The 57,671-nt window shown below is 35.5% G+C and carries 54 protein-coding genes, 1 tRNA gene and 1 pseudogene (2 of these 56 cut by a window edge); 33 read left to right on the top strand and 23 right to left on the bottom strand.

Annotated elements, in window-relative coordinates:
* The 4 genes and pseudogenes from E0H99_RS02245 to E0H99_RS02230 all read right to left on the bottom strand — a co-directional run.
* On the bottom strand, positions 1-180 hold the 5' portion of the coding sequence (locus E0H99_RS02245; protein WP_240723425.1) for a type II toxin-antitoxin system RelE/ParE family toxin. 90 nt of this gene lie to the left of the window's left edge; the window shows 180 of its 270 coding nt (coding positions 1-180); it begins with the start codon at positions 178-180; the stop codon falls past the left edge of the window.
* Between the two features lie 15 nt (positions 181-195).
* Positions 196-443: pseudogene (locus E0H99_RS02240) on the bottom strand (type II toxin-antitoxin system ParD family antitoxin).
* Between the two features lie 304 nt (positions 444-747).
* Positions 748-1,473, bottom strand: a complete 726-nt coding sequence (locus E0H99_RS02235) for a DUF421 domain-containing protein (RefSeq protein ID WP_131990757.1) — start codon at positions 1,471-1,473, stop codon at positions 748-750.
* 212 nt (positions 1,474-1,685) lie between these two features.
* Positions 1,686-2,738: a ferredoxin--NADP reductase gene (locus E0H99_RS02230; RefSeq protein ID WP_131990755.1), complete on the bottom strand. Its 1,053-nt coding sequence runs from the start codon at positions 2,736-2,738 to the stop codon at positions 1,686-1,688.
* Positions 2,739-2,891: 153 nt separating this feature from the next.
* Here E0H99_RS02230 and E0H99_RS02225 point away from each other — a divergent pair, with 153 nt between their 5' ends.
* From E0H99_RS02225 to E0H99_RS02115, 23 genes are all read left to right on the top strand, one after another.
* Complete coding sequence (locus E0H99_RS02225; RefSeq protein WP_131990753.1) at positions 2,892-3,233, top strand: PadR family transcriptional regulator; 342 nt, start codon at positions 2,892-2,894, stop codon at positions 3,231-3,233.
* A 10-nt stretch (positions 3,234-3,243) separates the two neighbouring features.
* Positions 3,244-3,924: a hypothetical protein gene (locus tag E0H99_RS02220; protein ID WP_131990751.1), complete on the top strand. Its 681-nt coding sequence runs from the start codon at positions 3,244-3,246 to the stop codon at positions 3,922-3,924.
* Positions 3,921-4,628, top strand: a complete 708-nt coding sequence (locus tag E0H99_RS02215; protein WP_131990749.1) for a hypothetical protein — start codon at positions 3,921-3,923, stop codon at positions 4,626-4,628. Before E0H99_RS02220 ends, E0H99_RS02215 begins: the two co-directional genes overlap by 4 nt.
* A gap of 47 nt (positions 4,629-4,675) precedes the next feature.
* Entirely contained in the window at positions 4,676-6,145 is a 1,470-nt protein-coding gene (locus E0H99_RS02210) for a DUF5687 family protein (protein ID WP_131990747.1), read from the top strand.
* A 51-nt stretch (positions 6,146-6,196) separates the two neighbouring features.
* Positions 6,197-6,892 carry an ABC transporter ATP-binding protein gene (locus tag E0H99_RS02205; RefSeq protein WP_131914628.1) on the top strand — a complete coding sequence of 232 codons (696 nt, stop codon included), beginning with the start codon at positions 6,197-6,199 and terminating at the stop codon, positions 6,890-6,892.
* A gap of 228 nt (positions 6,893-7,120) precedes the next feature.
* On the top strand, positions 7,121-9,751 hold the full coding sequence (locus E0H99_RS02200; RefSeq protein ID WP_131990745.1) for a tetratricopeptide repeat protein: 2,631 nt from the start codon (positions 7,121-7,123) through the stop codon (positions 9,749-9,751).
* A gap of 2 nt (positions 9,752-9,753) precedes the next feature.
* Positions 9,754-10,164, top strand: coding sequence for a polymer-forming cytoskeletal protein (locus E0H99_RS02195; protein ID WP_131990743.1), 411 nt, complete (start codon positions 9,754-9,756; stop codon positions 10,162-10,164).
* Positions 10,130-10,357: an AtpZ/AtpI family protein gene (locus tag E0H99_RS02190; RefSeq protein WP_131990741.1), complete on the top strand. Its 228-nt coding sequence runs from the start codon at positions 10,130-10,132 to the stop codon at positions 10,355-10,357. The genes E0H99_RS02195 and E0H99_RS02190 overlap by 35 nt, the downstream gene beginning before the upstream one ends.
* A gap of 105 nt (positions 10,358-10,462) precedes the next feature.
* Positions 10,463-10,855: a hypothetical protein gene (locus E0H99_RS02185; RefSeq protein WP_131990739.1), complete on the top strand. Its 393-nt coding sequence runs from the start codon at positions 10,463-10,465 to the stop codon at positions 10,853-10,855.
* A 120-nt stretch (positions 10,856-10,975) separates the two neighbouring features.
* Positions 10,976-12,124: a F0F1 ATP synthase subunit A gene (gene atpB, locus E0H99_RS02180; protein ID WP_131990737.1), complete on the top strand. Its 1,149-nt coding sequence runs from the start codon at positions 10,976-10,978 to the stop codon at positions 12,122-12,124.
* Positions 12,125-12,230: 106 nt separating this feature from the next.
* Entirely contained in the window at positions 12,231-12,422 is a 192-nt protein-coding gene (atpE, locus tag E0H99_RS02175; RefSeq protein WP_007136870.1) for an ATP synthase F0 subunit C, read from the top strand.
* Positions 12,423-12,536: 114 nt separating this feature from the next.
* Positions 12,537-13,037, top strand: a complete 501-nt coding sequence (locus tag E0H99_RS02170; RefSeq protein WP_131990735.1) for a F0F1 ATP synthase subunit B — start codon at positions 12,537-12,539, stop codon at positions 13,035-13,037.
* A gap of 5 nt (positions 13,038-13,042) precedes the next feature.
* Positions 13,043-13,576, top strand: coding sequence for an ATP synthase F1 subunit delta (gene atpH / locus E0H99_RS02165; protein ID WP_131990733.1), 534 nt, complete (start codon positions 13,043-13,045; stop codon positions 13,574-13,576).
* Positions 13,577-13,614: 38 nt separating this feature from the next.
* Positions 13,615-15,192, top strand: a complete 1,578-nt coding sequence (gene atpA / locus E0H99_RS02160; RefSeq protein WP_035669021.1) for a F0F1 ATP synthase subunit alpha — start codon at positions 13,615-13,617, stop codon at positions 15,190-15,192.
* Between the two features lie 71 nt (positions 15,193-15,263).
* The gene (gene atpG / locus E0H99_RS02155) at positions 15,264-16,124 is read left to right on the top strand and encodes an ATP synthase F1 subunit gamma (protein ID WP_131990731.1); all 861 of its coding nucleotides are present in this window, start codon (positions 15,264-15,266) and stop codon (positions 16,122-16,124) included.
* An 87-nt stretch (positions 16,125-16,211) separates the two neighbouring features.
* Positions 16,212-16,655: a GNAT family N-acetyltransferase gene (locus E0H99_RS02150; RefSeq protein WP_131990729.1), complete on the top strand. Its 444-nt coding sequence runs from the start codon at positions 16,212-16,214 to the stop codon at positions 16,653-16,655.
* 11 nt (positions 16,656-16,666) lie between these two features.
* Positions 16,667-17,128, top strand: coding sequence for a hypothetical protein (locus E0H99_RS02145; protein WP_131990727.1), 462 nt, complete (start codon positions 16,667-16,669; stop codon positions 17,126-17,128).
* 124 nt (positions 17,129-17,252) lie between these two features.
* A complete protein-coding gene (locus tag E0H99_RS02140) occupies positions 17,253-18,719 on the top strand; it encodes a lipopolysaccharide biosynthesis protein (RefSeq protein WP_131990725.1) in 1,467 nt (488 codons plus the stop codon).
* Positions 18,720-18,877: 158 nt separating this feature from the next.
* Positions 18,878-19,312 (top strand): dUTP diphosphatase, encoded by a 435-nt coding sequence (gene dut / locus E0H99_RS02135; protein WP_131990723.1) that lies wholly within the window; start codon positions 18,878-18,880, stop codon positions 19,310-19,312.
* A 128-nt stretch (positions 19,313-19,440) separates the two neighbouring features.
* Positions 19,441-20,451, top strand: coding sequence for a sugar phosphate nucleotidyltransferase (locus E0H99_RS02130; RefSeq protein WP_131990721.1), 1,011 nt, complete (start codon positions 19,441-19,443; stop codon positions 20,449-20,451).
* Between the two features lie 52 nt (positions 20,452-20,503).
* Positions 20,504-21,853, top strand: a complete 1,350-nt coding sequence (locus E0H99_RS02125; RefSeq protein ID WP_131990719.1) for a tetratricopeptide repeat protein — start codon at positions 20,504-20,506, stop codon at positions 21,851-21,853.
* Positions 21,853-22,638: a DUF4292 domain-containing protein gene (locus tag E0H99_RS02120; protein ID WP_131990717.1), complete on the top strand. Its 786-nt coding sequence runs from the start codon at positions 21,853-21,855 to the stop codon at positions 22,636-22,638. Before E0H99_RS02125 ends, E0H99_RS02120 begins: the two co-directional genes overlap by 1 nt.
* Before the next feature lie 59 nt (positions 22,639-22,697).
* Positions 22,698-23,915, top strand: a complete 1,218-nt coding sequence (locus E0H99_RS02115) for a murein hydrolase activator EnvC family protein (RefSeq protein WP_240723424.1) — start codon at positions 22,698-22,700, stop codon at positions 23,913-23,915.
* 221 nt (positions 23,916-24,136) lie between these two features.
* Here E0H99_RS02115 and E0H99_RS02110 read toward each other — a convergent pair whose 3' ends face one another.
* Both E0H99_RS02110 and E0H99_RS02105 read right to left on the bottom strand, forming a co-directional pair.
* The gene (locus tag E0H99_RS02110) at positions 24,137-24,985 is read right to left on the bottom strand and encodes a polysaccharide deacetylase family protein (protein ID WP_131990713.1); all 849 of its coding nucleotides are present in this window, start codon (positions 24,983-24,985) and stop codon (positions 24,137-24,139) included.
* 14 nt (positions 24,986-24,999) lie between these two features.
* Positions 25,000-26,025 (bottom strand): hypothetical protein, encoded by a 1,026-nt coding sequence (locus E0H99_RS02105; RefSeq protein WP_131990711.1) that lies wholly within the window; start codon positions 26,023-26,025, stop codon positions 25,000-25,002.
* Between the two features lie 308 nt (positions 26,026-26,333).
* On the opposite strand from E0H99_RS02105, the gene E0H99_RS02100 reads away from it, so the two are divergent.
* A complete protein-coding gene (locus tag E0H99_RS02100) occupies positions 26,334-28,415 on the top strand; it encodes a TonB-dependent receptor family protein (RefSeq protein WP_131990709.1) in 2,082 nt (693 codons plus the stop codon).
* Between the two features lie 17 nt (positions 28,416-28,432).
* Here the strand turns inward: E0H99_RS02100 and E0H99_RS02095 are convergent, their stop codons facing one another.
* The 6 genes from E0H99_RS02095 to rseP all read right to left on the bottom strand — a co-directional run bounded on the left by E0H99_RS02095 (position 28,433) and on the right by rseP (position 34,863).
* A complete protein-coding gene (locus E0H99_RS02095; protein WP_131990707.1) occupies positions 28,433-28,876 on the bottom strand; it encodes a c-type cytochrome in 444 nt (147 codons plus the stop codon).
* Between the two features lie 3 nt (positions 28,877-28,879).
* The gene (locus E0H99_RS02090) at positions 28,880-30,004 is read right to left on the bottom strand and encodes a PQQ-dependent sugar dehydrogenase (RefSeq protein WP_131990705.1); all 1,125 of its coding nucleotides are present in this window, start codon (positions 30,002-30,004) and stop codon (positions 28,880-28,882) included.
* A gap of 206 nt (positions 30,005-30,210) precedes the next feature.
* Positions 30,211-32,541, bottom strand: a complete 2,331-nt coding sequence (locus tag E0H99_RS02085) for a glycoside hydrolase family 3 protein (RefSeq protein ID WP_131990704.1) — start codon at positions 32,539-32,541, stop codon at positions 30,211-30,213.
* A gap of 347 nt (positions 32,542-32,888) precedes the next feature.
* The gene (locus E0H99_RS02080) at positions 32,889-33,083 is read right to left on the bottom strand and encodes a hypothetical protein (RefSeq protein WP_131990702.1); all 195 of its coding nucleotides are present in this window, start codon (positions 33,081-33,083) and stop codon (positions 32,889-32,891) included.
* 224 nt (positions 33,084-33,307) lie between these two features.
* Positions 33,308-33,381 (bottom strand) — tRNA-Asn (locus E0H99_RS02075).
* Positions 33,382-33,519: 138 nt separating this feature from the next.
* The gene (rseP, locus tag E0H99_RS02070; protein WP_131990700.1) at positions 33,520-34,863 is read right to left on the bottom strand and encodes an RIP metalloprotease RseP; all 1,344 of its coding nucleotides are present in this window, start codon (positions 34,861-34,863) and stop codon (positions 33,520-33,522) included.
* 200 nt (positions 34,864-35,063) lie between these two features.
* Here rseP and E0H99_RS02065 point away from each other — a divergent pair, with 200 nt between their 5' ends.
* The 7 genes from E0H99_RS02065 to E0H99_RS02040 all read left to right on the top strand — a co-directional run bounded on the left by E0H99_RS02065 (position 35,064) and on the right by E0H99_RS02040 (position 43,878).
* Positions 35,064-36,134, top strand: a complete 1,071-nt coding sequence (locus tag E0H99_RS02065; protein WP_131990698.1) for an NADH:flavin oxidoreductase/NADH oxidase — start codon at positions 35,064-35,066, stop codon at positions 36,132-36,134.
* Positions 36,135-36,166: 32 nt separating this feature from the next.
* Complete coding sequence (locus E0H99_RS02060; protein WP_131990696.1) at positions 36,167-37,213, top strand: Gfo/Idh/MocA family oxidoreductase; 1,047 nt, start codon at positions 36,167-36,169, stop codon at positions 37,211-37,213.
* A gap of 186 nt (positions 37,214-37,399) precedes the next feature.
* Complete coding sequence (locus tag E0H99_RS02055) at positions 37,400-38,611, top strand: MFS transporter (RefSeq protein ID WP_131990694.1); 1,212 nt, start codon at positions 37,400-37,402, stop codon at positions 38,609-38,611.
* 541 nt (positions 38,612-39,152) lie between these two features.
* On the top strand, positions 39,153-40,862 hold the full coding sequence (locus E0H99_RS17600; RefSeq protein ID WP_317128642.1) for a carboxypeptidase-like regulatory domain-containing protein: 1,710 nt from the start codon (positions 39,153-39,155) through the stop codon (positions 40,860-40,862).
* Between the two features lie 150 nt (positions 40,863-41,012).
* Positions 41,013-41,990, top strand: coding sequence for a hypothetical protein (locus E0H99_RS17595; protein ID WP_317128641.1), 978 nt, complete (start codon positions 41,013-41,015; stop codon positions 41,988-41,990).
* A gap of 10 nt (positions 41,991-42,000) precedes the next feature.
* Positions 42,001-43,356: a DUF5689 domain-containing protein gene (locus E0H99_RS02045; RefSeq protein ID WP_131990692.1), complete on the top strand. Its 1,356-nt coding sequence runs from the start codon at positions 42,001-42,003 to the stop codon at positions 43,354-43,356.
* Between the two features lie 60 nt (positions 43,357-43,416).
* Entirely contained in the window at positions 43,417-43,878 is a 462-nt protein-coding gene (locus tag E0H99_RS02040) for an FKBP-type peptidyl-prolyl cis-trans isomerase (protein WP_131990690.1), read from the top strand.
* Between the two features lie 58 nt (positions 43,879-43,936).
* Here the strand turns inward: E0H99_RS02040 and E0H99_RS02035 are convergent, their stop codons facing one another.
* Both E0H99_RS02035 and E0H99_RS02030 read right to left on the bottom strand, forming a co-directional pair.
* Positions 43,937-46,054 (bottom strand): glycoside hydrolase family 97 protein, encoded by a 2,118-nt coding sequence (locus E0H99_RS02035; RefSeq protein ID WP_131990688.1) that lies wholly within the window; start codon positions 46,052-46,054, stop codon positions 43,937-43,939.
* 464 nt (positions 46,055-46,518) lie between these two features.
* Positions 46,519-48,165: a DUF6377 domain-containing protein gene (locus E0H99_RS02030; RefSeq protein WP_131990686.1), complete on the bottom strand. Its 1,647-nt coding sequence runs from the start codon at positions 48,163-48,165 to the stop codon at positions 46,519-46,521.
* A gap of 281 nt (positions 48,166-48,446) precedes the next feature.
* On the opposite strand from E0H99_RS02030, the gene hflX reads away from it, so the two are divergent.
* Positions 48,447-49,691, top strand: coding sequence for a GTPase HflX (gene hflX, locus E0H99_RS02025; protein ID WP_131990684.1), 1,245 nt, complete (start codon positions 48,447-48,449; stop codon positions 49,689-49,691).
* Between the two features lie 54 nt (positions 49,692-49,745).
* Here the strand turns inward: hflX and E0H99_RS02020 are convergent, their stop codons facing one another.
* The 6 genes from E0H99_RS02020 to E0H99_RS01995 form a co-directional block, all read right to left on the bottom strand.
* Positions 49,746-50,594, bottom strand: a complete 849-nt coding sequence (locus E0H99_RS02020; protein WP_131990682.1) for a DUF3078 domain-containing protein — start codon at positions 50,592-50,594, stop codon at positions 49,746-49,748.
* Between the two features lie 49 nt (positions 50,595-50,643).
* Positions 50,644-51,156: a DUF2480 family protein gene (locus E0H99_RS02015; RefSeq protein ID WP_131990680.1), complete on the bottom strand. Its 513-nt coding sequence runs from the start codon at positions 51,154-51,156 to the stop codon at positions 50,644-50,646.
* A gap of 81 nt (positions 51,157-51,237) precedes the next feature.
* A complete protein-coding gene (locus tag E0H99_RS02010; protein WP_131990678.1) occupies positions 51,238-51,564 on the bottom strand; it encodes an SUF system Fe-S cluster assembly protein in 327 nt (108 codons plus the stop codon).
* Between the two features lie 5 nt (positions 51,565-51,569).
* Positions 51,570-51,989: a SufE family protein gene (locus tag E0H99_RS02005; protein ID WP_131990676.1), complete on the bottom strand. Its 420-nt coding sequence runs from the start codon at positions 51,987-51,989 to the stop codon at positions 51,570-51,572.
* Complete coding sequence (locus tag E0H99_RS02000; RefSeq protein ID WP_131990674.1) at positions 51,989-52,423, bottom strand: hypothetical protein; 435 nt, start codon at positions 52,421-52,423, stop codon at positions 51,989-51,991. Before E0H99_RS02000 ends, E0H99_RS02005 begins: the two co-directional genes overlap by 1 nt.
* An 11-nt stretch (positions 52,424-52,434) precedes the next feature.
* Positions 52,435-53,649, bottom strand: a complete 1,215-nt coding sequence (locus E0H99_RS01995) for an aminotransferase class V-fold PLP-dependent enzyme (protein WP_131990672.1) — start codon at positions 53,647-53,649, stop codon at positions 52,435-52,437.
* A gap of 384 nt (positions 53,650-54,033) precedes the next feature.
* Here E0H99_RS01995 and E0H99_RS01990 point away from each other — a divergent pair, with 384 nt between their 5' ends.
* A complete protein-coding gene (locus E0H99_RS01990) occupies positions 54,034-55,410 on the top strand; it encodes a serine hydrolase domain-containing protein (protein WP_131990670.1) in 1,377 nt (458 codons plus the stop codon).
* Positions 55,411-55,478: 68 nt separating this feature from the next.
* On the opposite strand, the gene sufD is transcribed toward E0H99_RS01990, so the two are convergent.
* The 3 genes from sufD to E0H99_RS01975 all read right to left on the bottom strand — a co-directional run.
* A complete protein-coding gene (sufD, locus tag E0H99_RS01985) occupies positions 55,479-56,795 on the bottom strand; it encodes a Fe-S cluster assembly protein SufD (RefSeq protein WP_131990668.1) in 1,317 nt (438 codons plus the stop codon).
* A gap of 72 nt (positions 56,796-56,867) precedes the next feature.
* Positions 56,868-57,620 (bottom strand): Fe-S cluster assembly ATPase SufC, encoded by a 753-nt coding sequence (gene sufC / locus E0H99_RS01980; RefSeq protein ID WP_091166388.1) that lies wholly within the window; start codon positions 57,618-57,620, stop codon positions 56,868-56,870.
* A 36-nt stretch (positions 57,621-57,656) separates the two neighbouring features.
* Positions 57,657-57,671: the end of a flavodoxin family protein gene (locus E0H99_RS01975; protein WP_131990666.1), read on the bottom strand. 474 nt of this gene lie beyond the right edge of the window; the window shows 15 of its 489 coding nt (coding positions 475-489); its start codon lies beyond the right edge, outside the window; the stop codon is at positions 57,657-57,659.

Genomic DNA, 57,671 nt, shown 5'->3' with positions numbered 1-57,671 from the left:
ATGATTGGCTTTATAGCCTAAAAGATTCGGTTGAACTAACTCATAATTTTTCCCGAAGTTCGGGTAATTTGCTAATTCCTGACAAGATTCTAATAATAGGTTATAATATTTGTTGGCTTGTTTTTCTGACCATTCATCATAAGTATACTCCCAGATTTCAGCCGAATCGTTAACAGCCAAATTTGTCAAATGATATTAGCCATTTGCTTTTTTCTTTGATTGTAACATTTCTAGGTGTTTTTTTGGATCAAAGTCTTTTGCAAATCCACTATCAATACCTTCCTGAATGGCATTTTTTAACATTAAAATTTTATCTTTTTCTTCTAACATGTGAAGACCGGCTCGAATTACCTCACTTGCATTTTGAAACCGACCTTTTGAGATACTTTTTCCACAAAAGTTTCAAAATGATTCCCTAAAGAGATTGACGTATTCTTTCCCATGATTTTAATTTTTCACTAAAAGCACCAAAATTTGGTAACATTTGCAATGTTTTTTTTTAAAATATTACAGAACGTTCCTATACTTGGCAAGTGACGGAAAACACTAAAAAAAGCCATGGACTATTCACCCAACAAAAAAAGAGGATAGAAAACCCTCATCAAAATTCCTCTCAAAACTTTACGATAACTCCATAGTGTTAACGGACTTGTAATCGGTTCCGTTCAACACGGGTTTCATTGTTCGTGTTGCGCACGTAACGAAACTCTAGCTGTTAGAGTAGTTGCTGAATTTAAAAATTATAAATTACCTGACTCTCAAGTTTGATTTTGGAACTATCCACTTATCGTTGTGGCATATACTGCATAGACTTTTTTGGTTGTCAATAATCTCAACATTCCCACAATGAATACAAGCGTATCTTCTTTTCTTCTCTATATTTTCTAAAGGATTATCAACCAGCTCTGGAAAAATTGGTAAACCTGGCTGTACCTCTTCATCTTCAAACATATAAACGCTTATTTCACCGGATGTTTCAAGGTAGGCTCTTTGTACTTGACCCAAATGTTCGATACCATTTAATCGAAGTTCGGCAAAAAATTTATCATAAGGCAAGCCAATATGTTTATAATTCTCATATTCTATTTTTCCGTCGCTCAAAAGACAAGTGGGCTTCCCTTCAAGTATGCGTTCTATTTTTTTACTTTTTGCAGTTAAACCTGTAATGATTTTATACAACAGAATTACAACTAACAAAACAACAATTCCGTGTGTAAGAGGTACATAGTCATAAAACATCGGATCACCTATTGCAGAGCCCAAAGCTATTAAAATAGCTAACTCGAATACAGAAAGTTGTTTTACGCCTCTTTTACTTAAAAACTTCAATCCAACTATTAGAAGTATGAACATTACAGCGCTTTTGAAAACAATTTCAAACAAATATGCCGGTGGGAAATTTTCAGAAAGAAATATCCGTTGCCAATCAAAAACCGATATATTTTTCTCTTCACTCATAATTGTATTTTGCATTTTTTGCTATTACTGCCAACTCGTTCAGATGTATGATAGAGTCACATAAAGCTGCCAAAATTAGATGTATAGGTATGACTATTTACTATATACTCAAAAATAGAGCAGATTTTGCGGGTCTTATTATTCTGCTAATATAATAAAAATCACAACTTCCCTAAAACAAAAAAACTTCCCTTTTCAGAGAAGTTTTCGTTATCATTTAGACTTTTTTAAACATCATCATAATCTACATAAATGCTTTCTGATGTTGGATGTGCCTGACAGGTAAGAATCAAACCATCGGCGATTTCTTTATCGGTAAGAATGGAGTTCTTAGTCATTTCGGCAGTTCCAGATGTAACTCGAGCCAGACAACTGCTGCAGATTCCGCCTTGACAAGAATAAGGAGCATCGATACCTTGTTTTAAAGCGGCATCAAGAACGGTTTGTTTTTGTGACATTTCAAAAGTCGTTTCCTCATCATCCACCATAATGGTGATTTTCGAATGTCCTCCTAATGATTTTTCGATTTTATTTTCTTTCGTAGAAGAAGAAAACAATTCAAATTTTATTGCAGTTTCCTTTACATTGTGTTCCTTCAAAACTCCGGAAACAGTATTAATCATTTCCTCCGGACCACACAAATAAAACTTATCAAATTCCAGTTCCTTGTGTTTGTTATTCAACACAAAATTCACGGTTGATTTCTCAATTCGTCCGAACAAAGCATTTTCTGCTTTGGCTTGACTGAAAACATAATGGACAAAAAGACGGCCCACATATTGCAATTGCAAATCGTGTAATTCTTGATGAAAGATGGTTTCTTCCGGAGATTTGTTCCCGTAAACCAATACAAATGAACTTCTAGGTTCGTTTTTCAATACTGATTTTAAGATGGAAAGTACGGGTGTGATTCCGCTTCCAGCTATAAAAGCGGCGTAATTTTTTTGTCGGCCAACTTGTGGTTCAAAAATAAATTTTCCTTCCGGTTTTCCTACTTCAAGCACATCTCCAGCTTTAAGCTTTGTGTTAGCAAATTGAGAGAAAGCACCGTTTTTCACTGCTTTCACAGCAATTCGTAATTCCCCGCTGTCAGGAGCCGAGCAAATAGAATAGGCACGACGAATTTCCTCGCCGTCAAGTGTTAATCTTAAATTGATATATTGACCGGCAACAAAAGTATAATTCGCTTTTAATTCCTCGGGTACGTTAAAAAGTACGGAAACAGCGTCTTTGGTTTCGCGTTTTACTTCTTTTATTATTAGTTTTAAAAAAGATGGCATGTGATTATTTTTTTACAAAGATAGGAAACACATTAGGTTTCTAAAAATCAAAAGGATTGAAAATTTACATACCTAAAATGGTTATGTATAAGAATCTTATGTATATTTGATTTTTGAAATAAGAAATACCACTAAACTTGCAACGACTGAACCATGAAAAATTCTCAATTATACAAAGGAAGTCTGAATACCATTATTATGAAATTGCTGGAAGAAAACGGCAAGATGTACGGCTATGAAATCACCCAAAAAGTAAAAGGGATTACCCAAGGCGAGTTGAACATCACTGAAGGCGCTTTGTATCCGGCGTTGCACAAACTCGAGGCCGAAGGTTTACTGGATGTCGAGATTGAAAAAGTGGATAACCGCATGCGTAAATATTACAAACTCACGGAAAGCGGTCAGAAAGAAACAGTAAACCGACTTTCAGAACTGGAAGATTTTATTAGAAACATGCAAAGCTTAGTGAACCCAAACCCAAAACTGGAATTTTAATTTTTTGAAGATGAAACTAACTACTGAACAAATCGCTCAAATAGAAGAAACTTTGGTTTTTAATGGACTGATTTACGACGACATTAAATTAGAAGTAACCGATCATATCGCTTCGGAAATAGAAGAAAAAACAATCAATGAAGAAGTTTCATTTGAACTTGCTTTTAAAGAAGTTTTTGAGAAATGGAAACCGGAATTAAGACCAGCTTCCTATGGTTTATGGCTCGGTCGTAGTTATTCTGGACCCAAAATAATAATGGATAAAATGGCTAGGTATACAAAATCGAGATTTTGGTATATTACTTTAGGTGCAATTCCTTTGACTTTAATTGCAACAGCTTTTATTCACTTTTTTAATACCGAAACATTCATTTATTTTTTTACAAAAGCAATAAGAATTCTTTTTGCAACAGAAGTTTTTTTGGTAACAATAGCCTGGATAATAATTTGGAAATATAAGAGCAAAACCACTTTTAGTTATCTCTTTAAAAAAAGAAGTGTTCTAGTGTTTTTCCAACCTTTGTTGTTGGGTGTAGGATTAGTTCCTATTAAACTTATGAATATTGATGCAGATGTTCAAATGGGATTTATATATGTATTTTTTATGATCCTTTTGTTTTTCATGATTGATTTTGTTTTGGTATTTCAGCATATACGTGTGATTAAAAAACAATCTCTTTCCAAATCATGAAACTAACCGCCCAACAAATAGACCAACTCTACCTTTTTACCCGTCAGCATTATGTAGAATGGTATGATTTACAAACGGAATTAGTCGATCATTTGGCCAACGCTATTGAAACCGAATGGGAACAAAACCCCAAACTTACTTTTGACGAAGTTTTAAATAAAGAATTCAGGAAGTTTGGTGTTTTTGGTTTTATGGATGTGGTAGAAAGTCGTCAAGCTGCATTAGGAAAAAAATACAATCGCTTAGTATTTAATCATTTTAAAGCATTTTTTAGAGTACCAAAAATTCTATTAACAATAGGAATCACCTTTTTACTTTTTAAGATTCTTAAAACAAGCATGTATAACAACTATATTTTCATTGCCATTTGTATTAGTTATTTCGGATTTATTTTTTTTGAATTCTATAAGATTAAGAAAATTAGAAAGATACAGAAAGAAACAAGTAAAAAGAAATGGTTGTTTGAAGAAATTATCAACCAATATGGTGTTTCTTCAGGAGCTTTTTCAGTTCCGTTTTATTTTTTTATTCAAATAAGCAGTCGTGCAGAAAGGTATTTATTAAATGATTACTGGCTTTTCTCTGTAAGTTTGATGTTGGTACTTTTTGGAATTTTAAATTATATTTTATTCAAAATTATCCCTTCTAAGACTAGAGAATACCTATTAGAAACCTACCCGGAATATAAATTAGAAAAACTGTAACGTTTTCTTATTTTGACTACATATTATAAAACCAAAATAACCAAACTATGATTCAAAAATTTCTTTATCTTGAATGGAAAGCATTTATCAGATCAGCTTCCTTCGCTACTAATTTGGCTTTGAAAATCCTGATGGGTCTCGTCGCCGTTTATTTCATTTTAATTTTCTTAGCATTAGGAGTCGGGGCATTTTATATTTTAGAGAAAATGAATCTGGATCCAATCGTTACCGTGAATCAATTCTTGATTTACTATATACTGATGGATTTAATCATCCGATTGCTGTTGCAAAAAATCCCCGTGATGAACATTCGTCCGATGTTGATTTTCCCCATAAAAAAATCCACTATTGTTCATTTCTCTTTAGGAAAAACCGTTTTGTCATTCTTTAATTTGGTGCATGGTTTTTTCCTGATTCCGTTTAGTATTGTTTTAATTATCGAAGGCTATGATGTAGTGTCAGTGGTCCTTTGGTATACTGCGCTGTTTTCACTGCTGTACATCAATAATTTTATAAATATTGTATTGAGTAATAAAGACAATTTATTTGCGATTTTCTTAGCAATAGCATCCGTTTTAGGAGGATTACAGTATTATGGACTGTTCAATATCACGGATTATACGACTCCGTTTTTTAATGCTATTTTCAATACGTATTGGGCTTTTGCCATTCCGGTATTGGCTTTAATCGCCATATATTATGTCACTTTCCAATATTTCAAAAAGAATTTATACCTCGATGCGGGATTGTCGAACAAACACGATGTTGCCAAAACAGAGGAGTTGACTTGGTTGAATCAATTTGGAACCATCGGAACCTTTTTGAAAAATGACATTAAACTAATAAAGAGAAACAAACGATCTAAAACCACCATAGGATTGAGCGTTATGTTCCTTTTTTATGGCTTTCTTTTCTTTACCAATGCAATTGAAGTATACAATAACCCTATGATGCACATTTTTGCCGGAATTTTCGTTTCGGGTGGATTTCTTATCACTTTTGGACAATTTGTACCCAGCTGGGACAGCGCCTATTACCAGTTGATGATGACGCAAAATATTCCTTATAAAGGCTATTTGAGTTCTAAATGGTGGCTGATGGTAATCGCGACAATAGTTACCACAACTATTGCTTCTTTCTATCTCTATTTTGGATGGCAGATTTATTTGACAATAGTGGTTGGTGCAATTTATAATATTGGAGTCAATTCCCATTTGGTTTTATTAGGTGGCGCGTATACCAAAACGCCAATCGATTTGAGTTCCGGTAAAGGTGCTTTTGGAGATAAAAAAGCATTCAATGTAAAAACCATGCTTATTTCACTGCCTCAATTAGGATTGCCCGTTTTATTGTATTGGTTAGGTTCTAAATTAGGCAATGCCAATGTGGGATTAGCACTAGTGGCGTCGATGGGAGTTATAGGATTTGCTTTGAAAGACAAGGTTTTTTCTTTGATTGAAAAAATTTACAAATCCGAAAAATACGCCACAATTGCAGCTTACAAACAAAAGAGTTAATCAAAACCGATTAAAAACAAATTAACAAATAACCGAATTAACCATAAGAAAATGATACAAGTAAACAACCTTTCAAAAACATACAACGGAACAACCGTATTAAAAATAGACAATTTAGAAATAAAAAAAGGAGAAAGCTTTGGATTAGTGGGCAATAATGGAGCCGGAAAAACCACTTTTTTCAGCCTTTTATTGGATTTAATCCAGCCTTCAACAGGGAATATTGTCAACAATGAGGTACAAGTAAACACCAGCGAAAACTGGAAACCATTCACCGCTTCTTTTCTTGATGAAAGCTTCCTAATTGGCTACTTAACGCCCGAAGAATATTTTTATTTCATAGGCGATTTACGCGGACAAAACAAAGCCGATGTCGATGCTTTATTGGCCACACACGAAGAATTTTTCAACGGAGAAATACTTAAAAACAAAAAATATTTACGCGATTTATCTAAGGGAAACCAGAAAAAAGTGGGAATCATCGCCACTTTAATCGGGAATCCTGAAGTGATAATTTTAGATGAACCGTTTGCTAATTTAGATCCAACGACACAATTTAGATTGAAGAAAATCATCAAGGATTTAGCAGACAATCCTGATGTTACTGTGCTGGTTTCCAGCCATGATTTGTTGCACACCGTTGAGGTAAGTGACAGAATTGTCACTTTACACAAAGGCGAAGTGGTTAAAGACATTCAAACTTCTGAGGAAACATTAAAGGAGTTAGAAGCCTTTTTTGCGGTTTAAAAATTTAATTTGGGCGTGACCCGGAAAAAAAATCCGGGTCGGGCTTTCACTCTCAATCTTTTTTATTCTTAAAAAAAAGAATAAAAAAGGATTTCCGTTACATTCCTCACGCGCGCATGTGACTCAAATAAACCCCGATAATTTTCACGATATCAAAAAGAAACGTATTTTTACCAGTAAGTATACTAAAAAGCATATTTAAAAGTTAATTGATAAAAACGTTTTCCATTGAAAGTCAATAGATTCAAACAGTTATTTTTCTTCTTATTTTTCGGTTTTTTAGTAGCCTGTTCTACTAAGAGAGATACTTTTTTGGCCAGAAATTCCCATGCCTTAAGTACAAAGTATAATATTTTATACAACGGTCAAGTCGGTTTGGACAAAGGGGTCAAGGAAATAAAGTCCAACAGTGATGATGATTTCTGGAAACGTCTGCCGGTAGAAAAAATGCAAATTGTAGAAGACTTCACTTCCACCGCAACACCAAAAAACACGAATTTTGAATTGGCTGAAGCCAAAGCTACCAAAGCCATTCAAAAACATTCCATGAACATTGGCGGAAGAGAGAAGAACACTCAAATTGACGAAGCATATCTTATGCTTGGTAAATCCCGCTATTACGACCAACGATTTGTTCCGGCACTTGACGCTTTCAATTATATTTTGTACAAATATCCCAACAGCAGCAAGATTTATGAAGCTAAAATTTGGCGAGAAAAAACCAATATGCGTTTAGGAAATGACGCTTTAGTAATAAAAAATATAAGTAAATTATTAGAAGATCATGAAGTAAAAAAACAAGTTTTTGCTGATGCAAATGCTCTTTTATCAGAGTCTTTTTTGAATTTGGAAGAAAAAGACAGCGCAGTTGCTAAACTAAAATTAGCCATAGAGTTTGCCAAAGTAAATCAGGAAAGAGCACGATATCGTTTTGTTTTGGGACAATTGTATCAACAATTAGGATACAAAGACAGCGCCGCTAATGCGTATCAATCAGTGATAGACATGAACCGAAAAGCGGACAGAAAATTTGTCATTCAGGCGCATGCTAAAAAAGCAGAGTTATTTGATTATCAAAACGGGGATTTCAATTCCTTTACAAAAACATTTGATAAACTGGCCAAAGACAGAGAAAATCGACCTTATAAAGATTTAATTTTTCATCATATGGCGGTGTTTTATGATCAGAAAAACGATCAGAAGAAAGCCTTAGATTTTTACAACTTATCCTTAAGAACAGATTCAAAAGATTCCTATTTAGTAGCTTCAAATTACCGAAATTTAGGAAATATGTATTTTAGAAATGCTGAATATCCTGCTGCTGCAAAATATTATGACAGTACATTGGTAAAACTCAATGACAAAACCAGAGAGCATAATAAAATTCAAAAAATCAGAAATAATCTGGATGAAGTGATTTTGTATGAAGGTCTTGCCAAAAGAAATGATAGTATTTTGAATGTTGTTTCATTGAATGAGAATGATAAAATTGCCTATTTTGAAAAGTACATCGTTAAACTAAAAGAAGGGGATGAAATCAAGAGAGTTTTAGAAGAAAAACGAAAAGAAAAACAAGAAAATATAGAAAGAAATAGTACAACCAGTTCTATTGATCCGGCTTCTAATCAGGAACCTGGAAAACCGGCAAAAAAATCAGCATTGCTGCCGCCGGCGATTACTAATGTTTCTTCACAACAAGCGGGTAGTATTTTCTATTTTTATAATCCTACTACCGTAGCTTTCGGAAAAATAGAATTCAAAAAAATATGGGGTGACAGAACCCCGAATGGCAATTGGAGAATATCATCCAGCACCGGAAATCAAACTTCGGTGGATCCGTTGAGTGATGATAAAGAAACTTTTCAGAAAGAATCAACTGCGGATAAAATGGAGCAGCAGCAGTACACCACGGATTTTTATTTGAAACAACTTCCAATAACACAAACGGAAATAGACAGTATTGGTAAAGAACGTAATTTTGCCTACTACCAATTGGGAATTATTTATAAAGAAAAATTCAAAGAAAATAATTTAGCCATCGCTAAACTGGAACAATTATTTAACAATAATCCAGAGGAAAAACTGGTTCTTCCATCGATGTATAATTTGTATAAATTATATCAAATCACGGATGCAAACAAAGCAGAAGAGATGAAAAAAAGAATATCGGCTCAATATCCGGATTCTCGTTATGCACAAATTGTAAACAACACAAGTTCCAATATGGCTTCTGTAAATGAAACGCCAGAAAATGTGTATACTAAATGGTATAAATTATACGAACAAGAACAGTTTGTTATGGTTTTAGAGAACTCAGACGCTTTGATTAATCAGTTTTCGGGAGATGAAATTGCATCAAAATTTGAACTGCTTAAAGCAAACGCCATTGGAAAACTGCAAGGAGTAATGGCATACAAAAATGCCCTGCAGGGAGTGGCTGATAATTATCCAAATAGCGAAGAAGGCAAAAATGCCCAAGAAATCTTGACGAGTCAAATTCCGTTTTTAGAGAAAATGGAGTTGAATACAACCGATTCAAATAATTGGAAAATTTTATATCGAGTAGGTTCACGAGAGGATAAAAATACAAAAGCAATAGAGGAGAAAATCAAAACGTTTATTGCTGCTGAAGACCTTCAGGGACTATATTATTCCTATGACATTTATACTGAAAAAGAAAATTTCATCACGATTCACGGAATAAAATCGGAAGTTTACGCTAAAGATATTGTATTTGTATTGAAGGATAATGTAAAATATAAATTGGTCGATCCTGCTATCGTGGTTTCGGGTGAGAACTACAAAGTGATTCAAATCAAGAAAAATATGGACACTTATTTGGCGCCAAAAAATCCATAAATATGTTTGATAAAAAGCAAAAATCATACACTGATCTTTTGGGTAAAACCAATAGAATTGTTGAAGGAACTACTATAAAAGGCGATATTATTTCGCATGCTGATTTTAGATTAGACGGAAACTTGATAGGGAATTTTCAGTCTGGAGGGAAAATAGTCATTGGCCCAGCCGGAAGCGTTATTGGAGATATTGTGTGTAAAAATGCGGATATTGAAGGAAAATTTGACGGAAAAATTCAAGTAACCGAAGTGCTGAATGTAAAATCAAAGGCAAGTATTCATGGAGAAGTTACCACGGGAAAACTATCAGTAGAACCCGGTGCTGATTTTAGCGCTTCTTGTAAAATGAAGACAAATATAAAAAATCTAATCCAGAACGATGGACAGCAATCCCAACAAAAAAAGAGCGAATAAATGGCTCGCGCTGATTAACATTCCGATTCAAATGGGAGCGATCATCTTTCTATTTTCCTATTTCGGAGACTGGTTAGATGAAAATTATCCCCATCCAAAAGTATATTACAGTAAAGTTTTAGTAATGGTTGGCGTTGCACTGGCTTTGTATAATGTGATACGACAGGTAAACGAAATCAATAAAATGCAATAATTTTTCAAAAGAAAAATCAATAAAAACGAGCTGTAAATGTCTGGATGGTCGTGTAAATTAAAATATCTTTGCGCCTTAGTGCCATTACGGCAAAAAACAAACACAATGAATTTAAAAAATTACAAACCACTTCTGCCTTTATTGGCACTTGCGGGATTGGCTTATGTTGTTCATCGGGTTGCTTTTTATGTATTAGACATAGATGATGCGACTTTTTATTATTCGATAGAAACCCTTTATATGTTGTTTCTGGGATTGTCTATTATGGTATTTGTGGTCTTGTTAAAAGTCAAAGAACGCAGTTTTGATAACGTGGGCATGTCGTTTCTTTTAAGCACCAGTATTAAAATGATTGTTTGTTATCTGATTTTAAAGCCTATATTGCAGGCTACAACACAAAACAATGCAATAGAGAAAAAGAATTTTTTTATGATGTTTATTCTCTTTTTAGCAATTGAAACCATATTAACAATACGTATATTAAACGAAAAGCAATAAATATGTTATTCAAGGAACAAATCCATCAAAAATAATTTTTTATATTCTTTTGAATATTAATAAAAGATGTACATTTGCACCAAATTTCAGAAACGTAATAAATTAAGATAATTAACTGTTATGGTGATTTCAAACAAACCACTTAGATTTATAGTAGCGACTTTAGTAGCCTGTCTTCCTTTAATGAGTTTTGCAAATCCTGAACAGGATTCTGTGAAAGTAAAAACAGAAGTTGCTCATGAAGTAAAAACAGAAGAAGCTCATGAAGGAGCTCATGCTGAACCAACAGATGTAAAATCTGAGATTAAGGAATTTATTAATCATCACCTTTTGGATTCTCATTCTTTTACCTTAAATGCGGATAAGGAAACAGGATCACATAATGGTTTTTCATTGCCTATTATTCTTTGGGATAATGGTTTGCAAGTATTTTCTTCTTCAAAATTTCATTATGGTGAAGAAACTGCAGAACATAATGGAAACTTCTATGTATTGCATCACGAAAAAATATACAAAACGGAGGCGGATGGAGCTTTGACAGAAGAGCACGGTCATCCAACAAATGTTAAACCATTGGATTTATCAATCACTAAAAGTGTTGTTGGTATTTTATTTGTTGCAACTTTAATGTTTTTCTTGTTTAAAGGCTTGGCAAAATCGTACACAAAAAACGGAGGAATTGCTTCTGGAGCCGGACGTATATTTGAACCTATCGTTTTATACGTTAGAGACGAAATTGCAATACCAAATATTGGGGAAAAGAATTATAAGAAATACATGAGTTATTTATTGACGATATTTTTCTTTATTTTATTTCTAAATATCTTAGGATTAACTCCACTAGGATTTAACATAACAGGAAATATTGCGATAACAGCATCACTAGCTTTGTTGACGTATTTAATCACAACTTTCTCGGCTAATAAAAATTATTGGGCGCACATTTTCTGGATGCCAGGTGTGCCAACACCTATGAAATTTATTTTGGCTCCAATTGAATTATTGGGAACAATCATTAAACCATTTTCATTAATGATACGTTTGTATGCTAACATTTTAGCAGGACACGTAGTTTTGATGAGTATCATCGGTTTAATGTTTATTTTTAAAAGCTGGATTGGAAGCAGTTTGTCATTTGGATTGGCATTTGTGCTAATGATTCTTGAAATATTAGTGGCTTTTTTGCAAGCGTATATTTTTACAATGTTATCTGCACTTTATTTTGGAGCAGGAAATGAAGAGCATCATCACGAGGAAGCTCACCATTAAGTCGAAAGTCAAACGTCGAAAGTTTAAAAGTCAGCTTGACTTTATGACATTAGACTTTACAACTTTAGACTATTAATAAGAATGTTTAATTTTTAATATATATATTATGCAAATTCCAACTATTGTAGGAGCAGGATTGATTGTTATCGGAGCAGGTTTAGGTATTGGTAGAATTGGTGGTTCAGCAATGGACGCTATTGCTCGTCAACCAGAAGCTTCTGGAAAAATCCAAACAGCTATGCTTATCGCAGCTGCACTTATTGAAGGTATTGGTTTCGCTGCGTTATTCGCATCTTAATTAAAGCTTAAAAAACAATAGTTGCAACGGTTGGTTGTGACTATTGTTTTTAAAATTAAAACATTAAAAATTGCGATTAAGCAATTCATACTTTAAAATTTATAATTAGATATAATGGATAAGTTAATAAATGATTTTTCGTTTGGTTTGTTTATTTGGCAAATAGTAATATTTGTTGGATTGATATTCATGTTAAAAAAATTCGCTTGGAAACCAATTCTTGATGCAGTTAATGATAGAGAAGAAGGAATTAAAAATGCATTACTTTCTGCTGAAAATGCTAGAAAAGAAATGCAAAATCTTCAAGCTGACAACCAACGTATTTTGCAAGAAGCAAGATTAGAGCGTGACAACATGCTTAAAGATGCTCGTGAAATGAAAGAAAAAATGGTTGCTGATGCTAAAAGCGAAGCGCAAGTTCAAGGTCTGAAAATGATCGAACAAGCGAAAGCAGCAATTGAAAGTGAAAAAAATGCAGCAATGGCTGAATTGAAATTACAAGTTTCAACGTTATCATTGAGTATCGCAGAAAAAATATTGAAAGACGAATTATCTAACAAAGAAGCTCAAACTAAATTAGTTGAGAAAATGTTAGGTGACGTAAAGTTAAACTAACAATTATGGCAAGTACAAGAGCAGCAATTCGTTATGCAAAAGCAATTCTAGACTTAGCAAACTCAAAAGGTGTTGCCGAAGTTGTAAATAACGACATGAAATCTATTGCTTCGACAATTAATGGTAATTTGGAATTGAGTACTTTTATTCAAAATCCGACCATGAAAGTGGAAGTGAAAGAGAAAGCACTGTTAGAAGTTTTTGCAGGTATCAATGGTGTAACTCAAGGGTTGTTTCATTTGTTATTTGAAAACAAAAGATTCGAAATTCTAGAAGCAATTGCAATAGAATACAGTAAATTATCTGACATTATGAATGGTGTTGAAGTAGCTCAGGTTACTACAGCGATTCCTATGGATGCAGCATTAGAAGCACAAGTTTTGGCTAAAATTGCAACATTATCGGATAAAAAAATTACAATAGAAAATATAGTAGATGCTTCAATCATTGGAGGATTTATTCTAAGAATAGGCGACAAGCAATACAATGCTTCAGTAGCCAACAGATTACAAGTATTAAAAAGAGAGTTAAGTAATTAGTTTTATTGCACATTTAAGTGTCTAAATTATAAATTAAGATGGCGGAAATCAAACCTGCTGAAATTTCAGCAATATTAAGAAAGCAAGTAGAAGGTTTTGAATCTGGTGCTACACTAGAAGAAGTAGGAACAGTACTTCAAGTTGGAGATGGTATTGCTCGTGTTTACGGGCTTTCTAATGTTCAATATGGAGAGTTAGTTGAATTTGACAATGGATTAGAAGCTATTGTTTTGAATCTTGAAGAAGACAATGTAGGTGTGGTACTTTTAGGACCATCTACAGGAATCAAAGAAGGTTCAACGGCAAAAAGAACGCAACGTATTGCTTCTCTTAAAGTAGGAGAACAAATGGTAGGTCGTGTAGTAAACACCCTTGGTTTTCCAATTGATGGAAAAGGACCAATTGGTGGAGATTTATACGAAATGCCTTTGGAAAGAAAAGCTCCTGGAGTTATCTTCCGTCAACCAGTTACTGAGCCATTACAAACAGGTATCAAAGCAGTAGATGCTATGATTCCAGTTGGTCGTGGACAACGTGAGCTAGTTATTGGTGACCGTCAAACAGGTAAATCAACTGTTTGTATCGATACCATCTTAAATCAAAAAGAATTTTACGATGCTGGGAAACCAGTATTCTGTATATATGTTGCAATTGGACAAAAAGCGTCAACTGTAGCAGGAATTGCTAAAATGTTAGAAGAAAAAGGAGCAATGGCGTACACCATTATTGTTGCTGCTAATGCTTCTGATCCAGCTCCAATGCAAGTTTATGCTCCTTTCGCAGGTGCTGCAATTGGAGAATATTTTAGAGATTCAGGTCGTCCGGCTTTAATTGTTTATGATGATTTATCTAAACAAGCTGTTGCATACCGTGAGGTTTCTCTTTTATTAAGAAGACCACCGGGACGTGAAGCATATCCTGGAGACGTTTTCTACTTACATAGTAGATTATTAGAGCGTGCTTGTAAAGTAATTGCAGATGATGGAATTGCTAAAGACATGAACGATTTACCAGATTCATTGAAATCAATTGTAAAAGGGGGTGGTTCTCTTACTGCTTTACCAATTATTGAAACTCAAGCTGGTGACGTTTCTGCATATATCCCAACAAACGTAATTTCGATTACAGATGGTCAAATTTTCTTGGATGGAGATTTGTTTAACTCTGGGGTTCGTCCAGCAATTAACGTAGGTATTTCGGTATCTCGTGTTGGAGGAAATGCACAAATTAAATCAATGAAAAAAGTAGCAGGTACTTTAAAACTAGATCAAGCACAATTCCGTGAATTGGAAGCGTTTGCTAAATTTGGTTCTGATTTAGATGCCGTTACTTTAAATGTAATTGAAAAAGGAAAAAGAAACGTTGAGATCTTGAAACAAGGTTTGAACGATCCTTATACTGTTGAAGATCAAGTTGCGATTATCTATGCTGGTTCTAAAAACTTATTGAGAAATGTTCCTGTGAACAAAGTAAGAGAATTTGAGAAAGATTTCTTGGAGTTCTTGAACAATAAACACAGAGCTACTCTTGATGCGTTGAAAGCAGGAAAATTAACAGACGAAATTACAGATGTAATCGAAACTGTAGCAAAAGAATTATCAGCAAAATATAACTAATTTAGTGAAAAGTGAAAAGTGAGTAGTTTTGGCTATTCACTTTTCACGACTCACTCTTCACTACAAATAAAATGGCAAATTTAAAGGAAATCCGTAATAGAATTACTTCCGTTTCATCTACGATGCAAATTACATCGGCAATGAAAATGGTTTCTGCAGCAAAGCTAAAGAAAGCACAAGATGCAATCACAGCAATGCGCCCTTATGCCGAAAAATTAACGGAATTATTGCAAAATCTTTCTGCTACACTTGAAGGTGATGCAGGTGGAGAGTTTACTACACAACGTGAGATCAAGAAAGTATTACTAGTTGTAGTAACTTCAAATAGAGGTTTAGCAGGTGCTTTTAATACCAATGCAATTAAAGAAGCTAAAAACCGTGCTGAATTTTACGCAGGAAAGCAAGTGGATATTTTTGCTATCGGTAAAAAAGGAAACGATGTTTTGAGTAAAACACTTTCAGTGGTTGACAATCAAAGCGCTATTTTTGACGATTTAACTTTTGATAATGTAGCTAAGATTTCAGATATGTTGACTGAGAAATTCGTTTCTGGTGAATACGATAAAATTGAGTTGATTTACAACCAATTTAAAAATGCTGCGACACAAATCGTTCAAACCGAACAATTTTTGCCATTAGCACCAATAAAATCGGATGTTCCAGTTTCAACAGGAGATTATATTTTTGAGCCTTCAAAAGAAGAAATAGTGTTGACTTTGATTCCAAAATCATTAAAAACACAATTGTACAAAGGAATTCGCGATTCATTTGCTTCCGAGCACGGAGCGCGTATGACGGCAATGCACAAAGCAACTGATAATGCAACGGAGTTGAGAAATCAATTGAAATTAACGTATAACAAAGCACGTCAGGCTTCTATTACTAATGAAATCTTAGAGATTGTTGGTGGAGCTGAAGCATTGAACGGATAAGAAAAATTTATTCAAATATATAAAGAGCCACGCATTGCGTGGCTCTTTTTTTGCTTAATTTTATAGTTTAAAACAATACTAGGAAGAATGCAATTAGAAATTAGAGAACTGACCACAGTAGAGGAAATGCTTGCTAACATTAAAGTAATGCGTTTTCTATATCCTACATTTACTTTAGAAAAATACGAATCGTATCTGGTCGAAATGATTCCGCATAATTACAAGCAAGTAGCCGTTTTTGAAAATGAGGTTTGTGTGGCGGTTACTGGATTTTGGTCTGGAACAAAACTTTGGTCTGGAAAATACATAGAGATTGATAATTTTATTGTTCATCCGGATCATCGTTCTAAAGGGTTGGGCAAAATGATGACGGATTATGTTGATGCGAAAGCCAAAGAAACTGGATGTACAATGATTGTTTTGGATGCTTTTACCGGAAATTTTACCGCTCATCGTTTTTACTATAACCAAGGATATGTCCCAAAAGGATTTCATTTTCTTAAAATTTTAAACGAAGAAGGATTAAGCTAAATAATAAAAGTATGAAAGGGTATAAAACAGTTGTTTTCTTATTTATAATTGCAATTAGCCTGACATTTTGTGCCATGAAACAAGAATTTCAAACGGAATTTCCTCAAGAAATACAATCTGCTTTTTATCGGAAAATGAAAGACGGTAAGGAAAATGGGGGAACTCATTTTTATATCGAATTCAAAAAACCGCTTGAGGCAAACATCAAACTGGAGAAAATCTATTTTCACAATCAAGAATCTCCCGTTGAAGAAATCACTAAAAACACCTTTGTAGCACATTTTCACAAAGAAAATAAAAAAGAAGATTTGATTCTGCACAGAGATCCTGCCAAAGAATATGGAAACAAAGCGCCGGTTATTCAAAAATCTAAATTTGATTTAAAACGCAACGAAGCAGTATTAGAATACAAGAAAGAGAATAAAATACAGTTTTTTAAAATAACAAATCTCATAGAAAAGCCATTAAGATAATTTTGGTGAAAATGAATCAGTTCTTGTCGTAGGTATTTCTGTTCCAAAACAAATATTCACTTCAGATGATTAAACCAAAGAATTCGTTATTTTTGTTTTTATAAACAGTAATAGACACATCATTTTGGGATTATATAAAAATCTTTTTAAACAGACTGCCATTTATGGATTGGCTACGGTCATACCAAGAATGTTCAGCTTTATATTGGTTCCATTATACACAGATTTGCTTCCAAAAGCTGAATATGGGAAGGTTTCTATCATTTTTGCTTGGATGATCTTTTTTAATGTCATTCTTGCGTACGGATTTGAAACTGCTTTCTTTAGGTTTTATAATAAAGAAACAGACAAGAAATCAGTAGTGGAAACAACGTCCGTTTCGCTTTTTTGGACATCCATTTTGTTTTTATTCCTAGCCTTATTATTCCGAAATAAATTAGCCATTTGGTCTGGAATTGATGCACAATATATTACGTATACCATCTGGATTTTAGTCCTGGATGCCTTGGTGATTGTTCCTTTTTCTAAATTAAGAGTGAATCAGCAACCTGTAAAATATGCCCTAATCAAAATTGGAAATGTTGCCATCAATCTGGTTTTAAACCTTTTCTTTTTGAGTTATTTACCAGCAATTGCGCAATCAAATCCCGATAGTTTTTTAAGTTCTTTTTACTTAGAAGATTTTCAAATAGGTTATATTTTTGTGTCCAATATCGTTGCGAGCTTAGTTACATTCCTAATACTTTCCCCTAATTACCTTTTACTGAAATGGCAGTTTGACTACAAGCTTTGGAAGCGAATGATGCAGTATGGTTTGCCTATTATGGTTGCCGGAATCGCATTTGCCATCAACGAACAGTTCGACAAAATTTTGTTAGGGAAATTATTGCCTGCTAATATTGCTGAAGCCGAAGTAGGGGTTTATTCCGCTTGTTATAAACTTGGTTTGTTTATGGTTTTGTACCGTACGGCCTATACTTTAGGAATCGAACCTTTCTTTTTTAGCCACGCTGATAAGGAGGATGCACCTCAAACCTACGCCACGATTACAAAATATTTTGTCATTTTTGGATCTTTTATTTTACTGTCAGTAATTGTTTTTGCCGATGTTTTAAAATACATCATGATTCAGGATGAGTCGTATTGGGAAGCCATGAAAGTGGTCCCGTTAATCATTCTGGCTAACTTTTTCCTTGGTATTTACACGAATCTTTCCGTTTGGTACAAATTGATTGACAAAACCCATATTGGTGCCTATATTTCCATAGTAGGAGCCATAATCACACTCGGACTGAATTACCTTCTAATCCCAACAATGAGCTATTACGGCTCAGCAATTGCCACGATTGCGGCTTATGGTAGCATGATGTTTATCTCCTACTATTTTGGAAATAAATATTACCCCATTCCGTATGACACCAATAAAATTGCAATTTATTTGGTACTATCCATAGGATTTTCGGCAGTTTCATTTTATGGCTTCAGAGAAAATTATTATGTCGGAATCACATTACTGCTTGCATTTATGTATTTTATATACCACAATGAAAAAGAATTATTAACTAAAATTTTAAGCAGAAAAAAGAATTAGAATTTAATTTAAATTTTTAGGAGCTATTTCCTGCTATTCGTTGCAATCTTTTCCTTTTTAAAGAAAAAAGGAAAAGGATTTTCACTGCAAACGAAGTTCACAGAACTCCGCTGAAAAATAGAAATTAAGTGATGTAATCAGGGCTAAAAAAATAAACAATGACAATAAACATAATCAACAAATCACAACACGCCTTGCCAAACTATGAAACCATAGCTTCAGCAGGAATGGACTTAAGAGCCAACTTGATAGAATCCATAACATTAAAGCCACTAGAAAGAGCAATTGTAAAAACAGGTCTTTTCATAGAATTACCTATCGGTTATGAAGCACAAGTACGTCCAAGAAGTGGACTGGCTGCCAAAAAAGGAATTACAGTCCTAAATTCTCCAGGAACAGTAGATGCAGATTATCGAGGCGAAATTGGTGTGATTTTAGTAAATTTATCCAATGAAGATTTCGTTATTGAAAACGGAGAGCGCATCGCACAACTTATCATAGCAAAACACGAACGTGCAGAGTGGATCGAAGTGCAGGAACTAACAGAAACTTCCAGAGGCGAAGGTGGTTTTGGAAGTACAGGAGTAAAATAGTTTACAATATTCAGTCTCAGCTAGTAGTTCAAACTGAGCACAATCGAAGTGCTTTTAAAAAAATAAAAAATAAAACCTTGTGCACCTAGTGAAAACCTTGTGCACTTAGTGGTTAAATAAAAAATAAGATGAAAATAATTGTCCCAATGGCCGGTCGTGGTTCACGTCTTCGCCCACATACATTAACTATTCCTAAACCATTAATTCCTATCGCAGGAAAACCAATCGTTCACCGTCTGGTAGAAGATATTGCTGGCGTATTGAATCAAGATATTGAAGAAGTAGCCTTTATCATTCACGAAAGTTTTGGCAAAAAAGTAGAAGAGGAATTAATTGCTATCGCACAAAAATTAGGTGCCAAAGGAACTATTTATTATCAAAATGAAGCTTTAGGAACTGGTCATGCTATTATGTGTGCAAAAGATTCTTTGAGCGGACCCGCTGTTATTGCTTATGCAGATACTTTAATTCGTGCCGATTTCGATTTAGATCAAAATGCCGACAGTGTTATTTGGGTAAAACAAGTAGATCATCCGGAAGCTTTTGGTGTAATCAACTTAAACGAAGCGAATGAAATAGTCGAACTGGTGGAGAAACCAAAAGAATTTATTTCGGACCTTGCCGTTATTGGAATTTACTATTTTAAAGATGTTGCCGTTTTAAAAAACGAACTTCAATTAGTATTAGATAATAATATTATTCACGGTGGAGAATATCAAATTAACGACGGAATCAAGCAAATGATGGCAAAAGGCATGAAATTTGTTCCGGGTACAGTAGACGAGTGGATGGATTGTGGAAACAAAGACGTTACCGTAGAAACAAATTCCAGAATGCTAGGTTTCTTGCACAATGACGGAACACATTTAGTGGACTTTGATGTCAAGTTAGAAAATGCCACAATTATTCCGCCATGTTATATTGGGGAAGATGTGGTGTTGATAAACGCAACAGTTGGCCCTAATGTTTCTTTAGGAAAAGGATGTCATGTAGTAAACAGCAGTATTAAAAATAGTTTGGTACAAACGCACTCTCATATAAAAAATGCGAATTTAGATAATGCAATGATTGGTAATCATGCCAGTTTTGATGGTAACTTTACAAGCATCAGTATTGGTGATTATTCGGTTTTAGAATAAAAACGGTTCAATTCTTGTATGATTTAAAACAATTCAGGATTAAAACAACAGAATGAAAAAAAGCGCTTTAATACTTTTATTTCTGGTTTTGCACTGCAATTCAGCTTTGCTGTTGGCACAAACGGAACCCGAAGAAATTAAGCTCGATACTGATCAGTTTCAGGAATTTTTTTATGAATCATTGCTTCAAAAAGGAATCGAAAATTATGATAAAGCGGTAGTGGCTTTGGATAAATGCATTAAGATTAAACCGAATGATGCCGCTGTGTATTATGAATTAGGAAAAAATTATTTAGCATTAAAGGAATACAAAAACGCGTATTCCTCATTTGAAAAAGCCACACAAATTGATCCAAAAAACAAATGGTTCTGGGTGGGAATGTATGATGTGAGTTATGAAACCAGCAACTATAACCAGGCAATAGTAGTTATTAATAAACTGATAGAATTTGACGAGAAGTATAAAGAAGATTTGACATCGCTTTATATGGGAACCAAACAGTTTGACAAAGCATTGGACTTAATTAACGAGTTAAACGAAACATTTGGAAAAACGGACAGACGGGATTTATACAAAAGCCAGATTTTATCTGAAGGGAAATTTCAGAATTTAGAAGTTTCAAATTTGTTAGAGCAAATGGAAAAGAATCCAAAAGAAGAATCCAATTATATTAGTTTGATTTTTTTGTATTCTAAAAATAATGAAGAAGCAAAAGCTTTTGAAATTGTCAAAAAGCTGGAAAAAGCTTTGCCAAATTCCGAATGGGCCCAAGTGACGCTGTTCAAAAATTATTTGGATACTAATGACGGACCAAAAGCGATAAACGCCATGAATGTGGTTTTGGCCAGTGTCAAAATAGATTCTAAAATAAAGCACAGAATACTGAATGAGTTTTTAATTTTTGCAGATAAAAATCCTCAATACACAACTGATTTAGAGAAAGCGATTTCGTATTTCGATACTGACAAAGAAGTTAATGTAGCTAAGGAAATAGGGAAGTTTTATCATGCGAAAAAGCAATGGGTAAAAGCGATTAAGTATTATGAACAATCATTAAAAAACGGTTCAGGAGATGATATAGAGACCAATTTGCTTTTGCTTCAAACGTATGCAGAGACAAAGCAATTTGAATTAGTAGCCAAAAAAGCGTCGGCAATGGTGGATACTTTTCCAACACAACCCCAGTTTTATTACTATTCAGGCATGGCGAATAATCAATTGCAACAATTTAAAAAAGCCAAGGATATGCTGGAAATGGGCTTGGATTATTTAGTAGAAGACAGAGCATTAGAAATAAATTTCAACATCCAGTTGGGAGAAGCGTACAACGGGTTAGGGGATTTCAAGAAAAAAGAAATGTATTTTTCCAAAGCCAATCAATTATTAAAAGAAAAAAAATAATGAAAAGAATAGCAATAGTAGTATTAATAACTCTTTTTATGGTATCGTGTAAATCGAAAGCCATTGCCGTTGCAGCCAGTAATGCGCCAACAACGGAGGCGGGTTATATGACGTCCAAAAAAATCATAGAAAATCATTACAACAATAAAAATCAATTTTCTACATTATATATTAAGTCAAACGCCCGTTATGCTGACAACAAACAAACTCAGAATGTTACGGCTGAAATTAAGATCAAGAAGGATGAACAAATTTTGGTAAGCATCCGTTTTCTTGGAATCACAATGGCGAAAGCATTGATTACGCCAAAATCCGTTAACTATTATGAAAAAATAAACGGCAGTTATTTTGAAGGCGATTTTAGCAGTTTAAGTCAATGGCTGGGAACTGATTTGGATTACAGTAAAATTCAAAATATGTTATTGGGTGAAGCAATTGATGATTTGACGAAAGGGAAATATCTAGAATCATTATTGGAACAAACGTATCGATTAGATGATACTTCGAATACAAATACGAAAAAATCTTTCTTTTTGGATGCCGATAAGTTTTTGGTTAAAAAACAAGAAATCACTCAAACTGCCGAAGAGCGAATGATAAAAGTGTCTTATGCTGACAATATAGTATACAAGGAGGTAACTTTGCCTACAAGTGTTCAGATCAATACTTTTCAAAAGAAAGGCAATACCGAAATTAATCTGGATTACAACACGGTAACTTTCAATGAAGAACTTTCTTTTCCATATAGTGTTCCAAATGGGTACAAAAGAATTATAATTAAGTAAATTAGCAAAAATATTTTTTTAATATGCCAAAATTTCTCCTTAGCCTAATCTTTATCTGTATGACTTCATTATTATGGAGTCAGGAATCCCAACAAGAAAAATTAGAAGAACGTAAAGCTCAAATTCAAAAAGAAATTAGAGAAAATGAAAGGTTATTACAAACCGTAAAGAAAAAAGAAAAATCTGCGGTTAATGTAGTAGTGATTCAAAGCACTAAAATAAAACTTAAAGAAAAATTAATAAACACGACCGAAAAGCAAACTAAATTGCTTAGTAATGACATGTATATCAATCAAGTGCAAATCAATAAACTTAAGAAAGAATTGGCTGTACTTAAGGATGATTATGCTGAAATGATTGTAAAATCATATAAAAGCCGTTCAGCAGAAAGTCGTGCCATGTTCTTATTGTCTTCTGAGAATTTTTTACAAGCGTATAAAAGAGCGCAATATATGAAACAATATACTGGTTTCAGAAAAATGCAGGGTGAGGAAATAAAAACGAAGTCGAACAGGCTTACGGATTTTAATCAAAAACTGAACGTACAAAAAACAGCGAAACAAAAACTGATTGCTGAAAACGAAAAAGAACGACTGTCACTCGAAAAAGAGAAAAAAGAGCAATTGAAGTTGGTAAGTGTTATCAAAAAAGATAAGAATAAGATTTCCCAAGAAATTAGAAAAAGACAACAAGAGGCCAGAGCGATAGATAGTCAAATTAGAAGAATAATTCGTGAGGCTATTGCGGCTGCCAATAGAAAAGCGGCCTTAGAAAAAGCAAAAGCAAATCCGAGTGCTCCTGTTTCTAAAGCTGCGGTTTCATCATCAAAAATAGAATTAACTCCAGAATCTAAGATAATTGCAGACAATTTTAGAGCCAATAGAGGAAGGTTGCCTTATCCTGTAGAAAAGGGTTTCATCTCACTAGGATATGGCAATCAACCCCATCCACAGTTCAGCACAATAACGGTTCATAATAGCGGTGTTGAAATCACGACGGATCAAGGCGCGAATGCCAGAGCAGTTTTTGGCGGGGAAGTAACAAGTGTAATAATTTTGTCACCTGTAAACAAAGCCGTAACGATATTGCACGGGGATTACTTTACGGTGTACCAAAATTTAAGTTCAGTATCGGTCAGTAAAGGGGATAAAGTGAGCATTAAACAAAGCATTGGAAGAATAAAAACCAATGGAGATACTGGAAAAACAATTCTAAAGTTTATGATTTCTCAAAACGCAACGCTGATTAACCCCCAAAGTTGGTTGTCACCAAGATAAGAACGGATATTTCACATAAAAAAAAGCACTATTGTATTCCAAGGAATACAATAGTGCTTTTTTTATGAAAGGGATTTCTAGTTATGAAAGGCTTAGAAATAATGAAGAAAAGATTTTATTTGAAACCATTCATGAACAGCTGTGTTCTTAATTTTATTACAACTGATTTAATTTAGGAGAACCAATATCATTTGATTTTAAAACAGGGTAGGTTTGCCAGACTATTCGGTTTTATTAAAGGAAGAATTAATAGAGTTCATCATTCCTTCAGTAGTCCAAGTTCCGGAAACAATAATGCGTCTGATGGTGTACAATGGATCTACAGGATCTCTTTTGGTAGACAATATATAGGCCATTTTATAATCACTCTTTTTTATTTCAGGAATTGCCGCCGTATTCCATAAACCAAACGGATATGCAAAATCCGTTACCGGTTTTCCAATAATATCCTCCAGTTTTGCTTTAGGTTTTACCAATTGTGTATTCCAGTCGTCTCCTGCATATTTAGTTACCATATGATGGTCCCAAGTATGTGCGCCTACAATATGCCCGTTGTCAGATAAGCTTTTGATTTGCTCTTTACTCATATATCCAGGACGGTTAATAGAAACTGTCATTACAAAAAACACGCCTTTGAAACCGTATTTTTTCATTTCGGCTGCGCCAATGCTAAATTGTTCTCCTCTAGTATCATCAAAGGTTATCATAATAGGTTTTGCAGGTAATGGACCATCATAGACTAAATAGTCATACAATTGTTCGGGCAAAATAGTTTCGTAACCGGCATCGGCTAAGGCTTTCATTTGTTCTGCAAAAGCGGGAGGTTTTACGGTGTACACTTTTATGTTTCCACTTGCGCTGCTGCTAAAGTCTTTAATGTTATGATAGCATAAAATGGGGACTTCTTTTTTCGAAATAATGGTAGTGGCGTCTGCCATGACTTTTTTGGTCACGACTTTTTTTACTGGTGTTGTAATAAGAGGTGTTTCAGGAACTATTTTACGAGGTTCTGATTGACAGCCCACCAATAATATAAATCCACCAAAAATAAGACATAGAATATTTTTCATAAATCAAATAGTAATTATTGGTACTGAATGTAAATTGGTTTTGGAGTGAATTTTACTAACTCTTCCGGGCTGTACATTTTCCAATCCTTTTTATTGTCGTTTTTATAAAATAATTTAAAACCGGCAAACTGTACGGGTTCTCTATAAATATAACTCATATAAGAATCTTTTTTTAGTACCTTACTTCCAAAACCATCCATGTCCATTACGATTTGAACTTCAGGAACCTTTTTAATTTCTTTGTAATTTTTCACCATTCCTTGTGTGAAACGGTGTATTACAAGCACCTTTGGAGTCAACTTATTTTTGCGTACGATGTTTGCCAAAATGTCAATGGCGTCATTAATATCCGCGGCAGTAAAATGCCCAATTTTAGAACCCGGACGCTCTCCATTTTTCATCGAAAATTCGGGATCAATTCCTAAATGAACATTAGGCATGGACAGATAGTGTTCCAGTTCGGCTACTTCTGCTTTAACTGTGCTGTGTCCTACCTGAATGTCTAAAAAAACCAAGGCATTAATCGGTTTAGCCCAACTTATAATAGTGTCTATTTGTTTAAAAGGCATGCGCATGCGGTGCATGTTATTTTTTCCCGGAGCGCCTTGAGCGGTAACGGCAATGTAATGCAAAGCAGGAATTGCTTTAACAGTAGAATCAGCTGCTTGCCATTTGGCTATTTCGCCTTGTAGCTTTGCCAGCATTTGTTTTCGGGGAAGTTCACCCAATATCCCCATTCTTGTAGAATATAAATTTCCGTAATACGCAATAATCCGATTGTATGGTAATAATGCGCCAGGCAAAGGGTAAGGCGCTTTTACAGGCCATCTGCCGGTAGTGTCATTGTTGCTTAACGCCAACATTCTTTTGTTGAAGTCAACAGTATCAATTGTAAGGGTTGTAGTTTTTTCTGTGGTATCCGTTTTTACGGTATCCGATTTTTCTGTACCGGTTACAGCATCGGCTGCTTTCCCCTTTTCACAGGAAATATTTAAGAGCAGTAATGGAAGTGTAATAAATGCAATAGCTGATTTTTTCATAAATTAATTTTATTAATTTTCAATGTAAAGATAAAGTATTTTTAGAAGTGTGATGTCAATTATAATAGTGTTTCGGTCGGCTAATTTTTATATAATTCACGGATTTTAATTTTTTTCAAACTACCTTAATTCGAACTTCAAGTTTCTTCCAATTTAATATTCAAACGAAATGTACTTCAGTTAATTGTTCAGCTGTTAATTTTAATAAAAAGGCAGTTTGCTTTTATCACAATTTGAGAATAGTTTTTGGAAAATAAAAAGAAATAGCTAACTTTATAAAAGTTTTTACTCACTTAAATACCAAACAATTGTTCAAAAAACCCCTTTATTTTCTTCTCTTTCTATGTAGTGCTACTGTTGTTTTTGGACAAATAAAAAAAGATACTATTGCACTTTCTGAAGTCACGTTGAAGGGTTCACCTATCAAAAATGCACTTCAAAATGTTGCCTCCTCCGTTTCGGTGATTACTACAGCTGACATCAATAAAAGTGACGGAATTATACTGACTCCGGTTTTAAACAAAATCCCTGGCGTTACGATGCAACAAGGCGCTTTGAATACCAACAGAATTACTATTCGTGGCATTGGCGCGCGATCTCAATATGGAACGAATAAAATAAAAGCCTATTTTGATGGGATCCCATTGAGTTCCGGGGAAGGCGAAACTACTATTGATGATATAGATTTGGTTTCAATCGAAAAAATAGAAATTATAAAAGGGCCAAACTCCACAAGTTTTGGTTCCGGTTTGGGCGGAGTGATTCAGCTGTTTTCAAGAGAAACACCTTTGTTGGAATCGTTTGGAAAATCAACGATCACTTTTGGAAGTTTTGGGTTGTTGCAGCAACGTCTTTCGGCAGGATACAGCGATTCTAAAACGAATGTATACACAAGTTTTACGGATTTGCAAAGTGACGGATTTAGAGCCAACAGTTCTTATAACAGAAAATCATTTAATCTCCAAGGCAAACAAAAAATGGCGCCCAACGGCAGTTTGTCATTTTTGGGAATTTTCACCCGATTGAAAGCTTTTATTCCAAGTTCAATAAATGAGACGGATTTAAAAAATAATCCTGAAAAGGCAGCCAGTACTTGGGCGGCAGCACAAGGTTTTGAGTCGTATGATAAATTCATGCTCGGATTGGGATACGACCATCAGTTTTCTCAGAAATGGTCCCTACAAACCAGTGTTTTTTCTAATTTTAAAGAGGCGTACGAACCCAGACCTTTTGATATTTTAGATGAAAAAACAAGTGCTGCAGGTTTTCGTTCCAACGTAAATTATAAAAACCGATTGTTTTCTTTGCCATTTGAACTGAGTTTTGGTGCCGAATTATTAACGGAAAAATATCAATATTCATTATTTGAAAACGAATACCAATCACAACCGGGTCAAGGAAGTATAAAAGGTGACGAATTTAGCGCCATTAAACAAAACCGGAATTACATCAACTACTTTTTACAAATGGAATTTTGGATTTCAGAAAAGCTGCATCTGGAAACTGGAGTTGCATTAAATACAACCAAATATTCAGTAGAAGATGTTTTCGAAAATAATTCTGGCGGGCAAAAGATGCCATTTACTTTTGGAAATGTTTGGTCGCCAAGAGTTGGTTTATCTTACAAAGTAAGCAATGGAAAAAACATATTTGCATCAGTAAGCAAAGGATTTTCGGTTCCATCAGTTGCAGAAACATTGACTCCCGAAGGTCAAATAAATACGGATTTGAAACCAGAATTGGGTTGGAATTATGAATTGGGTTTCAAAGGAAATTGGCTTAAAAGTAAAGTATACACGGAAGTAACGTTTTATACCACACAAATCAAAAACCTATTAGTGGCACGACGCACCGCCGATGATCAGTTTGTAGGGATTAATGCAGGGAGCAGCTCGCATACTGGGTTAGAATTCTTGGTTAATTATAAGCTGTTGGAATTAAACAAACTTCAAATTACGCCTTATTTTTCAGGAGCGGTGAATAATTTTAAATTCAAAGAATTTTTGGATGGTGATGCGAATTATTCGGGAAACCAACTTACGGGCGTTCCTGAAAAGCAATTTAATTTTGGGGTAGATTTAAACACAAAAAACGGATTTAGTATCAACTCATCTTTCCGAACGATGGGTAAAATTCCGTTAAACGATTCCAATACAAAACACAGTGAACGGTATTCGTTGCTTGATATTAAAACTACTTATGTTTTTACGATTCTTAAAATCCTAAAAACAGAGTTGAATGCTGGAGTTAATAATGCATTGGACACCAAATATGCAGCTAACATTTTGCCTAATGCAGTAGGATTTGGTACTGCTGCTCCACGTTATTTTTATCCCGGAAATCCTGTAAATTTTTATGGAGGTTTTTCAGTGTCTTATGTTTTTAGGTAAGGATGCTAACCCAAATTTTATTTTTTAATGGCGGCTACCTCTTTCTCTGTAACGATTTTGGTTTGTTTATTACCCCAAGAAGTCATCACGTAGTTCATCACATCAGCTACTTCCTGATCAGAAAGGCCCATCGCCGGCATGCTGCTATTGTACTTTATTTTGTTGACAATTATTTCGCCGCTTTGTCCAAATTTTACGGCAGTAATACTCTGATTACGTTTGTTTTTTAGCCAATCGGAGCCTGCTAGAGGCGGAAAAGTTTTAGTGTCTCCTTTGCCGTTCACACCATGGCATTGCATGCAAAAATCAGCATAAATTTCTTTTCCGGGTGACTGAAGTTTTGAAACAACAGCGGTTTCAGTATTCAAGTCAATATAGTTGTCTGTGGAAAATGGGTTTTCGAATGAGAAGCTTCCCAATACAAACACTCCAAATCCTAAAAATAATTTCGTTGTCAACATAGTTTAATTAGGTATGATTTTGAGTATTCCCTTTCCTTCGACGCCCATATAAATATAGCCGTCCGGACCTTGTGCCACATTGCGCACACGACCAATATCGGTTGCAATTTTTTGTCTGCCGATAACTTCATTGCCTTTCAGTTTTACCAATTCCAGATATTGGAACTTTAAAGAGCCTACAAGCAAATGTCCTTTCCAGTCCGGATATTTATCACTGGTAACAAATGCCATTCCGCTTGTAGCGATAGAAGGCAGCCAATAATAAATTGGTTTTTCAATCCCTGGTTTTTCGTTTTCTTTACTAATGGTTGTTCCGTCATAATCGATACCATAGGTAACAACTGGCCATCCATAATTAGCCCCTTTCTTGATGATGTTGATTTCATCTCCACCTTGAGGACCGTGTTCATGTGCCCAAATTGCTCCTGTTGTGGGGTTTTTTGCTATTCCTTGCGGATTCCGATTTCCGTAAGTGTAAATCGCTTCTTTTACTCCAGCCTGACCCACAAAAGGATTATCTTTAGGAATACTACCGTCATCATTTAATCGGTATATCTTTCCGCCATCGCGTTTGATGTCTTGGGGATTTACAAAATGTTCGCCACGCTCTCCTATTGAAAAATACAGATAGCCATCATTATCAAATACAATTCGGGAACCAAAATGCTGCCCTTTTGTGGTGTTGGGAGTGGCTTTGTAAAGCGATTCGATTTGTGTCAGACTTCCGTCCAATAGTTTTGCTCGAATGAGTTTGGTGTGACCGCCGGTGCCATCCCCTTCATCCGAAGCATACGTCATATAGATCCAGCCATTTTTTGCATAATTAGGATGTAAAGCAATATCTAATAGTCCGCCCTGTCCACGAGAATATACTTTGGGAACATTTTTAATTTCAGTTTTTGCGCTATTTTTGATATGATACAGAATTCCGCTTTTTTCAGTTACCAACATTGAGCCGTCAGGCAACCAAGTCATTCCCCATGGAATAGCAATATCAGAAGCTACGGTTTTGAGCGTATAGTTTTTTGCTTCGTCTTTGATAGCAAGATCATTTGGTTTTACTTGTGCCTCGCAACCGAAAGAAAGGAATGAAATAATCATAAGAGAGGCTAGTGCTGTTTTTTTCATGAGTATGATTTTTAATCTTTTTTTTAAAGAAATCTTCTTAAAGATAGTAAAAGAGGAATTAAAAATTCAATCAAGCATTTAATTTTGCTTAGAATTAACAAAATAAAGCGATTGGAATCCTGTTTTTGTAGCGAGAAATGAACTCAAAATTTAGAATTGCACATAAAAAACCACCTAAATAATTAGGTGGTTGAAATGTAATTTACTTATTTCTTAACGCTGTATTTTGCGGTTCTAGCGTCTTTGATTACCCCTTTCCAGTTTAATCCAAAACCAAAATCATACACATTCCCAGCAGCATCTTTATAGGGTGTCATGTCGTGAGGAACGTCTTCCAATTGTTTTTCAACAGTTGTCATGTTCAATGGCATTTGCAAAGGCAACAATCCGGAAGGTTCTGTTTTACCCGAAACAATATCCAACAAAGCTTCTATTTGTACGCCAAATTCTCCCACGATAGCATCGACTTCTTTTTCAAATTCCCCAAAAACCATTGGATTAGAAATATTCACAGACACTAATACCGGCTTTCCACTCATGGCTTTTTTAGTTTCCAGAATGGTGTTTAAATCCGGGTACGAATTTGATTTTGATGTTTTATTCCAATACGAACGGTTGGTAATCGTTGGGTCAATCACAGGATCTCCAGCAGCAATACTTTGCGCTCTGGCATCGACTGCGGTATAGTCTTTTAATTGCAAACTAATGGGCACATATCCATTTCCACCGGCTTCTCTATCGGCTCTACTGTATCCTCCGCTTATCGGACTTTTGATAAATACAATGGCGAAATCTGCTTTAGCAGGATCATCCGTTACCGTATAATATTTTTTAATCAATTCTAAATTAACCGGATATTCAATTTTTTCTGATGATGGTTGACCAAAAAAGTTGATTCCCGCCGGAGTAACTCTTTTTGGGATATAAACTGTCTTTCCTTTTGCAATTGGCAACGTTTTATTTTGATTTTTAATCATCACAACAGACTTCAATTGCGCGTCGTATCCTGCTTTCATAAAATAAGGTTTCCCCACAATAGCTTTGGTCTCCATAGGGTCTAAATAGGAGTTTTCGAACAATCCCACTCTGAAAATATTCAAAAGCAAACGAACCGCTGATTGCTCAAAACGCTTGCGCATGAATGGTTCACCGTGTTCTTTTATTCCCATTTGGTACGCTTCCAGCACCGGATTAATATCATTATTCCCGCCAAATTGATCGACCCCTGCCATCAAAACTTTATAATGTCTTTCGGCAATACTTAATTTTTCAACACCCCAAGATTTCCCCGAGAAAACATCAGGAGTATGGCCTTCATCTGCAGTAATCAGCCAATCCGTACAAACGACTCCTTCATAACCGTATTGATCTCTTAATAAATCCGTAATGATGTATTTACTGAATCCGTTTCCAACATTCTCACCGTATTTTTTATCCTGACCATACGAAATCGTGTAATACGGCATCACTGCTGAGGCTTTTTTAGTACTGCCATTCAATTTAAAGGCACCCTCTGTAAAAGGTTTTAAATGAGTTTCGAAATTATTTCCCGGATACACTGCAAATTTTCCGTATGCAAAATGACCATCACGACCACCTTCTTCCGGACCTCCACTTGGCCAGTGTTTGATCATCGCGTTGACACTTTGATTTCCCCATCCTTCATAAGCAGCAATCGATTTTGGTGATGTTTGAAATCCATCCACATAAGCTCTTGCCATATCTGTTGCCAGTTTTGGGTCTTCGCCAAAAGTACCCACAAAACGATTCCATCTTGGTTCTGTCGCCAAATCAATCTGTGGGGATAGCGCCGTGGTGATTCCCATGGCTCTGTATTCTTTGGCTGCAATAGCGCCAAATTGTTCTGTGATAGTGGCATCAAAAGTAGCGGCTAATCCTAATTCTTCCGGCCATTGTGATATAGCGCCACCGGAACCGGCATTGTATTCAGCATCTTTATTGGCTCCATTTCTTGGATCAGAACTGTTATTAGAAGGAATTCCCATCCCAATGCCTTCAACTAATGCTTGTATATTATTATTCCATGTTGCTGCCACTATTGGACTTTCAACAGAAGTCATTAACACATGACGTAAATTGTCTTTGGTTAAAAATGCAACTTGCTGATCGGACAAATCAGATGATTTTGCACCACTTTTAGAAAAAGATTTTTCAGTATACGTTCCGGCAAACATTCCGGTTTCAGGTGCCGGAATAGCCTGATGACGGCTGTACAACATTAATCCGGCCATTTGTTCTACTGTCATTTTGGTGGCAAGATCTTTGGCACGTTCCGCTACCGGTTTTCTCCAATCTTCATAAATATCTAATTTCCCATTTTTGTTGAGGTCTTTAAAAGCCAAACCGTCTACTTGTATGATTTTAATGCCTGATTTTGGAGAATATCCTAATGTTTGTCCTCCTTGGTTTTGAACAATGTTATGGGAGTCTTTAGGCGTTTCCGTCCATTTTTTTTGGGCATACGTTTGCATTGCAACAAGTAAAATCAACGCAGGCAGTACAATTCTTTTTTTCATGTTCTGGTTTTTGTATTTGGTAATTAAATAGCTAAATTATGGTGGTTTATGTTTTGTAATCGTATTTTCAAAGCGCAAAATTGTAATCAACACCGCTTTCTGTTGCTGTCGAGTTCACGAAAAGGATTTCAAATATAATAAATATGTGTCATATCAACGCAATGAGATAAAAATATTTTCTAAAAAAAGATGGAAACTCTTTAAAAATAAACTATTTAACGCTGGTTTTCACTTTTAATGTAATCTAGTGGTTTTTCAATTGCACCGAATTAAAGGGAAGTTTTTAATCGTCTTATTTTAACCGTTTTTTTAACCGTGTATTAACAAAAGGAGTTATGGAGGAGATTTTAAGAAGACAAATTGAGGAAAGTGTGCAAATAACGGATGGTGAATTTCAATTGGTACCCTCTTGTTTTTCGGTTGGTAAATGTAAAAAGCACCAATGCATTTAGGGTTAATCTACAATACAATGGAGATTGATTCTTCTTGTTTGTTCTGTTCTTTCCTTGAACAAATAGGATTTTAAAATTGTCTGTTGTCATAACTTTTGGTTTAAGTTAGACGTACAATTAGTTACGATAAAAAAAGTGATGCCTTTTAGAAAAAGAGATGTTGCCTAATATGTTGCCTTTTTTTGTAAAATAAGTTGGCAAGTTGGCAGAAGTCAAAAATTCTCTCTTCTCTACTGAATCATCATGAAGTCTTGCTTTCACTACCGCCTTAAAACAAAAAAGACCTTACATTGCTGTAAAGTCTTTTTAAAAAGCTCCCTCTCTTGGGCTCGAACCAAGGACCCTCTGATTAACAGTCAGATGCTCTAACCAACTGAGCTAAGAAGGAAACTGTATATTTTTATTCTGGTAATGAATGAACGTTTTTGGGTGTTTATTAGTGAGGTGTGGTTCACTTGTAAAGCGGTGCAAAGATAGGGCTTAATTTGATTTCTGCAAGCAAAAATAAAAATTTTTTCAATTTTTTTTACTTCCCTACAATTGCCTTGTAAATGTCGTTTCCGTTAGCGAATAATAACAGTGTTATAAGTAATACGAAACCAACCATTTGCGCATTCTCTAAGAATTTATCACTTGGTTTTTTACCGCTGATGATTTCATATAATAAAAACATTACATGGCCACCATCAAGTGCTGGGATAGGCAATAAGTTCATTACACCAAGCATTATCGATAACAAAGCCGTGATGTTCCAGAAAACTTCCCAGCTCCATGTATTAGGAAAAATATTGTAAATAGCAGCAAAACCACCTACTTGTTTGTAAGCACCCGTACTTGGACTGAAAATCATTTTTAATTGTTTTCCGTATCCTATTAATTGATCTTTCCCTTTTGTAATCCCTACCGGAATAGATTCTAAGAAACCAAATTCCTGCTTGCTTACTTTGTAGTAGCCCAATTTTTCAAGTGAAGCTATACTTAATCCGCCTAATTGCACACCTAGTGCTGCATCTTTGTTTACAAAAACCTGAAGTTGCTCTTCTTTTTGATCACGAAGAACAGTTGCAGAAATGGTTTTGTTTTTGTTGTTTTCCAAAACCGTTTTTACCTGGTCAAAATATTTTGTTGGTTGTCCGTTAAGCGCAAGGACGATATCCTTTGGCTGTAATGAAGTGTTTTTCGATCCATCAGTAACAGATCCTATAACAAAAGGTCTTCTGATATCCAGCAATGTGCTTTTTCCCTGTTTTGATAATTGGTCCACAAAATTATTAGGCATTTTGATAGCTTGCTGAACTCCATCTCTTTCTATCAGCACCTCTTTTGCCATGATAACTTTCATAGTAAGATCATTATCAAATTTGACGATTTTTTCACCATCTACAGATACAATGTGATCGCCAGTTTTGAATCCGACAGTATTCATAACTGGACTCTCGATCAAAAGTCCGTCTTTCAAATCTTCATTAGCGATATAGGTATCGCCATAAGCAAATGCCATTCCGATATAAATGATAAATGCCAAAATGAAATTCACAGTAACGCCACCCAACATAATAATCAAACGTTGCCAAGCCGGTTTAGATCTAAATTCCCAAGGTTGCGGTGGCAAAGCCATTTGTTCCTTATCCATACTTTCGTCAATCATTCCGGAAATTTTCACATAACCACCCAAAGGCAACCAACCGATACCGTATTCAGTTTCGCCAATTTTCTTTTTTAGAAGGGAATATTTAACGTCAAAAAATAAGTAGAATTTTTCGACTCTGGTTTTAAACAGTTTAGCAGGGATGAAATGTCCTAATTCGTGAAGTATAATAAGTAATGATAAGCTCAATAAAAATTGAGAAAGCTTGATAACTATGTCCATTTTTTAATTTTAGTTCTTTTACAACTCACAAAAGTAAGGTTTTCTATTTGTTTAATTTACAATAATTGTTCCATAAGATTTTAAATATTTGTTAATTAATGGAAATTCAATCTCTCGTTTCGCTGGTGTCCCTTAACTTTACTTTTTTTAAAATAAAATTCTATTTATCTTCATTTAAATAATATACTTAAATCAATACTATGCCATCTCAATTATTTTTACCACTCCAAATAAAAAGCATCACGCTCAAAAATAGAATCGCTATTTCTCCCATGTGCCAATATTCTGCTCAAGATGGCTTTGCCAATGATTGGCATCTCGTACATCTGGGAAGTCGTGCCACCGGAGGAGCGGGATTAATCATTCAGGAAGCGACAGCGGTTTCTCCCGAAGGCAGAATTTCTCCAGAGGATTTAGGACTTTGGAAAGACGAACATATCGAAAAAATGCAACAGATTAATCGTTTTATTATCAGCCAGAATTCAGTTCCCGGAATCCAATTGGCGCATGCCGGAAGAAAAGCAAGTGCCGCAGCTCCCTGGGAAGGCGGAAGAAAATTAGACGAAACACAAGGCGGTTGGAATACCGTGGCGTCAAGCGCCGTGGCATATCATGACAACGAAAAAGCACCTATTGCATTAGATAAAAGGGGAATTCAAAAAGTAATTGCTGACTTTAAATCAGCCACAAAAAGAGCCGTTCAAGGGGGCTTTCAAGTGTTGGAAATCCATGCCGCTCACGGGTATTTGTTGCATCAATTTCTATCGCCTTTGTCAAATTTCAGAACGGATGAATATGGCGGAAGTTTTGAAAACCGCGTCCGTTTGACACTCGAAATAGTGGAAGCAGTTCAATCAGAATGGCCGAACAACCTGCCTCTATTCGTTAGAATTTCGGCTACAGACTGGGCGGAAGGCGGTTGGAGCATCGAAGAATCAGTACAGCTTTCGAAAATACTAAAAGAAAAAGGAGTGGATTTAATTGATGTTTCTTCGGGAGGATTAGTCTCACACCAACAAATTCCTTTAGGTCCAAATTACCAAGTTCCTTTTGCGGAAAGCATAAAAAAGGAAACTGGAATGATGACAGGCGCAGTTGGTTTAATCACCGAAGCCATTCAAGCCGAGGAAATTATTGCTTCAGGAAAAGCAGATATAGTATTATTTGCCAGAGAATCGCTTAGAAATCCGAATTTAGGGTTGAAATTTGCCGAGGAACATCATGCGAATATCCAATGGCCAAAACAATACGAAAGAGCCAAAATTAAATAATACAATTCGTGTTTGACGTAAATAAAAATTAAATGCAAAAAATTAAAACTGCTTTGCTTTCCTACGGAATGTCCGGAAAAGTATTTCATGCTCCCTTTTTAAACTTCCATCCCGGATTTGAACTCCTTGGTTCTTGGGAAAGAAGTAAAAAATTAATACATCAGGATTTCCCTTCGGTGAAAAGTTACGCCACGATGGAAGAGATATTGGAAGATGATGTTGATCTGGTGGTAGTCAATACGCCTGTAGAAACACATTACGAATATGCCAAAAAAGTTTTACTGGCCGGGAAACATGCTTTGGTCGAAAAGGCATTTACCACAACCGTTACCCAAGCGCAGGAATTAGCGGCTTTGGCCAAAGAAAAAGGATTGAAACTGGCCGTTTTTCAAAACAGGAGATGGGACAGCGATTTCAAAACGGTGCAAAAAATTATTTCGGATAATGTCCTTGGCGAAATTGTGGAAGCCGAATTCCATTTTGATCGCTACAATCCGATTTTAAGTCCAAAGCAACACAAAGAAACGGCCAATTCTGGTGCTGGAATTCTGAAGGATTTAGGTCCTCATTTAATTGATCAGGCGTTGTGTTTGTTTGGTTTACCACAATTCGTTTTTGCAGATATCCGCATCACAAGGGAACATTCCTTGGTAGATGATTACCTTGATGTTTTACTGTATTATTCCAACTTTCGTGTCCGATTAAAAGCGGGGTTTTTTGTACGCGAAGCCATTCCGTCTTTTGTGGTTCATGGTAAGAAAGGTTCTTTCTTGAAAGCGCGTGGCGATGTACAGGAAGACGAATTAAAACTAGGTATGAAACCAAATCTGGACACCTGGGGAACTGAATCTTCAGACAAAAAAGGTTTTTTGCACACGGAAATAAACGGTGACATTGTAAAAGAATACATACCAACACTTCAAGGAAATTATTATGATTTTTTTGACGGTGTTTATAATGCTATTTTAAATGATAAACCAGAGCCAGTAACGGCACAAGATGGCGTACATGTGATGCAAATTATTGAAGCCGCTATTCAGAGCAGTGCCCAGAAAAAAGGTGTTGATTTGCAAAATTAACCGCAAATTTGCGAATTTTAAAGTATAAAAATGAATTCGCAAATTCGCGGTTATCACTTTTTAGAAGTTGTAATCTGTGTTTTTTATAAACAATAACGTTGTATTTTTAGACACATGCGTTATTTTAACGCAATGAACGATTGCTTTTTGTAATTTTGTCAAGTTAAATTTAAAAACTCAATTGTCTTGATCGATCTCAATTTTATATCCCGATTTAAAACCAAAGCCAAATACAAGAAAACGTATAAAAATGCTAAGGTTTCGTATCTGAACAGAATCCGTTGGGCGGTTTCGATGTTCTATTTTGGAATGGGTTTGTGTTTTGCCACTTGGGCCAGCCGAATACCTGATATAAAAACAGCATTGCATTTAAGCGAAGGCGATTTAGGAACTATTTTGTTCGCTTTACCATTAGGACAATTAGTGATAATGCCTTTCTCTGGAAAATTAGTTACCCGTTTTGGAAGCCATCGAATCTTGATATTTTCCCTGTTATTTTATATTTTTAGCCTGACAAATTTGGGATTAGCTGTTCAGGCTTGGCAATTGTCATTGGGATTATTCGTGTTTGGAATCTTTGGTAATTTATCGAATATCGCTGTTAATACTCAAGGTGTTTATACCGAAGTGCTGTTCAAGAAAACCATCATGTCCTCTTTTCATGGAATGTGGAGTTTTGCAGGATTCACAGGCGCTCTGGTAGGATTGGGAATGTTAGCCTTTGAATTAACACCCTATATTCACTTTCTTATTGTTGCCGGAATCGTACTTTTGATGATGGCTTTCAACTATAAATTTTTAATAAAAGCGAAGGAAACTATCAAAACAGAAAAGGAAAAATTCTTTTCAAAACCGGACAGCGCTCTAATTTGGCTAGGAATAATCGGGTTTTGTTGCATGGCCAGTGAAGGCGTGATGTTTGACTGGAGCGGCGTTTATTTCAAAGATGTCATCAAGGCACCTGGACCATTAGTCATTTTGGGATACACCTCATTTATGATTATGATGGCGGGCGGACGATTCTTAGGAGACGGTCTCATCCATAAATTTGGCCGAAAAACAGTCTTGCAAATTAGCGGTGTCATGATTTCGGCAGGACTTTTTACAGCGGTATTTTTCCCTTTTCTCATTCCTGCAACTATTGCATTCATGTTTGTCGGATTGGGAGTTTCCACCATAGTACCCACAGTGTACAGCGTTGCCGGAAAAAACCCAAACGTTTCTCCAAGCGTAGCGTTAACCACAGTTTCTAGTGTCAGTTTTCTGGGATTTCTAATGGGTCCGCCAGTTATTGGGTATATAGCTGAGTTGTCGAGTCTGCGATTTTCATTTGCATTCATCGGTGTTTTTGGGATTCTCATTGCATTCATGGTTTCCCGAATCAAAGCAATCGAATAAATATTTTTTATTAGGAGCACAACAATTCCTTTTCCATAAAAGACAATCACCCGCTGTTCGCAGTATCTTTTTTAAACGCAACGCTTTTAGAGTTCAAAAACGCTGAAAGGGTTCAAAGCGTTTATAAAAAGGATACTTGCTGCCATCGGGGCTACTCAATACGTTTGTTTTTTCTAATAATTTTTTCAAATAGAAGTTACTAAAGCCAATTGAATTAAATTATTTTTATTGAAAATCAATAAGTTACTATTTTTTCCGTATATTTAACATTATAATTCTTTCAAGAAATAGTTTGATTGTATGCTGGATTTTAAATACCACTTTTTTCAGTATTAAATTATTAGGATTTATACCATTTTTCCAAAATTCATTTTTTAATTATTTCCAAGTTGTTATTCCATTTCGGATGACGCTTTCTATGCTTTTTGTTCAACCGTTAAAAGGAATTTTAACGGTTTAACTTCTCGCTAGGAATAAAAAAAATAAAAATCCTCTAGACCAAAATTTCAGTAATTATATACCATCATCATAATTTGAATATATGAATAAATTCTACATGATTTTTTTCTTTTTCGTTCAAATAGGATGCATTACGGCACAAAACAAAACGGGATTTTTTGGAAAAGTAATGGACTCCAAAACGCAAAATCCGTTAAGTTTTGTAGTCGTCAGTATTCAAAATACGACTTTAATGCAACTCACTAAAGCAGATGGTAATTTCAGTTTTGATACCGTTCCCACAGGAAATATTTTATTTTTGGTACACAGTCAAGGTTTCAAAGATGCCTTGTATCCTATAGAAATTACCCAAGGAAAAATGCTGGATTTAGGAACTATAACTTTAGAAGAAGACCAATCCACAGAACAGCAAAGCAGTTTAATAACACTTATAGAAAGTGATTTTAGTGATGACAACAGCAGTTCCGAAAGTACTTCTGGATTGTTACAATCCTCCCGTGATGCTTTTTTGCAAGCAGCGGCTTTCAATTGGGGACAAGCTCGTTTTAGAGTTCGCGGATTAGACAGCGAGCATTCCACAATGATGATCAACGGCGTTTCCATGAATAAAATCTATGATGGCAGACCCCAATGGAGCGAATGGGGTGGATTAAATGATGCGCTCCGCAATCAGGAATTCACACTTGGAACCACACCTTCGGATTATACGTTTGGCGGAATTTTAGGAACACAGGAAATCAACACGCGAGCCTCTATTTACAGACCCGGCTCCCGAATTTCATTTTCAGGGACCAATACTAATTACAGTTGGCGCACGATGGCAACACATGCTTCCGGAATGAATTCCCGCGGTTGGGCTTTTGTAGTTTCGGCAGGGAAACGCTGGGCACAAGAAGGCTATTTTGAAGGAACAAATTATAATGCGAATTCTTTTTTTATAAGTCTCGAAAAAAAATTAAACGAGAAACATTCGTTGAATCTAACGGCAATGTACACGCCCAATTCCAGAGCTAAAAATTCCCCAAACACAGCCGAAGTAACCCAACTGACCAATGTAAAATACAATTCCTATTGGGGTTTTCAGGACGGTGAGAAGAGGAATGGACGCATAAAAACCATTGAAGAACCCACGATTATGCTGAATCATTATTTTAAAATCAATGATAAAGCCAATCTGAATTCGAGTGTGATGTATCAATTTGGAAAAATTGCCAACAGTAATATTGATTATCAAAATGCGAATAGTCCGGATCCAACATATTACAGAAAAATGCCCAGTTATTACAGCTCTCTTTATGCCCCGGATAACGGAGAATTTTCGGGTGAATTCACCCCAGATTATGAAAATGCGGAGAAAAGTAAAGCTCAGTTCTTAGCGTATTCCCAAATCGATTGGACGGCTTTATACCAAGCGAATCAAAATCCAGTTTTTGATAGTAGTGGATCTATTTCAGGGTATGAACCGGCAAAAAGTAATTATGTTTTGTATGAAGATCAAGTAGAAGATCAAACGGCGGTGGCTACAACGAATTTGAGTGCGCAACTGTCAGAAAATATTTTTCTGAATGCCGGAGCGTCTTTCAAAAAACTAAAATCGCACAATTCTCAAAAATTATTAGACTTGCTTGGCGGTTCTTATTTTGAAGATATCGATGCTTTTTACAGCGGGAATCAATCCCAGTCTGATTTGAATAATCCAGACCGACAAGTAGTCGTTGGAGATACGTACGGATACAACTATAATTATTTTGCCAATACTGTAGAAGCGTTCACCCAATTTAAATTCACCTAGAATAAAGCAGATTTTTATCTGGCTCAGAATTTTTCAAGTGCCAATTATCAAAGGGAAGGATTATACAAAAACGGAATTTACGAAACCAATTCCTTCGGAAAAAGCGAGAAAGTTACGTTTGAAAATTTTGGCTTCAAAGCCGGATTCAATTTGAAAATTTCCGGCAAAGAAATGGTCACTTTCAATGTGGCACATTTGACCAAAGCACCTTCTTTGAGAAATACGTTTGCTAATTCCCGACTGAATAATTCGATTGTAGACGGACTCGAAAGTGAGAACATCAGCAGTTTGGACGCCAGTTATGTTTATCGCTCTCCAAAACTGAAAGCCCGATTGACGACCTATTATGCGCTGATTAAAAACGCGACTCAAATTTCCTTTTTTTATGCTGAGGGAATTTTTGATGACGGAGCGGGTTATTTAAATACCGATGCTTTTGTGAGTCAGACATTAACGCAGTTGAATAAGAAAAATATGGGTGGAGAGTTCAGTTTGGAATACCAATTAAACCCCACGTTTAAAACCACTTTTTCGGCGGCTTTTGGGGAATATACGTATGACAGCAATCCAAAAGTGACTTTGACAAATGATGCCGAAGCTTCTTTGGAAAATACCAGTCCGGTTTTTGATTTTGGAACGGCCGTACTAAAAAAATACAAACAAGCGGGAATGCCACAACGAGCGTATTCATTGGGAATTGAATACAGAGATCCTAAATATTGGTGGATTAGCGCCAATGTAAATTATCTCACCAATAGTTATATCGATATTTCTCCTATTTCCAGAACCGAAATATTTTATAAAAATCCCGCAAGCGGTTTCAATTTTCCAGAAGCGACGGAGGAAAGAGCCGCAGTACTATTAAAACAGGAAAAATTTGACCCAACGATGTTATTGAATCTCGTGGGTGGAAAATCATGGCTGATTTATGGAAAGAATGTTGGGGTTTTTGCCAGCATCAATAACGTACTTAATGTTTCCTATAAAACGGGCGGTTATGAACAAGCCAGAAATGCTAATTTCAGACAAATCAATCAGGATGTTTCCAGCGGTACGCCTTCTTTTGGTCCAAAATATTTCTATGGATACGGAAGAACGTATTTCGTGAATCTTTATATCAATCTATAAATTAAAGCATATGAAATCAACATTCTACAAATCCTTTTTATTTTTGCTGTTGACAATTATATTCGGCAGTTGCGTAACGGATGAGGTTGCTGCACCGAAACTTATTTGTACGCAACCAGATTTAGTGACCAATAAAGCAGTTAGCGAAGTTCACGCTGCTGCGAATGCCATTGTAACGCAATACAAATACGATGATATAATCGAGGCGTATGTGGTTTCCAACGATGAATCGGGGAACTTTTTCAAGTCGATTTCCTTTCAAACTTTGGCAACAGCCACAACTCCAGCCATAGGATTTAGTGTTCCCGTGGATGCTACAAATTTGTATATTGATTACAGACTGGGCAATAAAGTATATATAAAGTTGAAAGATCAATACACGGATATTTCGTTTGGAGGCATGCGCATTGGGAGCATTTTTGTGAATTCTTATAATGAAGGCGGAGTAGGTCGACTTTCTCAAAATGAGTATAAAAAAGTACTGAATGCTTCCTGTACGAGTGTTAGTGAGGACTTGTTGATTCGGTCCATTTCGATGTCGGAATTGCTGAACGATTCTAATTTGAATACGTTGATCGAATTGTCAGATGTTCAATTTACAGCCACCGCAATAGGACGTCATTATTTTGAAGAAACTAATAATGTGGGTGGCGCTACGAATTGGGGTTTGATGGATAAATTGGGCAATCAAGTCTATTTTAGAACGAGTAGTTTTTCTGATTTTGCGACTAAAGTAGTTCCCAATGGAAGTGGAAAAGTAAAAGGAATTTTGACGAAATATGGAACCGATTATCAACTGTTACCGCGCTCTGAAAAAGATGTTGTGATGACAGGAACAAGGACGATTCCTTTTTTCTCAGAAGATTTTGAAACAGTGATTGATAAGTCGAATTTGAGTCTGCCGGGCTGGGCGAATATTGTCCAAAAAGGAACGCTTTTCTGGAAAGGCACGGTCTATTCCGGAAACGGTTATGCCGAATTTAATATCACAGGAACCAAAGTCGTTTCGAATGTGGCTTGGTTGATTTCGCCAAAAATTGATATGGATGTTCACACGAAAGAAGTCCTGACTTTTAGAGCAGCCCAACATCATTTAGATGTCGATTCCCAGTTAAATTCTCTGGAAGTTTATGTTTCCAGTAATTTTGACGGGTTGAATGTGGCGACAGCAACTTGGACTCCATTAGTTGCCAATTTACCCAAACAAGCAACCCCTTGGTATCAGTTTATAGGAAGTGGCGCAGTAGATTTATCTTCGTACAAAGGTAAAATCAACATTGCTTTTAAATATACTGGTTCCGGAAAAAACCTGGCTTTGGATGGTGCTTTTCAAGTAGATGATGTTCAGGTTTTTGGGTATAAATAATTTTTATAAAAGGCTTGGCTTGAATTACTATATTTGCAGCCTTAACATTTAAATTAAATTATGAAATCTACTTTATTAGCCCTAATTTCTTTATTATTTGTTTCTTGTTTATCGGATAATGAAGCATCTAAACCTGTTGATTACACCGTTCAAAACGAAAAAGAAATTGTGGATTACATTGCCAAAAATAAATTGACTGCCACAAAAACCGATTCAGGGTTGTATTATGTGGTTAATGAAGCAGGAACAGGTGCGCAACCAACAGCTTCATCTAATGTAACGGTAGCTTATAAAGGTTTTTTTACCAATGGATCTGTTTTTGATGAAAGTAAAGCAGAAGGAATTTCTTTTGGATTAAATCAAGTAATAAAAGGTTGGACAGAAGGCATTCCCTATTTTAAGGAAGGTGGAAACGGAGTTCTTTTAATTCCTGCTCATCTGGGTTACGGAAGCAATGGTAGCGGACCTATTCCGGGAGGTTCTGTTCTTGTTTTTGATGTCAAACTGATTAAAGTAAATTAGTTCAAGGCTATTATAAAATCACAAAAGGCTGTCTTTTCGGACAGCCTTTTGTAGTTACTTATTTTTTGATTTCAACGATGCTTATCGCATAACCTCCACCAGGAGCACTGAGTTGTGACAGTTTCGATTTATTAGTTACCGTCATTTTACGAATCGTATACGCTTGCGGATTGGTTTTATAATGTGCATCCTTGGCATCTGCGTAAATGGTGGCTACATATTTTTTTCCTTTTTCCAAGAAATCAAATTTGATCGTTGAGGTACGGGAAGGATCACCATTTACATTACCGATAAACCAGTTGTTCGTCACTTTTGCTTTACGCGCAACGGTAACATATTGACCTGGTTCTGCTTCAAGGTATTTGCTGTCTGTCCAATCTACTGCTACATCTTTGATAAACTGAAAAGCATCCGGAAAGCGATCGTAATTTTCCGGTGTATCAGCTGCCATCTGCAACGGGCTGTACATCGTTACGTACAATGCCAATTGATTTGCAATCGTACTGTTGACATGAGAATTATTATCTGGATTTAATTTGCTTAAGTCCATTTCAAAAATTCCCGGAGTATAATCCATTGGCCCACCTACTAAGCGGGTAAAAGGCAATACCGTTACGTGATTGGGTTTAGAACCCCCAAAAGCTTGATATTCTGTTCCTCTTGCGGCTTCGTTACCAATTAAATTGGGATAGGTTCTGGAAATACCCGTTGGACGAACCGCCTCGTGCGCATTCAACATAATTTTATACTCGGCCGCTTTTTCTAAAGCATATTGATAATGATTGACAATCCATTGGCTGTAGTGGTTTTCGCCTCTTGGCATGATATCACCCACATAGCCACTTTTTACGGCATCGTACCCATTGTCTTTCATAAACTGATAGGCTTTGTCCATGTGGCGCTCATAGTTACGCACAGAACCGGATGTTTCGTGATGCATAATCATTTTAACGCCTTTTGATTTGGCATATTCATGCAATCCTTTAACATCAAAATCAGGGTATGGAGTCAGAAAATCAAAAACATAATCTTTCGAGTGTCCAAACCAGTCTTCCCAACCTTCATTCCAGCCTTCGACCAAAACGGCATCAAAACCGTGTTTAGCTGCGAAATCAATGTATTTTTTCACATTAGTGTTGTTTGCACCGTGTTTTCCATTTGGCTTGGCTTTTGAAAAATCAGTTACGCCAAGTTGTACCGTAGGAAATTCATCCGTGTACGCCCAAGAGCTTTTTCCAGCAATCATTTCCCACCAAACACCTACATATTTAACGGGTTTTATCCATGATGTATCTTCAATTTTAGAAGGGTCATTCAAGTTTAACGTCATTTTTGAAGCCAGAATTTCTCTTGCGTCATCACTGACGATTATCGTACGCCAAGGCGAATAGTTTGGAGCCTGCATATAGCCTTTGTCCCCTTTGGCATCTGGTGTTAACCAGGATTCAAAGATCATTTTTTTATCATCCAGATTTAAATGCATACAAGAATAGTCGATTAGTGCCGCTTCATGCAAATTGATATACAATCCGTCCGCTGTTTTTAGCATGAGGGAAGTTTGAACTCCTGTTGAAGAAAAAGACTTTTGAGAAACATTTGCGGTAGTTGCTTTCTCGGACAATCCTCTAATTTCAGATAACTTTGAGGTGGTATAATCGTATTCTTGAGTGTCATAATCTCCGGGAATCCAAAACGCAGTATGATCGCCTGTCATGGCAAACTGGGTTCTTTCTTCTTTGATTACAAAATAAGTAAGGTTTTTTTGCGAAGGGAATTCATAACGGAATCCTAGACCATCGTCAAACAAACGAAAACGAATCACAATTTGTCTGTCCGTTTCTTTTTGATTTAAGGTTACTGCCAATTCGTTATAATGATTGCGAATGGAGGCAACTTCTCCCCAAACGGGTTTCCAATTTTCATCAAATGTTGCAGTTTTTGTATCAACAACAGTAAAATCATTTAACAACGATTTTTTGTCGTTTTTTAATTCAAGACCCAATTTACTTGGTTTTACAACGGTTTTATTTTTGTAAGTTAAACTGTAGCTTGGAGTTCCGTCATTTTGTAAGGAGAATTCCATTACAAATTTTCCGTTTGGTGATTTTAACTGCTGCGATTTTGCAGGGCTAAAAAACGCGAGCCACGCAAGGGCTGTGAAAAGAAATTGCTTCATTTTTTAAATAGAATTTGATAAATTAATTTTTCAGATTTGGTAATAAGTATGTCGAAAGTTTTAAAGTCATAAAGTCAAAAGTCTTATTGTGGCAAAAAATAATTATATAATACCTTTGTTATTAACAAGATATTTTAAATTAATATTGTTTTTTCTAGATTTTAAAATATGACATTAAATTACATATAGTACTTAGCATGTGATTTTCACGAAATCGATTTATTGAAAACCCAAAGTTTTAATCCGAATTCCGAATTTCGAGAAAGTAAAAGTAAACGCTTTATGCACTACATATTTTCATCATTATAAAAAAGTAGACTGTGTTTCTATTTTTTATATGCAAGGTACTGAATATAGGTGCATTATGTAGATTTAGAACTTAAAAAAAGTGGTAGATTTATAATAAAAAAAAGGTCTTCGAGATTGTTTTAGACTTTAATATTTCCTTGAAAAACAGAATTTCACTATTTTAAAGAGGTTCCTATCCGCATTACTTTTGCTTCAAATTCCTCACGTGGACCCGCTGCTTTGTTTTTGAGTTGCGAACGATAATTGTAAATAGTGGATACCGAATACCGAAGGAAAGTTGATATTTTTGCGCTATCCTTGATGCCCAAACGAATGAGTGCAAAGATTCTTAATTCCGTATTCAGGAGTTCGCCTTCCTTCAATTGTGTTGCTTCGTCATCAATCAATAAAGCACTGAATTCTTGTATGAAATTAGGGAAAAGTTGCAGGAAAGTCTTGTCGAAATTCGTATAAAACGCTGCGAGCTGATTTTCGACAAACTGTTTCGATTTTACGGCACTGACTAGGTCGTTCATTTTTCCTGTCATTGCCATGACATTCAATTTTCGGCGGTATTCGTCTAACTTGCCTATATAGTCCGAACACTGATCCATGTAGCGGCCAATGTATATTTCCTTTAAAAGATTGGCTTCAGTCAGCGTATAATTGGTTTCGTTTAACTTCTCATTGAAGGTGTATAATTCTTTATTCAATTCCGAAAGCTTGCTGTTGGCTAAACTTAAATCCTGCTTTGCTTTGGACAATTTCTTCATTTGCTTAAAAAGTAAAAAAAGAACCGCCAACAAGAACACCGATAATATACTGGCACTTATCAAAAACAGAATTAATTGAAGTCGATTGGTTTCATTTTGTTTTTGATACGCCTCGTTGATAATGGGCAACATCTTCGATATTTCATACGTCCGTAAGCGCGCATTACAAAAAAGGGCATCTTCAAGAGAACGTTTAATATATTTATAAGCGTGGTCTATATCTCCGTTTTCATACATTATAAAAGCCAATGAACGCAACGAAATATATTCTTTCTTAGCCAACTGCAAATCGGAAATAGCAGAAATTGTTAACCATTTTTTCTCCTGCTTAGGATCTTTTTTTCCGCGATACGCCTGGGAAATAATATAGGCAATAACAGCTCGGTCGTGACTGTTGTGAGCAATATTCGGAAAATACTTTAGTAATAAAGCCAGTGTTTCATTGTGTTTTTCAGCATCAAGAAGCATACTGGACTTCGCCATAATATACGGACTCGATTGTGTAGGATAAAAAATTAAGGAAGAATCACGGTACTTCTTGGTTAGTACAATATACTTTTCTTTTTCCTGAAGCGAAGCCGCATAATCTGACATATACCCGTAAACGACACTATTAACGGTAAAATAATAGCCTTTTAGTTCGGGCGAAGTATTGATGTCGATTGTATTAAGAATATCAGTTGCTTCCTTGTACATTCCTAATGTTCCCATTATGGAAGCCAGATTTAATCGGGCATTATTAATCTTTTGAATGTCATTTAGTCTTTCGGCTATTTGAAAACTCTTTCTTGCATAAATTAAGGCTGAATCCGACTGATAGGATTTATATTCAGCATATAATTTTCCATAAATATCATATTTTTGAATTTCAGTAGAAGTGTAGGACAGCAGCTCTTTTAGTTTGTTGATTTCACGCTCTTTTTTATTGGAATAAACAGCATAATCATCTACTGTTTTGTCTAATTCATCCAACAATTCATCAGAATTATTTTGGGCAAAAATAAAAACAGGAAATAGAAATGCAATAAGTATTGTCAGAAAGCGATTCATTCAAATGGAATTAAATTCATGTAAAAATAATTAAAAATCTAGACTAACTCCTAAAACTCGAATCGTAATAAAGTTAGAAAAATTAAATTGAAAAGGAAGCTTGCAAAGGATTTACACTATTTTATAGTTTCATTTTTTATTTCGAATAAAGTGAAGTCTTTACCAATAATAATGGATGTTCCTTTCAAAAAACTATCATTATTCACAGCTTCTGACTTTTTATAAACCCAGAACTCCATAAGTCGCTCACAAATCATTAAATTTGTAACTTATTCAAAGACATGTTAGAAAAAGAAGTAATAAATTTCGAAAAAACGGCTATAGTTGGTGTTATAACTCAAAATCAAAGTGAAGAGAAACTAAACGAATATCTTGACGAATTAGAGTTTTTGACCTTTACCGCTGGGGGCCAAGTAGTGAAACGTTTTTCACAAAAAATGGAACGTCCTAATCCCAAGACTTTTGTTGGAACTGGAAAAATAGAGGAAATCAATCTTTTTGTAAAAGAGAATGATATTTCGACTTTGGTATTTGATGATGAATTATCACCTTCCCAACAAAAAAATATATCTAAAATTATCGATTGTAAAATCCTGGATAGAACGCACCTTATCCTGGATATTTTTGCGCAACGCGCCGAAACTTCGTATGCAAGAACGCAAGTAGAATTAGCACAATGCCAATATTTATTACCAAGACTTTCCGGAATGTGGACGCACCTTGAGCGTCAAAAAGGGGGAATTGGAATGCGTGGACCTGGAGAAACGGAGATTGAAACAGACAGACGTATTGTTCGGGACCGAATCGCATTATTGAAAGAGAAAATAAAAACCATCGACAAGCAAATGGGCGTGCAACGCGGTAATCGTGGCGCAATGGTTCGTGTGGCTTTAGTAGGATATACTAATGTGGGAAAATCGACTTTGATGAATGCCGTAGGGAAAAGTGATGTTTTTGTAGAGAACAAACTTTTTGCAACTTTGGACACCACCGTTCGAAAAGTGGTTATTAAAAACTTGCCTTTCTTACTTTCGGATACCGTAGGTTTTATTCGAAAACTACCAACACAATTGGTAGATTCTTTCAAAAGTACACTGGATGAGGTTCGTGAAGCCGATTTGTTATTGCACGTAGTTGATATTTCACATCCTGAATTTGAGGATCATATCGCATCGGTAAACCAAACGTTATTGGACATCAAAGCCAATGACAAACCGGTAATTATGGTTTTCAATAAAATCGATGCCTACAAGCATTTGACTATTGATGAAGATGATTTAATGACGGAGAAAACGCCAAGACATTACACGCTGGAAGAATGGAAATCGACTTGGATGAGTAGAGTAGGCGAACAAAATGCATTGTTTATCTCGGCTACCAATAAAGAAAATTTTGAGGAATTCAGAGAACGTGTTTACGAAGCCGTACGACACATTCACATCACCCGTTTTCCGTACAATAAGTTTTTATATCCGGATTATAAAGACGCTGTTGAGAAAGAAGAAGAAAATGAAGAATTAGAATAAAAATGAAAAGACCTTAGAAATTTCTAAAGGTCTTTTTTTATAAAAATACTATTTCTAAAAACCGTAGTTTACGCCTAAACCAAATACTTCTCTTACTTGAACGGCTTGTACAGAATTGTCATCATAAATTGCCTGTACCGCTACGTTTGCTGACAAGTATTTATTTATTTTAAGGAGTACATTCATTTGATAATCCACATCAATATTCTGTGGATTCTCTAAATAATTAGAATATAAATTCAGTCTGTTTTCAATAGATACATTTGTCATTATATTGAATTTGTAATATCCCTGAATACTGGCGCCAAATTCAAATCTGGAATTATCTCCTTGCAAGACTCCAAAAGAAGGGCCAAATTGAGTAAAATGATCGTCAACTAAAATTAATTTTGCTGTAGCCGGAGAAAAGTTAACGCTTAGATTATTGCTTTTTTTCCACCACATACCAGGTCCAAATTGAAAATAAGAAGGTGAAAAGAAATGAGAAATTCTGACTCCATTTTTGTCAAAACCAGAATCCATTTGTGTTTTTAAATTGAAAAAAATAGAATAATACCAATCTCCTTTGGCTTTCTTGCCCCAAAGGGAATTAAGTTCTAAACGATCATCCGTCTTTGCGGTTTTTTCGTCTCCTTTTATTTTGCTTAAACCATAACCTAGAATGAATTTATTATCCCAAACGACATCTCCTTTTTTATAATTGAAGTCGTAATTCAAACCAAAATTACCGGCAACGTTTGAAGTTCCACCACCCAGCCATTGTTTATTGTAAGCCGATTGATTAAAAAGCAAAGAGATGTTTCCTTTTTTGGTCCAAAATTTTGTAGAGTCTTTTGGAGTTTCTTGCGCATGTATAGAAATTATCGCAAAAAGTAATACTAAAGAAAACGCTATTTTTTTCATGACTTTATATTTTAAATTCTACCATTAAAGTATAAATAAATGCAATGTATTAGTCCTTTTTAGGCGCTTTGTACAATGGAACGGCAGAGCAAGCTTCGCCATACATAATACTTCGTGCAAAAGGTTGCAAGTAATGCGCTGCTAATACATAAGCCCGCATCGGAACCGGTTTTCTCGAGCACCCTTTTATAATAACAGGCTTGTTTTTATATGCCGAATAATCAATTTTAGGCAGTAATTCTTCATAAAGTGAAGCGTCTAAATCTTCCAAAGTTCCATTAATGATTTTCTTTGCAAATGGCGCTAATTGAATCGCAACCAAAATCGAAGCCCAGGCCGGAACAATAGCATCAGTGCTGCAATGAATAGCAACATATTGATCCTGGTATTGTGACCAATCATGATTTTTTAGCTCTTCTCTAAAGTCTTTTTCTTTTAATAAAAATCCTTCCAGAAGCCATTGCGAAATATCTATTTGCGTACGAATCCCTCTTGGATAATAATCTTCGAGATCGAAAACTTCCAAAACACTATTCGCAACTTTATTTATTATTCCTTCCATAATTATGTCTTAAAGTCGAATGTCGAAAGTCATAAGGTCAGTGTTTTGAGACTTTATGACTTTCAACTTTATGACTAAATTTTAAAGCATTCCCAATTCTAATTTTGCTTCTTCGCTCATTAAATCTTTACTCCAAGGCGGATCAAAAGTGATTTCTACTTCAGCATCTTTTACATTATCTATCGATTTTACCTTTTCTTCTACTTCTCTTGGTAAACTTTCTGCAACTGGGCAGTTTGGGGATGTAAGTGTCATCAGGATTTTTACTTCATAATCCGTATTGACCATCACGTCATAAATCAATCCTAATTCGTAAATATCTACAGGAATCTCCGGATCGTAAATAGTCTTTAATATTTTTACGATTGATTCTCCTAACTCGGCAGTGTCTATAATTGTTTCTTCCATTTTATTTAGTTTTGCGTGTTGAATGCCAAAGCATACATTTTTATATTTTTTATCATCGATACCAATCCATTGGCACGAGTTGGTGATAAATGTTCTTTTAAGCCTATTTTGTCAATAAAATCCATGTCGGCTTCCAGAATATCTTTGGCGCTTTGATTTGAAAAAGTGCGGATTAATATAGCAATGATTCCTTTTGTCAAAATGGCATCACTATCGGCAGTGAAAACAATTTTGTCATCTTTTTTTTCTCCTTGCAACCACACTTTCGATTGACAGCCTTTGATCAGATTGTTTTCTGTTTTGAATTCTTCTTTGATTAAAGGAAGATTTTTTCCTAATTCGATGATGTATTCATAACGCTCCATCCAGTCGTCAAACATAGAAAACTCATCAACGATTTCTTCTTGTATGTCTTTAATTTTCATTATTCTTTTTTAGCAAATGAATTTATTTTATTTACAAATTTCTTAATTTCTTTTGGTGGAAAACCATGGTCAAAACTAGTAGTTTCATAGGGTTTGTCTTTATAAGTAATTTTCAAATGGGCTATCGCCGCACCGTCATGATAACGTTTTTCGGTAGGCGCTTTAAGTTTGGACAAATTATCCAATTCCATAGTTTTAAAACAGTCTACCAGTTCTTTCCAGTCGGCATCCGATATTTTTGTCGGTACCGGTTTGTCATTTCCATCTCTATCTTTTGAAACAGTAACCATCTGATTCTTCACTGTTATTTTTTGATAAAAACCTCTGGTGTTGGCTTCATATTCAATTACAGCGTTGGTGATTTCTTGCGCTTTGGCGCTATTACAACCATTGCCTAGAAAAATGGTCAGGAACAATAAAGACAATGTTTTCATGGGTTTATATTTTAGGATAACATTAATTTTGCTTTTTTTATAGCCTCAACCATAACGTCAATTTCTTCTTTGGTATTATAAAAAGCAAATGATGCTCGTATCGTTCCCGGAATACAAAAGAAATTCATGATTGGTTGCGCGCAATGATGGCCCGTTCTTACGGCTATTCCTAATTTGTCAATTATCGTACCAATATCATAGGGATGAATTCCTTCAATATTAAACGAAATTACGGAAGTTTTTGCTGCGGATGTACCAAAAATCTTCAGACCTTCAATTTCCAGTAAGCATTGCGTACCATACTCCAGTAATTCTTTTTCTTGTTGTTGAATGTTTTCAAAACCAACTCCATTCATATAATCAACTGCAGTTCCCAAAACAATTCCACCGGCGATATTTGGGGTTCCAGCTTCAAATTTATGGGGCAAATCAGCATAAGTTGTTTTCTCGAAAGTCACTTCCTTAATCATTTCGCCCCCACCTTGATAGGGCGGTAGTTTATTCAACCACGCTTCTTTTCCGTATAAAATTCCAGTTCCTGTTGGACCACACATTTTATGTCCTGAAAAAGCATAAAAATCACAATCCAAGTCCTGAACATCTGGTTTTAAATGCGGAACGGCTTGCGCTCCGTCGATCAAAATCGCTGCTCCAACTTCATGCGCTTTGTCAATCATGTATTTAATTGGATTGACTGTTCCCAATGCATTCGAAATATGGTTTACGGTTACAATCTTCGTTTTATCCGAAAGCAATTTGTCGTATTCAGACATAATCAATTCGCCATCCGTATTCATCGGAATGACCTTCAGTGTCGCTCCGGTTTTCTCGCATAACATTTGCCAAGGCACAATATTGCTGTGGTGTTCCAATGCGGAAACCAAGACCTCATCGCCTGGTTTTAAAATCGAAGCAAATCCATTGGTCACTAGATTAATTCCGTGTGTTGTTCCCGAAGTAAAAAGTACTTCGTGAGCGAATTTTGCATTGATATGATTTTGAATTTTACCACGGGAAGCTTCATAAGCGTCGGTTGCTAGCTGACTCAACGTATGAACGCCACGATGAATATTGGCATTAATTTCCTGATAATATTTTGAAATCGCATCAATCACAACTTGTGGTTTTTGCGAAGTAGCTCCATTGTCGAAATAAACCAATGGTTTTCCGTTTACTTTTTGGGAAAGGATTGGGAAATCGGCTCTAATTTTATTTATGTCTAACATTTACCTGCTTGTTTTTATTGCTTTTTATTGGTCAGATGTAACGCCAATAATGACAATCTTTTAAAATAATCAAAATTCTAATTTGCGTTTCTTTATTTAGAATTTTTCTAAATACAAAAGTAATAAAAACTAAATTGTTTTAGCCATCAATTCACCAATTTACTTCTGTTAATTTCGGTGTTTCATTACAATAGAATTCTTGAATTTGTGACTAAAAAATAATTATATTGCATTGTTTTACAATTAGCTACTATGAAATGAGCATACCGAAAACATGATGCAAAAATTGATTGAGATATGCGAAACGAAGTTCAATGACACACAAAAAACAATATCAACGGTCATTAATTCCATATTCCGATAAAAAATAAATATTAACTACGTATGAAAAATCTCTTTAAGTTTGTTGGTTTTGCGTCTTTTATCGGAATCTTTTATTTTGGATTCACGACCTATCCAAAACTGGATTTAATATCCGGCTTTTCAGCCAAAAGTATCGCTTCGGGATATTTTATTGATAATCGTTCACAGGAAATGATCGAGAAAAGCGACAATGATATTGACATGATTGATTTGGCCAAAAATAAAATAGAAGAAACAGCAAAGTTTGCCGTTGCTTCAGTTTATGGTTTGAAGGAACGAAAAGCAATTTATCGCGAAGGTTTGGGAGCCACTTTGATCAACGATGATTTTGATGTTACAAAGCCGTATTTGGTTCCGAAAAGAACAAAATTGAACAGCAATTTGCCTTTTCCGTATGGGAATAACGAACCCAAAGACACCGTTTTTGCAAATGTTGATTATACTAAATTGAATGCGGCTGTCGCCAATGCTTTTGATGCGAAAGGTGACTCGAGCCTAAAAGGCGAACAGGAGAAGCAAATCAAAAAAAGAACGCGTTCGATTTTAGTGATTTATAAAGACAAAATCATTGCCGAAAAGTACGATACCGGTTTTGATAAAAACAGTAAACTATTAGGGTGGTCCATGACTAAAAGTATTACTAGCACCATCTTTGGAATTTTGGGGAAACAAAGAAAATTTGTTATAGAGGATCCTGCTCCAATTCCAGAATGGGCGAATGACAAACGCAAAATAATCACAACCAACGATTTATTGCATATGAATTCCGGTTTAGAATGGGTAGAAAATTACAATACCATTTCTGATGCTACCAAAATGCTGTTTCAGGCCGAAGATATGACTCGGGTACAACTAGAGAAACCGGCGGAGTATAAACCCAATATGCGGTGGAATTATTCTTCGGGAACTACTAATTTACTCTCTGGGATTTTGCGGAAGCAGTTCAAAACGCATCAGGAGTATTTAGATTTTTGGTATTCTGCTTTGATTGATAAAATAGGAATGAACTCCATGGTAATCGAAACGGATATGGCGGGGAATTACGTAGGTTCATCGTACGGTTGGGCTACAACACGCGATTGGTCAAAATTTGGTTTGTTGTATTTGCACAAAGGCAATTGGAACGGCGAACAAATTTTTAACGAAAGTTGGGAGAAATATACTGCAACTCCTACAAATAAGTCAGACAGAAGATACGGTGCACATTTTTGGCTCAATGCCGGCGGACACTTTCCCGATGTTCCAAGAGACATGTATTATTGCAGCGGTTTTCAAGGACAAATGGTGGCGATTATTCCGTCATTGGATTTAGTTATTGTAAGAATGGGTTTGAAAGAAGAATCTGAATTTGATTTTAATGGAATGTTGAGTGGGATTATTGGGAGTTTGAAGAAGTAATGGTATTAAAAAACCCTTTCAGAGTTTTAAACTCTGAAAGGGTTGCTATGAAACTTTTTAGTAATGACTTACAAATCAAATCCCAATTTCACGCCTAATTTATTAGCGATAATAGTGGTAATTCGTTTTTTAAGTTCCGGTATTTTGATGTTTTCGATAACGGCATTCGAGAACGCATACATCAATAACGCTTTGGCTTCTTTTTTAGGAATTCCGCGTTGTTGCATGTAGAACATTGCCGTTTCGTCCAATTGTCCAACAGTACAACCGTGAGAACATTTTACGTCATCGGCAAAAATTTCCAATTGTGGTTTTGCATTTATTGTCGCTTTGTCGCTCAATAAAATGTTGTTGCTTTTTTGGAACGCATTCGTTTTTTGAGCGTCTTTCTCCACATACACTTTTCCGTTGAAAACTCCTGTAGAGCGATCAGCATAGATTCCTTTATAATCTTGGAAACTTTCGCAATTTGGAGCCGAATGTTTTACCAAAGTATAATGATCTACGTGTTGCTTTTCGCCAATAATCGTGATTCCGTTTAAGGTACTTGTCAATCGTTCCCCAAAGTGATAGAAATTCAAGTTGTTTCTCGTTAAGTTTCCTCCAAAAGAGAAGGTGTGAACAGAGACGTGACTTTCTTTTTGTTGAGAAACGTAGGTATTATCGATTAGATTCGCTTCAAGCGTATCGTTTTGAATTTTGTAATAATCAACAATCGCGCGTTTTTGAGCAAAAATCTCGGTAACGGAATTCGTTAACACTGGATTTTCGTTTAAACTTTGATGACGTTCAATAATTTGAACATGAGAATTCTCCCCAACAATCACCAAATTTCTTGGTTGAACCATAAGTGCCACTTCATTTCCTGTTGAGAAATACATAATCTCAATAGGCTTATCAGCCACTTTGCTTTTTGGAATGTTGATATATGCTCCTTCGTTAGCAAAAGCCGTATTCAGTGAAGTCAAGCTTTCGTCTTTGCTGGCAATTTGATTAAAATACGTATCAATAATCATTTTGTATTTTGGTTTGGTCAATGCCGATGACATCAAGCAAACATCAATTCCTTCGTGTGTTGTTGACGATAAATGCGAACTGAAAACGCCATCAATAAACACGACTTTATAGGTGTCTATTTCGTGTAAAAAATATTTTTTTACGTGGTTGAATTCAACTGCATTTTCTTCCTTTGGAAAAACGGTAAAGTCATTTTTTAGGATGGCGTTTAGCGAAGTGTATTTCCAAGCTTCATCTTTTTTGGTTGGAAAACCTTTATCTTCAAAGTTTTTTATGGCGGCAGTTCTCACATCATGAAGTTCGGAGTGAACATCAATACGCTCTTCGAAAGCCATAAAAGACGATAGTAATTTTTCTTTCAATTCCATTTTTGGTAGTTATAAGTTATGAGTTATAAGTTATGAGTTTTGCAAACTGCAAACTGTAACTGCAAACTAATTTTACGCTTCTTGTTCTTGTTTAATCCAGTCGTACCCTTTTTCTTCCAGTTCGTGCGCTAGTTCTTTTCCACCGGATTTTACAATTTTTCCGTTGTATAGTACGTGAACAAAATCAGGAACGATATAATCCAGTAATCTTTGGTAGTGCGTAATCACTACGATTGCATTTTTGTCGCTTTTTAGTTTGTTAACACCATTTGCAACGATACGCAAAGCATCAATATCAAGTCCAGAATCGGTTTCATCAAGAATAGCCAATTTTGGTTCTAACATTGCCATTTGGAAAATTTCGTTACGTTTTTTCTCACCACCAGAAAATCCTTCGTTTAAAGAACGAGAAAGAAATTTTCTGTCAATTTCTAATAATTCTGATTTTTCACGAATCACTTTTAGCATATCTTTAGCCGGCATTTCTTCCAGACCGTTTGCTTTGCGTGTTTCGTTAATGGCTGTTCTCATGAAGTTCGTTACCGAAACTCCTGGAATTTCCACTGGATATTGAAACGAAAGAAAAACACCTTTATGTGCTCTTTCTTCTGGTGCCAATTCAGAAAGGTCCTCACCGTCTAAAGAGATTTCACCTTCGGTTACTTCATAGTTTTCGTTTCCTGCAATGATGGAAGCAAGGGTACTTTTTCCGGCACCGTTTGGTCCCATTATCGCGTGAATTTCTCCCGCTTTCACCTCAAGGTTAATCCCTTTTAATATTTCTTTATCCCCAATTGAGGCGTGTAAATTTTTTATACTTAACATTTGTTTCTTTAATTTTAAAAGGATTTAAATTCTCTTTTATTCTAAAATACT

The sequence above is a fragment of the Flavobacterium sp. GT3P67 genome (assembly GCF_004349155.1).
Classification (GTDB): Bacteria; Bacteroidota; Bacteroidia; order Flavobacteriales; family Flavobacteriaceae; genus Flavobacterium; species Flavobacterium ranwuense.
The sequence above is the reverse complement of the archived record's forward strand: the minus strand, read 5'-3'. Positions and strand labels throughout refer to the sequence as shown.

Excerpts from the sequence above, each read along its gene's own strand:
- E0H99_RS02095 (WP_131990707.1), bottom strand. The coding sequence starts at position 28,876 with ATGTTGACAACGAAATTATTTTTAGGATTTGGAGTGTTTGTATTGGGA.
- E0H99_RS17600 (WP_317128642.1), top strand. The coding sequence starts at position 39,153 with ATGAATAAATTCTACATGATTTTTTTCTTTTTCGTTCAAATAGGATGC.
- sufC (WP_091166388.1), bottom strand. The coding sequence starts at position 57,620 with ATGTTAAGTATAAAAAATTTACACGCCTCAATTGGGGATAAAGAAATA.
- E0H99_RS02235 (WP_131990757.1), bottom strand. The coding sequence starts at position 1,473 with ATGCAAAATACAATTATGAGTGAAGAGAAAAATATATCGGTTTTTGAT.
- E0H99_RS01990 (WP_131990670.1), top strand. The coding sequence starts at position 54,034 with ATGAAAAATCTCTTTAAGTTTGTTGGTTTTGCGTCTTTTATCGGAATC.
- E0H99_RS02080 (WP_131990702.1), bottom strand. The coding sequence starts at position 33,083 with ATGACAACAGACAATTTTAAAATCCTATTTGTTCAAGGAAAGAACAGA.
- E0H99_RS01995 (WP_131990672.1), bottom strand. The coding sequence starts at position 53,649 with ATGTTAGACATAAATAAAATTAGAGCCGATTTCCCAATCCTTTCCCAA.
- atpB (WP_131990737.1), top strand. The coding sequence starts at position 10,976 with ATGGTGATTTCAAACAAACCACTTAGATTTATAGTAGCGACTTTAGTA.
- E0H99_RS02210 (WP_131990747.1), top strand. The coding sequence starts at position 4,676 with ATGATTCAAAAATTTCTTTATCTTGAATGGAAAGCATTTATCAGATCA.
- E0H99_RS02020 (WP_131990682.1), bottom strand. The coding sequence starts at position 50,594 with ATGAAAAAAATAGCGTTTTCTTTAGTATTACTTTTTGCGATAATTTCT.
- E0H99_RS02115 (WP_240723424.1), top strand. The coding sequence starts at position 22,698 with ATGACTTCATTATTATGGAGTCAGGAATCCCAACAAGAAAAATTAGAA.
- E0H99_RS02120 (WP_131990717.1), top strand. The coding sequence starts at position 21,853 with ATGAAAAGAATAGCAATAGTAGTATTAATAACTCTTTTTATGGTATCG.
- dut (WP_131990723.1), top strand. The coding sequence starts at position 18,878 with ATGACAATAAACATAATCAACAAATCACAACACGCCTTGCCAAACTAT.
- sufD (WP_131990668.1), bottom strand. The coding sequence starts at position 56,795 with ATGGAATTGAAAGAAAAATTACTATCGTCTTTTATGGCTTTCGAAGAG.
- E0H99_RS02230 (WP_131990755.1), bottom strand. The coding sequence starts at position 2,738 with ATGCCATCTTTTTTAAAACTAATAATAAAAGAAGTAAAACGCGAAACC.
- E0H99_RS02010 (WP_131990678.1), bottom strand. The coding sequence starts at position 51,564 with ATGGAAGAAACAATTATAGACACTGCCGAGTTAGGAGAATCAATCGTA.
- E0H99_RS02215 (WP_131990749.1), top strand. The coding sequence starts at position 3,921 with ATGAAACTAACCGCCCAACAAATAGACCAACTCTACCTTTTTACCCGT.
- E0H99_RS02105 (WP_131990711.1), bottom strand. The coding sequence starts at position 26,025 with ATGAAAAAATCAGCTATTGCATTTATTACACTTCCATTACTGCTCTTA.
- hflX (WP_131990684.1), top strand. The coding sequence starts at position 48,447 with ATGTTAGAAAAAGAAGTAATAAATTTCGAAAAAACGGCTATAGTTGGT.
- E0H99_RS02130 (WP_131990721.1), top strand. The coding sequence starts at position 19,441 with ATGAAAATAATTGTCCCAATGGCCGGTCGTGGTTCACGTCTTCGCCCA.
- E0H99_RS02145 (WP_131990727.1), top strand. The coding sequence starts at position 16,667 with ATGAAAGGGTATAAAACAGTTGTTTTCTTATTTATAATTGCAATTAGC.
- E0H99_RS02065 (WP_131990698.1), top strand. The coding sequence starts at position 35,064 with ATGCCATCTCAATTATTTTTACCACTCCAAATAAAAAGCATCACGCTC.
- E0H99_RS02220 (WP_131990751.1), top strand. The coding sequence starts at position 3,244 with ATGAAACTAACTACTGAACAAATCGCTCAAATAGAAGAAACTTTGGTT.
- atpE (WP_007136870.1), top strand. The coding sequence starts at position 12,231 with ATGCAAATTCCAACTATTGTAGGAGCAGGATTGATTGTTATCGGAGCA.
- atpG (WP_131990731.1), top strand. The coding sequence starts at position 15,264 with ATGGCAAATTTAAAGGAAATCCGTAATAGAATTACTTCCGTTTCATCT.
- E0H99_RS02150 (WP_131990729.1), top strand. The coding sequence starts at position 16,212 with ATGCAATTAGAAATTAGAGAACTGACCACAGTAGAGGAAATGCTTGCT.
- E0H99_RS02125 (WP_131990719.1), top strand. The coding sequence starts at position 20,504 with ATGAAAAAAAGCGCTTTAATACTTTTATTTCTGGTTTTGCACTGCAAT.
- E0H99_RS02085 (WP_131990704.1), bottom strand. The coding sequence starts at position 32,541 with ATGAAAAAAAGAATTGTACTGCCTGCGTTGATTTTACTTGTTGCAATG.
- E0H99_RS02035 (WP_131990688.1), bottom strand. The coding sequence starts at position 46,054 with ATGAAGCAATTTCTTTTCACAGCCCTTGCGTGGCTCGCGTTTTTTAGC.
- E0H99_RS02015 (WP_131990680.1), bottom strand. The coding sequence starts at position 51,156 with ATGGAAGGAATAATAAATAAAGTTGCGAATAGTGTTTTGGAAGTTTTC.
- atpA (WP_035669021.1), top strand. The coding sequence starts at position 13,615 with ATGGCGGAAATCAAACCTGCTGAAATTTCAGCAATATTAAGAAAGCAA.
- E0H99_RS02190 (WP_131990741.1), top strand. The coding sequence starts at position 10,130 with ATGGACAGCAATCCCAACAAAAAAAGAGCGAATAAATGGCTCGCGCTG.
- E0H99_RS02170 (WP_131990735.1), top strand. The coding sequence starts at position 12,537 with ATGGATAAGTTAATAAATGATTTTTCGTTTGGTTTGTTTATTTGGCAA.
- E0H99_RS02185 (WP_131990739.1), top strand. The coding sequence starts at position 10,463 with ATGAATTTAAAAAATTACAAACCACTTCTGCCTTTATTGGCACTTGCG.
- rseP (WP_131990700.1), bottom strand. The coding sequence starts at position 34,863 with ATGGACATAGTTATCAAGCTTTCTCAATTTTTATTGAGCTTATCATTA.
- E0H99_RS02205 (WP_131914628.1), top strand. The coding sequence starts at position 6,197 with ATGATACAAGTAAACAACCTTTCAAAAACATACAACGGAACAACCGTA.
- E0H99_RS02005 (WP_131990676.1), bottom strand. The coding sequence starts at position 51,989 with ATGAAAATTAAAGACATACAAGAAGAAATCGTTGATGAGTTTTCTATG.
- E0H99_RS02195 (WP_131990743.1), top strand. The coding sequence starts at position 9,754 with ATGTTTGATAAAAAGCAAAAATCATACACTGATCTTTTGGGTAAAACC.
- atpH (WP_131990733.1), top strand. The coding sequence starts at position 13,043 with ATGGCAAGTACAAGAGCAGCAATTCGTTATGCAAAAGCAATTCTAGAC.
- E0H99_RS02225 (WP_131990753.1), top strand. The coding sequence starts at position 2,892 with ATGAAAAATTCTCAATTATACAAAGGAAGTCTGAATACCATTATTATG.
- E0H99_RS02090 (WP_131990705.1), bottom strand. The coding sequence starts at position 30,004 with ATGAAAAAAACAGCACTAGCCTCTCTTATGATTATTTCATTCCTTTCT.
- E0H99_RS02110 (WP_131990713.1), bottom strand. The coding sequence starts at position 24,985 with ATGAAAAATATTCTATGTCTTATTTTTGGTGGATTTATATTATTGGTG.
- E0H99_RS02040 (WP_131990690.1), top strand. The coding sequence starts at position 43,417 with ATGAAATCTACTTTATTAGCCCTAATTTCTTTATTATTTGTTTCTTGT.
- E0H99_RS02060 (WP_131990696.1), top strand. The coding sequence starts at position 36,167 with ATGCAAAAAATTAAAACTGCTTTGCTTTCCTACGGAATGTCCGGAAAA.
- E0H99_RS02045 (WP_131990692.1), top strand. The coding sequence starts at position 42,001 with ATGAAATCAACATTCTACAAATCCTTTTTATTTTTGCTGTTGACAATT.
- E0H99_RS02030 (WP_131990686.1), bottom strand. The coding sequence starts at position 48,165 with ATGAATCGCTTTCTGACAATACTTATTGCATTTCTATTTCCTGTTTTT.
- E0H99_RS02000 (WP_131990674.1), bottom strand. The coding sequence starts at position 52,423 with ATGAAAACATTGTCTTTATTGTTCCTGACCATTTTTCTAGGCAATGGT.